Source organism: Tepidimonas sediminis (assembly GCF_007556605.1).
Classification (GTDB): Bacteria; Pseudomonadota; Gammaproteobacteria; order Burkholderiales; family Burkholderiaceae_C; genus Tepidimonas; species Tepidimonas sediminis.
Map to the genome: position 1 here is coordinate 219330 of NZ_VJND01000002.1, position 42818 is coordinate 262147.

Consider the following 42818-nt stretch of genomic DNA (forward strand, 5'->3'; position numbering starts at 1 on the left):
CATCCGCATCGGCCCGATCCTTGGAGAGCCCGCATGAACGCGCAACGCTTCGTCGCCCCCAATTCGCGCGAGGCCATGGCCCAGGCGCGCGCCGCCTTCGGCGAGCAGGCCGTGATCCTGTCCACGCGCTCCACGCCCGACGGCTTCGAGGTCGTGGCCACCTCGGAGGAGGCGCTGGCGGCGCTGGCCGCGCAGGCCAGCCCGCGCCTGCAGCCGGCCGCCGAGACGCGCCTGCCCGAGTCGCGCGCGGCGCGGCCGGCGCGCGCGCCGCTGCAGCAGCGCGCCGCCGCGCAGCTGCCGCCGGTGTCGCCCGACAGCAGCGTGGCGCAGGACGCCGTGACGCTGGCGATGAGCACGCTGTCGTTCCAGGAGTACGTGCGCGAGCGCATGCTGCGCAAGCGCCAGGCGGCGCTGGAGGGGCGTCTGGAAGCGGCCGAGCCACCCGCGCGCGCGCCGCGGCGCGAGGCGCCGGCGGCGGCGCCGCAGCCGCCGCTGGCACCGCGAGGCGCCGAGGTGACGCTGAGCTTCGGCGCGACGGCGGCGCCTGCCGCGGCCAAGGCCGCGCCGAGCCGGCCCGCCGCCGCGGCCACGCCTTCGGCCGCGCCCGCGGCGCCGTCGGCGGCGGCGCAGCTGACCGCGCAGCTGGAGGGGCTCCGGCAGATGGTGGAGGAGCGCTTCCAGACGCTGGCGTGGCTGGGCCAGTCGCGCCTGAACCCGATCCAGTCGACGCTGATGCACAAGTTCATCCGCGCCGGCTATTCGCCCACCGTGGCGCGCGCGGTGCTGGAGCGGCTGCCGGCGCAGCTGGACGCCGCCGGCGCCTGGCGCTGGGTGCTGGACGTGCTGGCGCACAACCTGCGCGTGGCGCGCGAGCCCGGCCTGCCGTGCGACGAAGGCGGCATCTTCGCGCTGGTCGGCCCCACCGGCGTGGGCAAGACCACCACGGTGGCCAAGCTGGCGGCCCAGTGCGTCAAGGCCTACGGCGCCGGCAGCGTCGGCCTCATCACGCTGGACACCTATCGCGTGGCCGGCTTCGAGCAGCTGCGTGCGTACGGCCGCATGCTGGGCGTGGTGGCGCACCAGGCGCACGACCAGGCCGCGCTGCAGGATCTGCTGGAGCTGCTGGCCGGCAAGCGCATGGTCATCATCGACACGCCGGGGCTGGCGCAGCGCGATCCGCGCCTGCAGGACATGCTGGCGCTGCTGCAGGCGCCCGCGGTGCGCAAGCTGCTGGTGCTGGACGCCGGCCGCCATGGCGACACGCTGGACGACGTGGTGCAGACCTACAAGGGGCTGGGCCTGCATGGCACGGTGCTGTCCAAGGTCGACGAGGCGGCCAAGCTCGCGCCGGCGCTCGACGCGCTGATCCGCCACCAGCTGCCGCTGCGGGGCCTGAGCACCGGCCAGCGCGTGCCGGAGGACTGGCAGCGGCCGGAGGCGGCTACGCTGGTGCGCATGTCGATGGGCGGCAATGGCAAGTCGCCGTTCGAGCCGCAGCGCGACGAGCTGCCGTACTTCTTCGCCGATGCGGCCGCCGGCGCGTGGCAGCCGCAGGGGGCTGGCCATGCTTGATGCGCGGCGCCTGGCACATGACCAGGCCGCCGGGCTGGCGGCCTGGGGGCTGCAGCCGCCGCTGCGCGTGGTGGCGCTGATCGAGGTGGGCGAGGCCGCCGCGGCGCTGGCGCGGCGCCTGGCCGCAGGTTGCGCGCGGCTCGGGCTGGAGGCCGTCGGCGTGGAGGGGCCGCCGTCGCTGTGGCATGACGCACCGCCGGCCGACGTCTGGCTGTGGTGCGCCGAGGCGCAGGTGCTGGCGCGCTGGTGGCCAGGGGACGGCGCGCGCCCGCTGGTGCCGCTGCTTGCGCAGCCCGAGGCCATCGTCGGCGCCTACCGGGCGCTGAAGCTGCTGCGCCAGCACGCGCTGGCACCCGCGGTCGTTGCGCTGGCGCGCCAGCCGGGCGAGGAGCCGGCGCTGGCGGCGGCGCTCAGCGCGCTGCGGCGCACCTGCGCGCAGCACCTGTCCTGGCAGCCGGTGGCCTGGACGCTCGGGTATCATGACGCGTGTCATCCCTGCGGGGACGCGGCCGCCGACGATGCGGTGGTCACGCGGGTGCTCGAGGTCGCCTGGCTGCTGGAGGGCGAGCCGATGCAGCGGAGGCCGATGGCGACATGCTGACCGCCTGCGCGCGTGTCCCCGGGATCCGCCCGATGCCGGAGCTTTGCATGTACACCCCCAAGGGCACGCTGGACCGCGACGCCCAGCTGCGCCAGTACGCGCCGCTGGTGCACCGCATCGCGCACCTGATGATCGCGCGCCTGCCCCCCAGCGTCGAGCTCGACGACCTGATCCAGGTCGGCATGATCGGGCTGACCGAAGCGCTGGCGCGCTACGAGCCGTCGATGGGGGTGCAGTTCGAGACGTTCGCCAGCCAGCGCATCCGCGGCGCCATGCTCGACGAGCTGCGCGACGCCGACTGGATGTCGCGCGGCTCACGCAAGCTGCAGAAGGACATCGAGGGCGCGATCCACCGACTGGAGCAGCGGCTGCAGCGGCCGCCGCGCGAATCCGAGATCGCCGAGGAACTGGGGATGACGCTGGCACAGTACCACGAGACACTGGCGCGCATGCGCGGCACGCAGCTGGTCTACCTGGAGGATCTGGGCAGCGGCAAGGGCGGTGAGGAGGACGAGGGCTTCCTCGACCGCTACCTGCCCGAGGACGGAGACGCCGACCCCGAGCGCATCCTGGCCGACCAGCGCATGCGTGCGGCACTGGTGGAGGCCATCGGCAAGCTGCCCGAGCGCGAGCAGTACGTCATGAGCATGTACTACGAGCACGACATGAACCTGAAGGAGATCGCCGCCGTGCTCGGGGTGACGGAGTCGCGCGTCAGCCAGCTGCACTCGCAGGCCGTGGCGCGCCTGCGCGCGCGGCTGCGCGAACACTGAGCGGGGTGGGGCGGGGGCGCGCAGTCCCCCTTCGACAGACGTCAGCGCGGCCAGCCGCGCGGTGCCGGGCGTTGCCCCAGGCGGGCGTAAGCCTGCAGCGCGTCCTGCGGCAGCAGCGTCTGCAGCGCGGCGCGTGCCTGCGCATCCAGGCGGGCCTGCAGCTCGTGCAGGGTCTGCAGCCGGGCGGCCAGGCGCTCCACGAGCGGGGCCGGCGGTGCCTCGCGCAGGGCGGCCAGCAGCGGGCGCGCCTGGACGAACGCGTGCGCCAGCCGCTCGCACGCCGCGGCAAAGGCGTCGGCGTCGAGCTGGCCGGCGGCGTGTCGGGTGGCGGTCTCCAGCGCGGCGTCGAGCTCGCGCAACAAGCCCTCCAGCGTGGTGACGGGGTCGGTGGGCGCCGGCTGCATCGTGGCCGGCGGGTCAGCCGCGCGCGCGCGGCCCGGCAGCGGCCACGCCCAGCATCTCGCGGGCGCTGGCCAGCAGACGGTCGGCGATGGCCTCGGCGTTGACCGAGAAGCTGCCGTTCTGGATCGCGGTGCGCATCGCTTCGACCTTGGCGGCGTCGAACACGTCGGTGCCCGAGCGCGCCACGCCGTTGGTCATGGCCTGCGTCACCGGCGAGAGCTTGACCGTGCTGGCCGCGGACTCAGCCGCCGGCGCGGACGCGACCGGGCCCGCCCCGGGATCGGGACGCTTGGGCGTGGCCGCAACCGGCGTTCCAAACTTGGCGTCAGGCGACTGGTTGATCTTCATGGTGACTCTCCAGACCCGCAAACCGGGCCCTGCTGAGAGCCATATCGGCGACAAGCGGCCGAACTTTAGCGCTTTTTGCGGTGCCGCGCTACAGCGCCAGCTCCACCGTCGTGGCGTCGACCACCGTGCCCAGCACCACGCGCTTGCCCGGCAGGCGCACGCGCACGGTCTCGCCCAGATGCCCTGGGCCCAGCGCCTCGCCGGTGGCGGTCAGGGTGAAGCCCTGGCCCTGCACGCGCACCTTCACCGTGCTGCCGGTGGCGAACACCTGCGGCGCGCGCACGCTGCCGGCACGCAGCACCTGCCCGGCCGGCAGTGCCCGCACCGCCTGCAGGCCGACCCAGTCCTCGGCACGCGCCAGCACCGGCTGGCGCTCGGCCGTCCACTCCACCTCGCTGGCGGCGGCGTGCGCCGGCTCCAGGGGCGTGCCGGCGGCCACCGGCTGGCGCAGCACCCAGCCCGGTCCCCACACGCGCACCTGGATCGGCAGGAAGACGTTCCAAGGTACCGCGCCCTGCGCACAGCGCAGCCCGATGCGCGTGCGCCCCCACAGGCGCGTGCCCGGCGGCAGGTAAGGCTCCACGCGCTGACACGGAGCCAGCCGCAGCCGGGCATCCAGACTGCCGACCTCCACCTCGACGCGCAGCCGCACCGGCAGGGCTGTCTCGCGCATCTGGGCGTCGGCCTGTGCCTGCAGCCAGGCGGCCATGCCGTCGCGCCAGGCGGGCGAGCCCAGCGCCGGCGCTTCGGCCGCCGCCCAAGCCGCCGGCCCCAGCAGCCACGCGAGCAGCCACGCCAGCCAGCGCCGCCGCGCGGCGGCCCGGCCGCGTGCCGGCGGGGGCACGGGGGCCGGCGGCAGGGTTGGGCGCGTGGGTTGCATGATCCGGCACTGTAGGGACGACCCGCCCGCGGGAAAAGCCGCAAAAGCCGGTGGTGCGCCCCCTTCATCGGGGCTTTGCGTGATCTCAAGTTTTCGACAATGCCGGCGAACGGGGCTCCGGCGCCGCCTCCACCCAGGCGATCCGGGGCCGTCTCCGGGCCCGAGGCCCGCATCCCGCCCGACGGAGGCCGCCATGTTGAACCGCATGACCGAGCGCATGGACTTTCTGGGTCAGGCGCTGCAGCTGCGCGCCTGGCGCCAGCAGGTCATCGCCAGCAACATCGCCAACGCCGACACGCCCGGCTACGTGGCGCGCGAGGTGGATTTCCGTGCCGCGCTGCAGCAGGCGCGCGCCGGCGGGCCGGCCGTCGCCCCGGCGCTGCAGGCCGGCCAGGCGCCCGCGCTGGCGCTGGCCGGCGACGACGCGCGCCACCTGCGTACCGTGCACAGCGCCGCCGGCGTCATCGACCGCAGCCGCCTCACCTACCAGGTGCGCACGCAGCCGGCGCTGGACCAGAACACCGTCGATCTCGATCAGCAGCGCGCCAACTTCGCCGACAACGCGGTGCAGTACGAATCGACGCTGCGCTTCATCAACGGCCACGTCAAGACGATGCTGGCCGCCATCCAGGGCCAGTGAGCGGGGAGGGCTGAGCCATGTCCATGCTGCGCATCTTCGACGTCTCGGGCAGCGCGCTGGCGGCGCACTCGCAGCGCCTCAACACCGTGGCCAGCAACCTGGCCAACGCCGACGCGGTGGCCGGGCCGGACGGCCAGGCCTACAAGGCGCGCCAGGTGGTGTTCCAGACCGTGCCGATGGGCGAGCCGGCCTCCGCCGGCGTCAAGGTCCGCACCATCGTCGAGAGTGACGCGCCCAACCGCCGCGTCTACAACCCGCACCACCCGAGTGCCGACGCGCAGGGCTACGTGACCTACTCCAACGTCAACCCGGTGGAGGAGATGGTCAACATGATCGCCACCGCGCGCTCTTACCAGAACAACGTCGAGGTCATGAACACGGCCAAGACGCTGCTGCTCAAGACCCTGCAGATGGGCCAATGATCTCCCGGGAGGCGACGCCATGTTCCTGACCCCATTGTCCAACGACCAGATCGAAAGCTACAACGCCCGCGGCGGCGCGCAGGCCGACCAGACCGACCCGAAGGCGATGCAGGAGCGTTTTCTGAAGCTCTTCGTCGCGCAGCTCAACAACCAGGACCCGCTCAACCCGCTGGACAACGCCCAGATGACCACCCAGATGGCGCAGATCAATCAGGTGGTGGGCCTGCAGCAGGTCAACGAAACGCTCAAGAGCCTGGCCAGCCAGTTCGGCATGGTCGGCGCGCTGCAGGGCGTGCAGTTGGTCGGCCGCACCGTGGCCAGCGAGGGCAATGGCCTCGTGGTCGACGGGGAGCAGGCGCGCGGCGCCTTCAACCTCGGCGCCGCCGCCGACCGCGTCACGGTGGAGATCCTCGGCCCGGCCGGCGAGGTGCTCGGCACCGTCGACCTCGGCCAGCGCGGAGCCGGCCTGCAGACGTTCGCGTGGCCGCTGGGCGGCGTCGATCCGGCTTCGGTGCGTTCGATCCGCGTCAACGCCACCGCCGGCGGCCAGGCCGTCACCGCCACGCCGCTGGCGCTGCACCAGGTGCAGTCGGTCGGCATGGTGGAAGGCAGCCTGCGCCTGCGCACCGACGGCGGCACGCTCGGCTACGACCAGGTGCTCGCCTTCCTCTGATCCGTCTTCTCGTTCTCGAACCGCTTTCGCCCGCACAAGGAGCACGCCATGAGCTTCGGAACCGGCCTCTCGGGCCTCAACGCCGCCAGCAAGAACCTCGACGTCATCGGCCACAACATCGCCAACGCCAACACCACCGGCTTCAAGAACCAGCGCGCCGAGTTCGCCGAGATGTACGCGATGGCGCTCGGTGCCGCGGGGGGCAGCAACGGCGGCATCGGCGTCAGCGTCGCCAACGTCGCGCAGCTTTTCACGCAGGGCAACATCAAGATCACCGGCAACAACCTGGACCTCGCGATCAACGGGGAGGGGCTGTTCAAGGTGCGCATGACCGACGGCTCGGTGGCCTACACCCGCAACGGCGAGTTCAAGCTAGACAAGGAAGGCCGCATCATCACCAACAACGGGGCGCGTCTGCAGGGGTACCTGCCGCCGGCGCCGGGAGCACCGATTCCGGTCGGCGCGACGACGGACCTGGTGTTGCCGACGGGCGCGGCGATTGCGCCCAGGGCGACGGGGTCGTCCACGGTTAATCCAGGTATTTTTATTACGGCGAATTTGCCGGCAACGGCCGCGGTTCAGGGATCCCCCGCTTCCCCGCTAACAGCTGACCAGAAAAAATACGGGACTGTTGTCAATATTTACGATCAGCAGGGTAATGCAATACCGCTTCAAATTTATTTCGTCAAGACTGCGCCAAATCAGTGGAGCGTGATTGGTCGCGTCGATGGAGCGACGCCATGGCAAGACTCCCTTGGAACGGTCAACTTCGATGCCGCAGGCGAAGTGAGCAACACTACCCCAGCGCCGCTACAATTGCCCGCCAATGCTCTGGCTGCCGACTCTTATTCGGCTGGCGTGCCTTCGGCTAACTTCCCCCCCAACCCGATTAACATCAACATCGGCCAAACCGGCGCCTGGACGCTGACCCAATACGGCAGCCCGTTCGCCGTCTATGACTTGAAGCAGGACGGCTACGCGCCGGGCGAGCTGTCGTCGATCGTGATCAGCGAGCAGGGCATCATCACCGCGCGTTATTCCAATGGCGTCTCGCAGGACGCCGGGCAGGTGGCGCTGGTTCGCTTCCGCAACCTGCAGGGGTTGGAGCCGGTCAACGGCGGCTACTGGCGTGAGACATTCACGTCGGGGCAGCCGATCGAGGGGCAGCCGCTGACGGGCCGCTTTGGCTCGATCCGGCAAAACGCCCTGGAAGAATCCAACGTCGACCTGACCCAGGAGCTGGTCAACATGATCGTGGCGCAGCGGCACTACCAGGCCAACGCGCAGACGATCAAGACGCAGGACCAGGTGCAGCAGACGCTGGTCAACCTGCGCTGACCGCCAGCCTGAACGGGGAGCACCGCCATGGACCGGGTCGTCTTCACCGCCGCGTCGGGGGCCAAGGCCGCGATGCACCGCCACCAGGTCATCGCGCACAACCTGGCCAACGTCACGACGACCGGCTTTCGCGCCGAGCTGTCGACGTTCCGCGCGGTGCCGCTGCGCGGCGAGGGCGCCACCACCCGCGTGCACGCGCTGGAGGCCACGCCCGGCTACCTCGACAAGCCCGGCAACCTGCAGAGCACCGGCCGGCCGCTGGACGTGGCGGCGGTGGGGCGCGCGTTCTTCGCCATCCAGGCGCTGGACGGCACCGAGGCTTACACCCGCGCCGGCGCGCTGCAGATCGACGCGCAGGGCCAGCTGGTCGGCTTCAACGGCCTGCCGATGCTGTCCACCGCCGGCGCGCCGATCCAGGTGCCCAACGACGCGCAGGTCACCATCGGCCGCGACGGCACCGTCAGCGCCAAGGTCGGCAACGAGGCGCCGCAGGTGCTGGGCCGCCTCAAGCTCGTGACGCCCCCGGAGGGGCAGCGCCTGCAGCGCGGCGAGGACGGGCTGTTTCGCAGCCCCGACGGCCAGCCGTTGCCCGCGGATGAGGCGGCGCGGCTGGTCGACGGGATGCTGGAGGGCTCCAACGTCGACCCGATCGCGGCGATGGTCGACATGATCGCCGCCACCCGCCTGTACGAGGCCCAGATGCGCCTGGTGCAGAGCGCCGAGCGCAACGACCAGACCGCTGCGCAGCTGCTCAGCGTCAGCGCCTGAAGCCCGCTTCGCCTCCTCCCCGATATCGGAGAACCCGTCATGATCAACTCGCTGCACATCGCCAAGACCGGCATGCAGGCCCAGCAGACGCAGCTGGACGTCATCGCGCACAACCTGGCCAACGTGGCCACCGCCGGCTTCAAGCGCGGCACGGCGCTGTTCGAGGATCTGATCTACCAGAACCTGCGCCAGGTCGGCGGCAACACCGCCGACAACGCCGAGCTGCCCACCGGGCTGCAGATCGGCCTGGGCGTGCGCACGGTGGCCACGGCGCGCACCTACAGCCAGGGCAACCTGCAGCAGACCGACAACAACCTGGACGTGGCGATCAACGGCAACGGGTTCTTCCGCGTGCAGCTGCCCGACGGCACCATCGCCTACACGCGCGACGGCAGCTTCAAGCTCAACAACCAGGGCCAGATCGTCACCAACCAGGGCTACCTGCTGGTGGATTCCCCCACCGTGCCGGACAACGCCCGCGGCCTGACGATCGGCAAGGACGGCGTCATCACCGTCCTCGTGCCCGGCCAGGCGCAGCCGCAGCAGATCGGCCAGATCACGCTGGCCAACTTCATCAACCCCGCCGGACTGGAGCCGATGGGGCAGAACCTGTTCCTCGAGTCGCAGGCCTCCGGCGCGCCCAATGAGGGCACGCCCGGCGCGGAAGGGTTCGGCCAGGTGCTGCAGGGCTTTCTGGAGAGCTCCAACGTCAACGTCGTGCAGGAGCTGGTCAACATGATCCAGACCCAGCGCGCCTACGAGCTCAACTCCAAGGCCGTGACCACGTCCGACCAGATGCTGCAGCGCCTGACGCAGCTGTGACACCTAACCCTGCCGGAGCCTTGCCATGAACGCCGCCCGCCGCCTGCTCGCCGTGGTCGCCGCCGCCTTGCTGGGGGGCTGCGCGACGCTGTCCCAGATCCCGGACGTCGACCTTGCGAAGCCGCCCGAGGACGGCATCCGCTATCCCCAGACGCGCCCGGCCGCGGCCGAGGCGCCCAGCGGCTCGCTCTACACCCCGGTCGCGTACCGGCCCGGCTTCGAGGATCACCGCGCGCGCCTGCCGGGTGATGTGCTGACGATCCAGATCACCGAGTCGCTCACCGCCTCGCAGAGCGCCAAGACCGACGTCAAGCGCGACAGCAGCCTGGGGGCCAGCGTGTCGGCGTTTCCGTTCACGCCGGCCTCCATCCTGGGCGACCTGACCGCCGGCGCCAAGTCCAACAACGCCTTCAAGGGCGACGGCAAGACCGAGGCCAGCAACACCTTCCGCGGCTCCATCACCGCGGTGGTCACCGAGGTGCTGCCCAATGGCCACCTGGTCGTCATTGGCGAAAAGCAGATCGGCGTCAACCAGGCGGTGGACGTGCTGCAGTTCAGCGGCACGGTGGACCCGCGCGCCATCCAGCCCGGCAACGTCGTGCCCAGCACCCAGGTGGCCAACGTGCGCGTGCTGTCGCGCGGCCGCGGGGCGCCGGCCGATGCGCAGACATTTGGCTGGTTGGCGCGCTTCTTTTTGACGCTTTTGCCGTTCTAAAGTTTTTCCACAATCGGTTCACGAGGTGATGCGCGATGAACCGATGGACGTTTCTCCCCCGCGGGCTGCTGGCCGCCATGACGATCATGGCCGCCTCGGCCCTGATGCCGACCCCGGCGCAGGCCACGCGCGTCAAGGACGTGGCCGCCGTGCAGGGCGTGCGCAGCAACCAGCTGGTCGGCTACGGCCTGGTGGTGGGGCTGGACGGCACGGGCGACGGCAACAACGCCTACACCACCCGCAGCCTGGCCAACTTCATGCAGCAGATGGGCATCAGCCTGCCGCCGGGCGTGACGGTGCAGCCGAAGAACGTCGCCGCGGTGCTGGTGACGGCCGATCTTCCGGCCTTCGCCCGGCCGGGACAGACGATCGACGTGACGGTATCGTCGGTCGGCAGCGCCAAGTCGCTGCGCGGCGGCACCCTGATCCAGACCCCGCTGCGCGGCGCCGACGGGCAGGTCTATGCGCTGGCGCAGGGCAGCCTGGTGGTGGCCGGCGCCGGGGCCTCGGCCGGTGGCAGCAGCGTCACCGTCAACCATCTGAATGCCGGCCGCATCCCCAACGGCGCGCTGGTGGAGCGCACCGTGCCGACGCCGCTGCTGCTGGGCGAGACGGTGACGCTGGCGCTGCGCGCCGACGACTTCCAGACCGCCTCGCGCGTGGCCGCGGCGATCAACCGCGCCATCGGCGACGGCACGGCGCAGGCACTGGACGGCCGCACCGTGCAGGTGCGCGCGCCGCGCGACCCCAACGAGCGGGTGACGTTCCTGGCCAGCCTCGAGGAGCTGCCGGTGGAGCTGGCCACGCCGACCGCGCGCGTCGTCTTCAACGCCCGCACCGGCTCGGTGGTGCTGAACCAGGCGGTCAAGCTGGCCCCGGCGGCGATCGCCCACGGCAACCTCTCGATCAGCATCAGTTCCACCCCGCAGGTCAGCCAGCCGCCGCCGCTGGCGCCCCAGGGCGCGCAGACCGTCGTCACCGAGAAGGCCGACATCCAGATCCAGCAGGACGGCGGCAAGATCATCGAGGTGGAGGCCTCCGCGCAGCTCGCGGACGTGGTGCGCGCGCTCAACAAGCTGGGTGCCACGCCGCAGGATCTGCTGGCCATCCTGCAGGCGCTCAAGGCGGCCGGGGCGCTGAAGGCCGAGCTGGAGGTGATCTGACATGGTGGCCGACGTGCGCTTCACCCTGGGGGCCGACGCCGCGCGCGGGCTGGCGGCGGATGCCCGCAGCCTCGACGCCCTCAAGGGCGCCGCCGGCCGCGACCCGAAGGCGGCGCTGAAGGAGACCGCCCGTCAGTTCGAGGCGCTGTTCATGCGCGAACTGCTCAAGTCCATGCGCGAGGCGACGATGAAAAGTGGCCTGATGGACAACGAAGGCAGCGACCTCGGCATGGACCTGCTCGACGAGCAGTGGGCGGTCAAGATGACCGGCCTGCCGGGGGGCTTGAGCGAAATGATCGAGCGCCAGTTGCAGCAGCAGATCGACCCCGCCGCGCGGCCGGGCGCGGCGCAGAGCGGCGCTGCGCCGGCCACCGCCGCAGCCTCCGTGCCCGACGGGGCCGTGCGCCCGAGCGCCGCACAGGCCGCCTTCGTCGAGCGCCACCGCGCGGTGGCGCAGCAGGTGCAGCGCGAGACCGGCATCCCGGCCGCGTTCATGATCGGCCAGGCCGCGCACGAGACCGGCTGGGGCCGCAGCGAGATCCGCACCGCCGACGGCGGCAACTCGCACAACCTGTTCGGCATCAAGGCCGGCCCGGGCTGGACCGGCAAGGTCGCCGAGGTCACCACCACCGAATACGTGGACGGCCAGCCGCGCAAGGTGGTGCAGCGCTTCCGCGCCTACGACAGCTACGCCGAGGCGTTCCGCGACTACGCGCGCCTGATCACCGGCAGCCCGCGCTACCAGGCGGTGCTGCGCAACCTGCACTCGCCGCAGGCGTTCGCCCAGCAGCTGCAGCAGGCCGGCTACGCCACCGACCCGCAGTACGCGGCCAAGCTCAGCCGCGTCATCAACACCACGCTGCAGCTGCAGCGCGCGCTGGCCTGAGCTGAGGACCGGAGGCCGGCATGAGCGCCCTCAACATCGCCACCCGCGCGCTGACCACCAACCAGGCCGCGCTGCAGGTCATCGGCCACAACATCGCCAACGCCAACACCGCCGGCTACACGCGCCAGCGCGTCGAGCTCAACGCCGTGCCGGGGCAGCAGCTGGGCAGCGGCTACTTCGGCAAGGGCGTGCAGATCGAGGCCGTGGCGCGCGAGGGCTACGACGCCTTCCTGACGCGCGAGTCCAACCTGACGCGCGCCACCGCCGCCGCCGACCAGACGCGCCTGCAGTACCTGCAGAGCGTCGAGTCGCTCTTTCCGCTCGGTGAGGGCAGCCTCGGCAAGCTGCTCAACGACGCGCTCAACGCCTGGACCGATGTGGCCTCCAGCCCCAGCGACAGCGCGGCGCGGCAGGTGGTGCTGGACAACTTCGACGCGCTGGCCGCGCGCATCCGCGACGGCGCCGCGCGCATCGACGAGATCGCCACCGGCGCGCGCCTGCAGGCCACCGAAGTCACCAAGGAGATCAACCGCCTGGCGCAGGCGATCGCCAACGTCAACGACGCCATCGCCCGCGCGCAGGGCACCGGCGCCAGCCCCAACGACCTGCTCGACCAGCGCGACCGCCTGATCGCGCAGCTCAACGATCAGGTGCAGGTGACCACGCTGCGCGCCGATGACGGCACGCTGTCGGTGTTCGTGGCCGGCAGCCTTCCGCTGGTGCTGGGCAACCGCGCGGCCGAGCTGCGCGTGTCGCGTGCCGAGCTGGATGGCGACCGCCAGATTCAGCTGCAGTTCGTGCAAGGCGCCACCGCCTACGACGTGCCGACCGATTTCGTCAGCGGCGGCAAGCTCAAGGGCCTGCTCGACTTCGTCAACCGCGACGTCATCCGCACCCAGGCCGAATTGGGCCGCATGGCGCTGGCCCTGGCCACGACCGTGAATCGGCAGCAGCAAAGCGGGCTGGACCTGCTCGGCAATCCGGGGGGCGATCTGCTGACCCACGACGCCTTGACGGGCAAGCCGGCGGCCAGCAACATCGGCAGCGGCAGCGTGAGCGCGACGGTGGCCGATCCGACCCAGCTCAAGGCCGAGGATTACATTCTGGAATTTACCTCCGCCACGCAAGCGCTGATCCGGCGCGGCAGCGACGGGTGGTATTGGAACGGCACCGGCTGGCAGGCCAACGCCGCCGCCCCGGTCACCGTCAACGGCTACTCCCTGGAGGGGCTGACGCTGAGTGTGCCGACCTCACCCGCGGCGGGGGATCGCTTCATGCTGTCCCCGGGCGCCACGGCCGCCAGCTCGCTGCAAATGGCGCTGTCGCGGCCGGCCGAATTGGCTGCGGCCGGCCGGTTGACGCTGTCGATCGGTACGCCCAACACCGGCAACGCCACGATCGAGGCCGTCTCCGCCACCGTGACCGCGGGTTCGTGGGTGATGCCCAGCCTGCCTGCCGCGTTGACATATGCCTCGCTCACCAACACCTTCAGCTTGGCTGGATTTACGCCGGGCGGCGTCACCTACACCCCCGGCGAACCGATGGTGTTCACTTACACCTCGGGCGCCAATACGGTGGAGGTGAAGATCACGCTGCGGGGGCAGCCCAACAACGGCGACGTCTTCCAGCTTGTCGCCACGCCTGCTGCGGGGGTTGCATTCAACGGCAGCAACGCCCAGGCGATGCTGGCGCTGCGCGACCAGGTGATGTTCGACGGCAGCGTCAAGCTGTCGGAGGGCTACGTGGCGGTGTTTTCCAACCTCGCCTCGCGCGTCAACGAGGCGCAGACGCGCGCGAGCTTCTCCAAGGCGCAGGCCGACGACGCCGAGCAGCGCCGCGCCAACCAGGCCGGCGTCAACCTCGACGAGGAGGCCGCGCGCATGCTGCAGTTCCAGCAGGCCTACCAGGCCAGCGCCAAGTACCTGCAGACGGTGCAGTCGATCTTCGACACGCTGATCAGCACCTTCCGTTGACGAGGCCCATCATGTCCACCGTCTACCGCGTCGCCACGGCCTACAGCTACGACCGCACCATCGACCGGCTGCAGCAGCGCGGCGCGCAGCTGGCGGAGCTGCAGGACCAGCTTTCCTCCGGCAAGCGCGTGCGCCGCATCAGCGACGACCCGGCCGCCGCCGCGCTGGCCGAGCGCGAGCAGGCGCGCATGCAGCGCATCCAGTCCGACCAGCGCGCCCTGGAGGCGGCGCGGCGCAACATCGAGCTGGCCGAAAGCACGCTCGGCACCGTCAACGACCTCTACCACCGCGCCAAGGAGCTGATCGTGCAGGGCGGCAACGGCGCGCTCAACGCCAGCGACCGCCGCACCATCGCCGACGAGCTGGAGGGCATCCGCGAGCGCATTCTGGCGCTTTCCAACACGCAGGACACGCTCGGCCGCCCGCTCTTCATGGGGCAGGGGATGACCACGGCCGACGGCAAACCCTTCGCCGAGGCTCTCACGGGTGGCGATTTCATGCCATACGGTGTCGACGGCCGCATCGTCGAGTGGCGCGGGCTTTCCGGTCAGTCTGCGCCCGGCGAGACCTCGCTGCCGCACGTCCTGGATGGCGAGCGCATCTTTGGCCGATCCGACCTCTTGGGCCAGCAGGGCAACGACAGCATCTGGGAAACGCTGGATCGCGCCATCATCGCGCTGCGCAACCCCAGTCTGACGCCGCAGGACCTGGCCAACGAGCTCGGACAGGCCAACGCCAACCTGGCAGTGCGGCTCGACGCCGTGCTCTCCGCCCGCGGCCAGCTGGGCGACTGGCTCAACCGCGCCGATGCGGTGCAGGCGGCGCTGAAGGCGCGCGAGGACTACCACATCGCCCAGCAGTCGGAGCTCACCGACCTCGACATGGTGGAGGCGATCTCGCGCTTCCAGACCCAGCAGCTGGCCTACCAGGCCGGGCTGTCGTCGTACGCGCAGGTGCAGCGGCTGTCGCTGTTCCAGTACATTGCGTGACGCGCGCCGGCGGCGTGGCGAACGGTCGCCGCCGCGCGCCGACGCCGCATGGACCGCTTCACGCTCGAACGACACCAGGTCTGGCTGTACCTGCTGGCCATCGCACTTGGCTGGGCAGCCGGCTCCGCGCTGCCGGCCCTGGCGCCGCTGGCGGCGGCGTCGCTGTGGCCGGTGCTGGCGCTGCTGCTGCTGGCCACGTTCGCGCAGATCCCGCTGCTGCACGTGCGCCGCGCCTGGCGCGACGCCCGCTTCGCGCGCGCCGTGCTGCTGGGCAACTTCGTCGCGGTACCGCTCCTGGTCTGGGCGCTGGTGGCGGCGTTCGGGCTGCACGGTGCGCAGCGGCTCGGGGTGCTGCTGGTGCTGCTGGTACCATGCACGGACTGGTTCATCACCTTCACGCAGCTCGGCCGGGGCGATGCGGCGCGCGCGATCGCCGTCACGCCGCTGAACCTCATCCTGCAGCTGGCCTTGCTGCCCATCTACCTCGCGGCCATGGCCGACGCGCAGGCGCTGGCCGGCTGGTCGTGGGCGGACCTGCTGCCGGCGGTGGCGCTGGTCGCGGGGCCGCTGGCGCTGGCGGCGGCGCTGGAGCGGCGGGCCGGGCGCGCGCCGCGCTGGCAGCGCGTGCGCGAGCGGCTGGCCTGGTGGCCGGTGCCGCTGCTGGCGCTGGTGGTGGGGCTGATCGCCTGCGCGCAGGTGGCCGCCGTCGGGCGCGCGTGGGACGCGGTGGCGGCGACGCTGCCGCTGTTCGCGCTCTACCTGGTCGGGGCGCTGGCACTGGCGTGGGGGCTGGCGCGCGCGCATGGCCTGCCGCCGGCGCAGGGGCGCACGCTCGCCTTCAGCCTCGGCACGCGCAACTCGTTCGTCGTGCTGCCGCTGGCGCTGGCCCTGCCGCCGGGCTGGGAGGCGGTGGCGGTGGTGATCGTGGCGCAGTCGCTGGTGGAGCTGCTGGGCATGGTGGCCTGCGTGGCGCTGGTGCCGCGCCTCTGGCGGGAGAACGATGATGCTTGACACGTTGCGCGCGCTGCCGCGCACCGTCTGGCTGATCGGCCTGATCAGCCTCGTCAACGACACGGCCTCGGAACTGGTCTATCCGCTGGTGCCGCTGTTCCTGACCTCGGTGCTGATGGCCGGGCCGAAGGCGCTGGGCTTGATCGAGGGCATCGCCGAAGCCACCGCGGCGCTGCTCAAGCTGGTTTCCGGCGTGGCGGTGGATCGCACGCGCCGCAGCAAGCCGTGGATCGTCGTCGGCTACGCGCTGGCGGCGCTGGGCCGGCCGCTGATCGCGCTGGTGAGCAGCTGGCCGACGCTGCTGGCGATCCGCTTCGCCGATCGCGTCGGCAAGGGGCTGCGCACCTCGCCGCGCGATGCGCTGCTGGCCGCGAGCGTCGGCCCGGACCGGCGCGGGCTGGCCTTCGGCATCCACCGCGCGATGGACAACGCCGGCGCGGTGCTGGGGCCGTTGCTGGCCGCCGCGCTGCTGGCCGCCGGCATGCCGCTGCGCGACGTGCTGCTGTGGACGCTCGTGCCGGGCGTCCTGTGCGTGCTGCTGACGCTGGCGCTGCCGGAAGCCCGGGCGGCTGCGGCGCCCGTGGCTCCGTCGGCGCCGCGGCCTTCGCTCGCCGGCTGGGCGAGCCTGCCGCCGGGCTACCGGCGCTTTCTCGTGGTGGTGGGGCTGTTCACCATGGGCAACTCCTCCAACATGTTCCTGCTGCTGCGCGCCAGCGAACTCGGCGTGCCGCAGGCGCAGGTGCCGCTGCTGTGGGCGGCCGTCTCGGCCATCGCGATGCTGTTGTCGGCGCCGCTGTCGGGTCTGTCGGACCGCGTCGGCCGCCGCGCGCTGCTGCTGGCGGGCTACGGGGCCTACGCGCTGTTCTATCTGGTGCTGGGGCTGGCGGCGCCGGCGGGCGTGTGGCTGCTGCTGTGGTTCGGTTTCTACGGCGTGTTCCTCGCCGCCACCGAAGGGGTCGAGAAGGCGCTGGTCGCCGACCTGGCGACGCCCGAGCAGCGCGGCACCGCCTATGGATGGTTCAACATGACCGCCGGCACGATGCTGCTGCCGGCCTCGGCGCTGTTTGGCTGGCTGTACGAGCGCATCGGCGTGGCGGTGGCGTTCGGGTTTTCGGCCGGGTGCGCGCTGCTGGCGGCAGCGCTGCTTTGGCTGTGGGTGCCGCGACCGCCACGCGGTTGACCGCCGCCATGCAGCCAAAATGCAGCAGAAACCCTTCCGGCCACGAAAAAGCCCGCACGGAGGCGGGCCAAGTCGTCGATTTCGTTGGCTCCCCGACCTGGGCTCGAACCAGGGACCTACGGATTAACAGTCCGGCGCTCTACCGACTGAGCTATCGGGGATCGGAAAGACTTCCATTATACATGACCGCGGCGCAGGGCCTGACGGGGCCGCGCGCGAGGGCGTCGCGGAGCGGACAGCCGGCGCTGGCAGCCAGACCGGTGCGCGCGTACGATGGCGCCCGGGCCGCCGACGCGGCCCGTCGCCGAAAGACCTGTCAGCATGGATCTGCGTTTCACCCCTGAGGAAGAGGCCTTTCGCGCGGAGGTGCGAGCTTTCCTGCGCGACCATCTGCCCGCTGAGCTGGCTGCCAAGGTCCGGCAGGGCCTGCGGCTGACGCGCGACGACATGGCGCGCTGGCACGCCATCCTGCACGCGCGCGGCTGGCTGGCCGGCCATTGGCCGCGCGAATGGGGCGGTCCGGGCTGGGGGCCGGTGCAGCGCTTCATCTTCGAGCACGAATGCGCGCTGGCCGGCGCGCCGCGCATCGTGCCGTTTGGCGTGCACATGCTGGGGCCGGTGCTGATCCGCTACGGCACCGAGGAGCAGAAGCGCCACTGGCTGCCGCGCATCCTGGACGGGTCGGACTGGTGGTGCCAGGGCTATTCGGAGCCGGGGGCGGGGTCGGACTTGGCCTCGCTCAGGACCACCGCGGTGCGCGACGGCGATCACTACGTCGTCAACGGTCAGAAGACTTGGACGACGCTCGGACACTACGCCAACCGGATGTTCTGCCTCGTGCGCACCGACCGCGACGCCAAGCCGCAGGAGGGCATCAGTTTCCTGTTGATCGACCTGGACAGCCCGGGCGTGGAGGTGCGGCCGATCCTCACGCTGGACGGCGAGCACGAGGTCAACGAGGTGTTCCTGACCGACGTGCGCGTGCCGGCGGACCGCCTGGTCGGCGCGGAGAACCAGGGCTGGACGATCGCCAAGTACCTGTTGACCTACGAGCGCACCAACCTCGCCGGCATCGGCTTTTCGGTGGCGGGGCTGGAGCGGCTCAAGGTCATCGCGCGTGCCGTGCACAAGGGCGGCCGGCCGCTGATCGAGGAGCCGCTGTTCGCCGCGCGGCTGGCGCGCGTGGAAATCGAGCTGGACAACCTCAAGACCACCAACCTGCGCGTGCTGGCGGCGGTGGCCGGTGGCGGTGCGCCGGGGCCGCAGAGTTCGCTGCTCAAGATCCTGGGCACGCAGGTGCGGCAGGAGATCCTGAGCCTGACGCGCCGCGCCATGGGGCCGTACGCGCTGCCGTGGATCGAGGAGGCGCTGACGCTGGAGGGCGCCGACCAGGCACTCGGCCCGCCGGGAGCGGCCACCGCGGCGCTGCAGTATTTCAACCACCGCAAGCTGTCGATCTTCGGCGGCTCCAACGAGATCCAGAAGAACATCATCGCCAAGGCGGTGCTGGGGCTGTGACGGGAGGCAGGGGCGATGGATTTCACGCTTTCGGACGACCAGCGCATGCTGGCCGACACCTTGGGGCGCTACCTCGCCGAGCGCTACCCGATCGCGCGCCGCCACGCCGCGGCGGTCAGTCCCCTGGGCTACGATGCCGAAGTCTGGGCCGCTCTGGTGGAGCTGGGGGCGGTGGCGGCGCTGCTGCCCCCGGAGGTCGACGGGCTGGGCGGCGGTGGCGTCGACATCATGGTCGTCTTTGAGCAGGCCGGCCGGGCGCTCGTGCAGGAGCCGCTGCTGGGCGCGCTGATGGTGGGCCAGACGCTGGCCCGTGCCGAGCAACCGGCGCGCTGGCGGCCGCTGCTGCAGCGGTTGCAGGAGGGGGCGGTGGTGGCGCTGGCGCACGGCGAGCCCGACGCCCACCACGAGCCGTGGCACGTGGCCACGGTGGCGCAGCGCGACCCGGGCGGCTGGGTGCTGGACGGGCACAAGGCGGTGGTGCCGTTCGGCGCGCAGGCGGCTGGCTGGCTGGTCAGTGCGCGCCTCAGCGGCGCAGTGCGCGACCCGGCCGGGCTGGCGCTGTTCTGGGTGCCGCGCGAGACACCCGGCGTGCGCCTGCGCGACGTGCGCCGCGTCGACGGCGGGCGCGCCGCCGAGCTGTGGCTGCCCGCGGTGCAGCTCGGCCCCGAGGCGCTGGTGGCCGGCCCGGCGCACGCCGCCGAGGCCCTGGCCTGGGGGCTGGACGTCGGCACGCTGGCGCTGTGCGCCGAGGCGCTGGGTGCGATGGAGGTTGCCTTCGAGCAGACACGGCAGTACCTGCAGACGCGCCGTCAGTTCGGCCGGCCGATCGGCAGCTTCCAGGCCCTGCAGCACCGCATGGTCGATCTGTGGATGGCGCTGGAGCAGACGCGTTCAGCCGTGATCAACGCGGCGGCCGCGTTGGAGGAGCCCGACGTGCGCGTGCGCGGCCGCGCACTGGCGGCGGCCAAGGTCACCGTCGGGCGTCACGGCACGCACCTGGCCGAGGAAGCGATCCAGCTGCACGGCGGCATCGGCATGACGTGGGAGCTGCCGCTGGCGCACTACGCCAAGCGGCTGGTGCTGATCGACCACGAGCTCGGCGACGAGGACCATCACCTGGCGCGCTACATCGCGCTGAGCCGCGCGCTGGAAGCGGAGTGAGCGCATGCGCCGCGCGCGCCTGGCGGGCTGGCTCGCGGCGGCGCTGGCCGCGCTGTGGCTGGCCGGCTGCGGCGTCGTGACGCTGACCTACCCGCGGCTGCCGACGATCGCGCTGTGGCAGCTGGACAGCCTGTGGGATCTGGACGAGGTGCAGCACCGCGGCGTGGCCGAGGCGCTGCGACGCTGGCATGAGTGGCACCGGCACGGGCAGCTGCCGGCGCTGGCCGAGCTGCTGGTGCGCTGGCAGCGGCTGGCCGCCGGCACGCCGGATGCGGCCGCCGTCTGCCGCGAGGGCGAGGCGCTGCGCGCGCTGCTGCGCGAGGCTGGCGAGCGCACCGTGGACGATCTGGCGCGCTGGCTGCCGACGCCGACCGACGCGCAGCTGGCGCATTGGCAGCGCCGCCTTGCCGAGAGGGATGAGGAGTGGCGGCGCGACTGGGGCGACCCCGACCCGGACCGCGGGCTGCGGTTGCGCCGCACGCGCGAGCGGCTGGAGATGTTCTACGGCCGGCTCGACGACGCCCAGCGCCGCTGGCTGCGCGACCGGCTGGCGGCCAGCCCCTATCGGCCGGATCTCGCCTGGGCCGAGCGCCAGCGCCGCCAGGCCGACTGGCTCGACACCGCACGCCGTCTGCGCGGGCTCGACTCCGCGGCGGCGCGCGCCGAGGTGCGGGCGCTGTGGGCGCGCACGTGGCGCTCGCCCGACCCGGCGCTCGCGGCCTGGCAGGACGAGGCGTGGGCGCAGGGCTGTGCGTGGCTGGCGGACTGGCACGCGCGCGCCACGCCGGCGCAGCGCGAGCGCGCCGTCGCCCAGCTGCAGGCCTGGGAGCGCGAGCTGCGCGCGCTGGCCGGCGGCAACGGCCCCAACGGCCGCTGAGTGCGCTCCCCGATCTGCCCGCCCCCAAGCAAAAAGACCGCCGGGGTCGCCCCCGACGGTCTTGCGCATGGTGGTGTGCTCAGCGTGCGTCAGCCGCCGATCACATGTCCATGTCCATGCCGCCCATGCCGCCACCGGCGGCCGGCTTGGCGTCGTTCTTCGGCGCCTCGGCCACCATGCACTCGGTGGTCAGCATCAGGCCGGCCACCGAGGCGGCGTTCTGCAGCGCGGTGCGGGTCACCTTGGTCGGATCCAGGATGCCCATCTCGATCATGTCGCCGTAGGTGCCGTTGGCCGCGTTGTAGCCGAAGTTGCCCTTGCCCTCCAGCACCTTGGCGATCACCACGCTGGGCTCGTCGCCGGCGTTGGCCACGATCTGACGCAGCGGCTCTTCGATGGCGCGCATGACGATCTGGATGCCCGCATCCTGGTCGGCGTTGCTGCCCTTGAGCTGGCCGACCGCCTGACGGGCACGCAGCAGCGCCACGCCACCACCGGGCACGATGCCCTCCTCGACGGCGGCACGGGTGGCGTGCAGCGCGTCCTCGACGCGGGCCTTCTTCTCCTTCATTTCGACCTCGGTGGCCGCGCCGACCTTGATCACCGCCACGCCGCCGGCGAGCTTGGCCACGCGCTCCTGCAGCTTCTCACGGTCGTAGTCGCTGGTGGCTTCCTCGATCTGCACGCGGATCTGCTTGACGCGCGCCTCGATGTCCTCGGCCTTGCCGGCACCGTCGATGATGGTGGTGTTCTCCTTGGCCACCTCGACGCGCTTGGCCTGACCCAGGTCGGCCAGCGTCACCTTCTCCAGCGACAGGCCGACTTCCTCGGCGATGACCTTGCCGCCGGTCAGGATCGCGATGTCCTCCAGCATGGCCTTGCGGCGGTCGCCGAAGCCCGGCGCCTTGACCGCGCAGACCTTCAGGATGCCGCGGATGGTGTTGACCACCAGCGTGGCCAGCGCCTCGCCCTCGACGTCCTCGGCGATGATCAGCAGCGGACGGCCGGCCTTGGCCACCTGCTCCAGCGCCGGCAGCAGGTCACGGATGTTGCTGATCTTCTTGTCGTGCAGCAGGACGTACGGGTTCTCCAGCACGCAGACCTGCTTGTCGGGGTTGTTGATGAAGTACGGCGACAGGTAGCCGCGGTCGAACTGCATGCCCTCGACGACATCCAGCTCGTTGCTCAGGCTCTTGCCGTCCTCGACGGTGATGACGCCTTCCTTGCCGACCTTGTCCATCGCGTCGGCGATGATCTGGCCGATCGACTCGTCGCTGTTGGCCGAGATGGCGCCGACCTGGGCGATCTCCTTGCTGGTGGTGGTGGGCTTGCTGATCTTCTTCAGCTCGGCCACCAGCGCCTCGACAGCCTTGTCGATGCCGCGCTTGAGGTCCATCGGGTTCATGCCGGCGGCCACGTACTTCATGCCCTCGCGCACGATGGCCTGGGCCAGCACGGTGGCGGTGGTGGTACCGTCACCGGCGTTGTCGCTGGTCTTGGACGCCACTTCCTTGACCATCTGGGCGCCCATGTTCATGAGCTTGTCCTTCAGCTCGATTTCCTTGGCCACCGACACGCCGTCCTTGGTGACGGTGGGGGCGCCGAAGCTGCGCTCCAGCACCACGTTGCGGCCCTTCGGGCCCAGGGTCACCTTGACCGCGTTGGCCAGGATGTTGACGCCTTCGACCATGCGGGCACGGGCGTCAGCACCGAAAACGACGTCTTTCGCTGCCATGTCAGTCAGCTCCTTGTTTCAGAAATGGAAAAGGGTTTGGATCGCGATGCAGGGTTGCGCGCCGCGCCGGATCACTTCTCGATCACGGCGAACAGGTCGTCTTCCTTCATCACCAGCAGCTCCTCGCCGTCGACCTTGACGGTCTGGCCGCTGTACTTGCCGAACAGCACACGGTCGCCGACCTTGACGCTCAGCGGCTTGGTCTCGCCCTTGTCATTGGTCTTGCCGGGGCCGACGGCGATCACCTCACCTTGGTCCGGCTTCTCGGCCGCGTTGTCCGGGATCACGATGCCCGAGGCGGTCTTGGTTTCGTTTTCCAGACGCTTGACGATCACGCGATCGGCGAGAGGACGAAGCTTCATGGGATCTCCTGTCGTGTCGGACGAGATGAGAAAAGTCTTCAGGAAGGGCGGTGCGGGCCGACCAGCCGGGCTCAGCCACGGTTGTTAGCACTCACCGCCTGCGAGTGCTAATCATAAGGGTTGGGCGAGCGCTTTTCAAGGGCCCCGGTCCGGCGGGTCGGGCGGCGGCTCAGGCCGCCGGTGGTCGCGCCGTCTGCTGGCGCACCCAGGCGGCGTAGCCGTCGCTGGCCTCGATCGGCGCGCGCCAGATGGCCGGCAGGCGGTAAGGATGCCGCGCGGCGATGAAGTCGCGCAGCGCCGGCCAGTCGGTTGCGCGCGCCTTGGCCAGCAGCCGCCACTCGGCGTCGTGCTGCACGGCGCCGTCCCACTCGTAGACGCTGGCGATGGCGTGCAGCTGCACGCAGGCGGCCAGCCGTGCGCGCACCAGCGCTTCGGCCAGGGCGCGCGCGCCGGCCTCGTCGGGCAGCGTCGTGAAGACCGCGATCAGCGTGTCGTCCATGGGGGTGACAGGGGAGGGCGAGACGGGCGCCATGGTAGCCGAACCGGAGGCTGGGGACGGCAACCCCACCGCGGCCCGCGTCGGGGCATCGTGGCAGACGCGGCACGCAAAAAGGCCCCCTCACGGGCGGGCCAAGTGGTTGGTCGTCATGGTGGCGCTTCAGGGACTCGAACCCAGGACCTGCGGATTATGATTCCGCTCATCAAGGTATTCCTTCCCATTCCACGCTGTTGATAGAATCCATGGAAATCAGGCACTTGTACGATGCTGCACTGCAGCACGTGTTGATCAGTTTGCCGCTAGTTTGAGCAAAAGTGGCTACATGGTGGCTACATGGAACTCATATCGTGAAATCATCTTGCAGCTGACGGAATTGGGGGTGCAACATGACCGCAAGGGTGCGACTCACGGCTGGCCGCGTGGCCGCCTTCACCTGCCCGCCTGGGCAGACTCAGGCCTTCCTGCGCGACTCGGAGGTGCCGACGCTGGCGCTGCGCGCCACGCCTGCCGGGGCGAAGTCCTACGTGTTCGAAGCGAAGCTGCAGCGCCGCACGGTGCGCGTGACCATCGGCGACCCTGCGCACTGGACGATCGAGGCCGCCCGCGCCCGTGCGCGCGAGCTCGCGGCGCTGTTGGATCGCGGTATCGACCCGCGCGAGGAAGCTAGGCGTCAGCAGCAGCAGCGCGAAGCCGAGCGCGCCCGCCAGCAGGCCGCCCAGGCCTGCGCCCTGGACGTGTGGCAACGCTACTGCGAGGAGCGCCGCCGCGCCTGGGGCGAGCGTCACTACGCCGACCACGTCAAACTCGCGCGTGCCGGTGGCGATCCGGTGCGCCGTGGCAAAGGCACCCTGGCTGCCGGGCCGCTGTATCAGCTGCTGAACCGGCCGCTGGCGCAACTGGACGCCGCGACGGTGGAGCGCTGGGCTGCCAAGCATGCCGCCGAGCGCCCGACCGTGGCGCGGCTGTGCCTGCGCCTGCTGGGGGTGTTCATGAACTGGTGCCGCGCGCATCCCGACTACCGCCACGCCATGCCGGATGGCAACCCCGCCAAGAGCAGGCGCGCCCGCGAGGCGCTGGGCAGCCCGCAAGCCAAGACCGACGCCCTGCTGCGCGAGCAGCTGCGCCCGTGGTTCGAGGCCGTGCGCACGCAAGACCCGGCGGTCAGCGCCTACCTTCAGGCCCTGCTGCTGACCGGCGCGCGCCCAGGCGAGCTGCTGCAGCTGCGCTGGTCGGACGTGGATTTCCAATGGAAGAGCCTGACCATCCGCGACAAGGTGGAGGGCGAGCGCACCATTCCCTTGACGCCCTACGTGGCCGCGCTGCTGGCCGGTCTTCCCCGCCGCGGCCCCTACGTCTTCATGAGCGGCAAGACCGACGGCCCGATTGCGCCGCCGAATCACGCCGCCACCCGGGTCTGCAGGCTGGCAGGCGTCCCGCCCGTCACCCTTCACGGCCTGCGCCGCAGTTTTAAGAGCCTGTCCGAATGGGTGGAGGTGCCCGTAGGCGTGACGGCGCAGATCATGGGCCACAAGCCCAGCGCCACCGCCGAAAAGCACTACACCGTGCGGCCTCTGGACTTGCTGGCGAAGTGGCACGTCAAGATCGAGGGCTGGATTCTGGAGCAAGCCGGAATCGAGCAGCCCAGCGCCGAGGATGCCGCCCAGCGGCTGCGCGTGGTGGCGTGACGATACAAGTCTGGATATACTGCCGACGTGAAACCGCTGGTCTTCCTGGGCGATGCGCTGCGCCGCCTGCGCGACTTTCCTGAGGGTGCGCGGCACGATGCCGGTTATCAGCTGCACCGCGTGCAGTGCGGCGAGCAGCCCAGCGACTTCAAACCCATGCCAGAGGTCGGGCCGGGAGTGGAGGAGCTGCGCGTCTGGGACGCCAGCGGCACCTACCGGGTCATCTATGTGGCGCGCGTGGCGCGGGCCGTCTACGTGCTGCACGCTTTCCAGAAAAAGACCCAGCGCACCGCCCGCGCCGATATCGAGCTGGCGCGCCAGCGTTACCGCGAGATAGGAGGTTGAACATGACCGCCGAGACCTACGCCAGCGTCTGGGATGCGCTGGCCGATTCGCCAGAGCAGGCTGCCAACCTGCGCGCCCGGGCTGAGCTGATGGATGCCATTGCGGCCCACGTGCGCCGCCATGGTTGGACACAGGCCGAGGCCGCGCGCCGCTGTGGCGTCACCCAGCCCCGCATGAATGACCTGCTGCGCGGGCGGCTGAGCCGCTTTTCTCTGGACGCCCTGGTCAACCTGGCCACCGTCGCCGGGCTGCGCGTGCAAATCGAGACCTGCGAGGCCGCCCCGTGAGCGCCGATTGCGCGACTGGCCGGACGCTGGCCGCATAACAAACGCCACGCCGGGGCGCAATCCGGCGGTAAGGGGGGGTGCGAATGGAAGATCGGAGCCAAGACCTGCTGGCCGCAATCGAGCGGCTGGCGCAGCGCGCGCAAGCCGACGATGCGCGCAATCGGCCGGCGCTGGTAAGGCTAATCCGCGCCATCGATGGCGTGTACCCTGAATTGGCCAATGCGCCGCTGGTGGCGCAGATTGCCGACGACATCCTGGATTTGCTCCACAACGTCGGTTGCGGGCCGATCACGGAAAACCCGCTGCGCACCGACCGAAACGAGAGGCAGCGGCTGCTGCGCCGCGCCGCAATCATCGCTCACATGGATCACAACGCCAAGCGCCGCACTGTGCAGGATGCGTGGCTGGCGCTGCAGCGCGCCGGAAGCAGCAAGACCAAGGATCGCTTCGCGTCCGAGCAGGCCCGCGCCCTGAATCTGAGCCCCGCCACCGTCAGGCGCTGGCTGCGCGACGGCGAGCTGCGCCGCAATTCGAACGCCTGAAGCCCTTCGCGAACGCCTGAGCCGCGCCATTTGCCGCGCCGCTGGTGGCGCGCAAGTCGTTGATTTGCCGTCCGAGGGCTAGGCGCTGCATTGCAAAGGCTAGGCGCTGCATTGCAGCGTCCATTCCCGGCGCGCCAGCTGCGCTGCACACTGACAGCCGCGTCAACAGTGTTTGACGGAGGTGCAGCGAGTGAAACCCGTTCAATACCCACCGCTTGAAATGGAAACCAGGCCTGCCGTGGAAACCGGGCAGGCCGCGTATTACTTGGGCCGCCGTTCACAAACCTTGCGCGCCTGGTCGTCCTCGGGGCGCGGCCCCATTCAGCCTGTGCGCGTTTACGGACGCCTGATGTGGTCGGTGCGCGATATCCGCCGTTTACTGGGGTTGGAGGGCGACAAATGACGGCGCAAATCCAAAAAGAAAACCCCACCGTTGCGGTGGGGCTGCCAGCGGAAGTTGGGGGTGCGGCTGACGTCTTCGATTGTAGCGCGCCGCACCGCCGCCCGGAAGACGCGGGCGACCCGCTGCTTGCCGCGCTGCTGCGCGCCGCGTGGTGCTTGGGTCGGATCGAGGCGGCGCTGGACTCGCTGGCAGACGAGCTGCGCGCGATTGACGTGGCCGCAAGGGAGGGCGCGTGATGGCTGACCTGATGGACATCAGGGCCGCGCTGGCCGCCTTGCGCACCGAGCCCACCGTGCCGCCGCTGGAGGGCGAGCAGCTGACTGACGAGCGCCCGGCTGAGGTCGAGCTGCTCTCGGCCGGAGCGATTGAACCGCAACCGGTGCGATGGCTGTGGCCCGGATGGCTGGCGCGCGGGAAGCTCCACCTACTGGCCGGGCGACCTGGGCAAGGCAAAACGCAGATTGCGCTGGCGCTGGCTGCCATCATCACCCGAGCCGGGCGCTGGCCAGACGGCAGCCGATGCGAAACAGCCGGAAGCGCGGTTATTTGGTCGGGCGAAGATGATCCACGCGATACGTTGGTGCCGCGCCTGATGGCCGCTGGGGCAGACCTTGATCGTGTCCTACTCGTCGGACCGGTCACGGACGACGCGGGACGTCGTCCATTCGACCCGGCGACCGACCTGCCACTACTGGCCGCCAAGCTTCGGCTGCTGAAGCCATCGTTGCTGATCGTAGACCCCGTTGTCGCAACTATGGGTGCGGGCGCGGACTCGCACAAAAACGCCGAGGTGCGCCGCGCGCTGCAGCCGCTGGTCGACCTGGCCGCCGAGCTCGACGCCGCCCTGCTGGGCGTCACGCACTTGGCCAAGGCGACGGCTGGCCGCGACCCGACGGAGCGCGTCACGGGGAGCATTGCGTTCGCGGCGTTGGCGCGTGTTGTGCTGATGGCCGCCAAGCGCGAAGACCCGCCGCCCGGCGAGCCAGCGCGCCTACTGTTGCGCCCGAAGTCGAACATCGGCAGTGACGCCGGAGGTGTCGGCTACGACATCGAACGGATCGAGGTCACGTCCGGAATCTGGACATCCCGCGTCCGCTGGGGCGGAGTCGTCGAGGGCTCGGCGCGCGAGCTGCTGGCGCAAGCCGAGGCAGCGCCTGACGACGAGACAGGAGCGCTGGCCGATGCCGCCAGTTTCCTGCGCTCTCTGCTGGCCGACGGCCCCATGCCGCAGCGGCAGGTCATGGTCGAGGCGAGCGGCGCTGGCTACTCGGAAGCGACGATCCGCCGAGCCAAGCGGATGCTTGGGGTCGAGGCGGCTAGGTCTGGGTTCGGACGGAGCGGCACGTGGGTGTGGGCGCTGCCAGCCGCCATAGATGATCGAGAAAGCCCAAAGATGCTCAAGCCAAAAAGCTTGAGCACCTATGGTGCCGCTGATCATCTATGCGCTGCGCCAGCCGCCGAAGCGCCGCAGCCGCCCGCTGCCGTGGCGCAGGTTCGGGACGGCGCTGTGAACGTGATAGGCGACCCCCCATCGCCACCCGTGGCGAATCATGCGCCGCTGGTCGGCGGCGACCTGGAGGTGTTCTGATGGGCGCGCGCGAGACCTTCCTCGACCTGGCCGCGCGCGGCATCCGGCTGCTGGCGCTGGCGCGGGGGGCGGACTCGAATTCCGGCCCTTGCCGCGCCAAAGGGACTTCCGCTGCGCCAGTCCCTGCCGAAGGGGCCGTCGATCCGGGGGCGCCCTCCTGTCGCACCTGCGCAGCGTGCGCCCACCGCACCCGCGCCGGCACGTGCGCCCGGCCTGCCGAGGCCGGGTTGGCTGACCACTTCGCGATACGCTGGCCGCCAGCCGAGCATGCCGCCCAGTGCCCGGCATTCGAGCGCCAGCAGCCCGTCCTCGATCCGGGGGCGCAGCCCCACCCGTTCGGGCGCGAGCGCCGCGCCTGGACGCCCGCCAGCGAGCCCGAACTGCGGCGCATGGCCGCGATGTTCGAGCGCGCCGTGGCGCTTGGCTTCTCGTCGGAAGAGGCCGACTGCGCGGCCGATGTGGCCCATTGGGCCGCGCGCCTGGGCGACCTGCGTCCGTGCCTTGCCTGCGCCCACCTGCGCGCCGGGGTCAGCAGCCGCTGGTGGTGCGCGGCGCAGCGCCTGCCGCTGCCGCAGCAGCTGGTGACGCAGCCGCACCGATGCCCGGCGTTCTCTGACCTGGAAGCGCAGCAGCCGCTGCCTGACGACGACCTGGGCGATCTTGCGCCCGGCCTGCCTTGACCACCAAACTGCTGGAGTTCTACTGTGTCCGACACCACCAAGCGAAAACCACCAGCCGCTGGCCGTGGCCGCAAACCCGGCAGCAAGAATCGCGTGCCGGCCCGGCTGGGAGAACTGATCCTGGGCGCGCTAGCTGACGTCGGAGGCCGCGAGTATCTGGCGCGCTGCTTCCTCGACCCAGAGCCGCGCATCCGCGCCGCCGCGCTGGCGCTGCTGGCGCGCCTGCTGCCACCCGCCCAGAGCGATGCGCAGCCCGAGGTGGTCATTCGATGGGAGCCATGACGATGAAGAGCCTTGCCGTCACACTCGAGGAATGCGAGCAGCTGCTCGATTGCAGCCGTTCCATCATGACCCTGGTGGAGGTGGTGCTGCTGTCCGACCTGGACGAAGGCAGCCGCAGCGCGCCGCAGCTGATCTTGAACGCGATTGCTGGCGCGCGCCACCTGGCCGATGAGGCCCACCGCCGCGCTGAGGGAGCGCTTGACAGGCTTGTGCATGGCCGCTGAGCGCTTGCCGCCGTCCGTTCTCGGGGCCGCGCGCCGCCTGGAGGCGCTGGGGCTTGGCGACCCGCGCATGGCTGCCGAGGCCGCGCCGGACGTGCTGGCGCTGCTGGATCACGACCGCGCCGGCCTGCTGGAGCTGGTGTTGCCGACGATCACGATGACCGGCTGGCAGACCGAGCTGCTGCGCTGCGTAGCCGCGCTGGCGCGCGGTCAGGAACCGCCAGAGCCGCTGCAATGGCTGCCAAACTGGCCGCACAATCGCGCGTAACGCGTTGATCCGAAAGGGAGAATTGACCAATGGCCACCCGTGCACGAAGGCCGAAGCTGGAGACGATGGCCGACATCCGCGGCGAGGCCGCAAAGTTGTATCGCACAGCGCTGGCCGGACGCATGTCTGTGCGGGATGCAACGGCGCTGGCGCATCTGCTGCGGGTGATCATTGAGACGCTGAAGGCTGAGCCTGCGCACCAAGGCGTGATCGTGATCGAACGCCCGAGAGCCTTCGGGTGACCCGCCGCTGGCCACCCATCACCACCCCGTAGGCCCGCCGCAGCGCGGGCTTTTTCGTGCGCCTGGACGGCTGCGGCAGTGCCGCGGCAGTGCCGGCGCAATGCCCCCAACACCAACACCAACACCAACACCAACACCAAAAGAGGTTATTGGCACTCCACCATCCTTGGTGGAGAAGGGGGTAGGGGGTGGAAGGGGGTGTGGGGGAAGGGGGAAACGCGCATCGCGCTGAACGCGCGATGAGCCTGAGGGCCTCAAAAAGCCCTCTGGCGCGCTTTTGACCGCGGGCGCGCAGGGTGGGGGCTTAGCCGCCACAAAAAAACCGCCCACAGGCCGTTCTGGCGCGTCCCAGGGGCATCCGCAGTCTGCGGAGGCCCCGGGCTTCGCCAGATCGGTGAAACCCGAGCGTCAGCAGGGGAGGGGTGCACCACACCCACCCCCTGCGCGAGGGTGTCGGGACTGCCGACACCCTGCGCCGCACGCGGGACGCTGCGCTGGTGATCGCACGCCTGGCTTTCTGGCCGCGCCTGCCCGACTTGCCAAAACTGGCTACATGGTGGCTACATGGCGGCGAGCGCCCACAAAAAAGCCCGCCGTGATGCCGGCTAAGTCGTTGATTTTTTTGGTGGCGCTTCAGGGACTCGAACCCCGGACCTGCGGATTATGATTCCGTCGCTCTAACCGACTGAGCTAAAGCGCCGCCGAAGCCAAAAGTATAGCAGAACCGACCGAGACCGCGGCGGACCCCGCAGGCAGGCCGAAGCGCCCGGCGGCCACGCGCGGGCAGCGGGCGCCGCGGGGATCAGCGGCCTTCGAAGCGTGCCGGCCGCTTCTCGAGGAACGCGGCCATGCCCTCCTTCTGGTCCTGGGTGGCGAACATGGCGTGGAACATGCGGCGCTCGAACTGCAGCCCCTCCGCAAGTGGCGCCTCGAAGGCGCGGTTGACCGCCTCCTTGGCCGCCAGCACCGCCAGCCGCGGCTGCGCGGCGATGGCGTGCGCGATCGCCAGCGCTTCTTCCATCAGCTTGTCGGCGGGCACCACGCGGCTGACCAGACCCGCGCGCTCGGCCTCGGCGGCGTCCATCATGCGGCCGGTCAGTACCATGTCCATCGCCTTGGCCTTGCCGATGGCGCGCGGCAGCCGCTGCGTGCCGCCGGCGCCGGGAATGACGCCGATCTTGACCTCCGGCTGGCCGAAGCGGGCGTTGTCGGCGGCGATGATCAGGTCGCACATCATCGCCACCTCGCAGCCGCCGCCCAGCGCGTAGCCGGCCACGGCGGCGATGACGGGCTTGCGCACGTGGCGCAGCGTTTCCCAGTTGCGCGTGATGTACTCGCTGCGGTAGACGTCGGCGAAGGTGTACTGCGCCATCGCGGCGATGTCGGCGCCGGCGGCGAACGCCTTGTCGTTGCCGGTCAGCACGATGCAGGCGATGGCCTCGTCGGCATCGAAGGCGCGCAGCGCCGCGCCGAGCTCATCCATCAGCTGATCGTTGAGCGCGTTGAGCTGCCTGGGCCGGTTGAGCTGGATGATGCCCACCGGGCCGTCGGTGCGGGTCAGCAGGGTGGCATAGGTCGTCTCGCTCATGCGGGATCCTCGTGGTGGCGTGAAACAGCCGGCACTATAAACGCTGTGCCGCCTCGGGTTACGATCCCGGTCCGGGGCCGCCTGGCGGCCCGTCATGCCAAGCAGAGGAGACCCGTTGACCATGAATGCGTCCCCCACGGCCGCCGCGGCGGCCGACGAGATCCTGCTGGAGCGCCGCGGCGCGGTGGCGCTGCTGACGCTGAACCGCCCGCAGGCGCTCAACAGCTTCACCCGCACCATGCACCGCGCGCTGCAGGCGGCACTGGCCGAGATCGAACGCGACACGGCGGTGCGCGCGCTGGTGCTGACCGGCGCCGGCCGCGGCTTCTGCGCCGGGCTGGACCTGTCGGAGCTCGACTTCGCCCCGGGGCCGGATCTGGCCGAGCGCGCCAATCCGGGCCCGGTGCTCGACGAGTGCTTCAACCCGACCGCGCGCGCGCTGATCAACCTGCGCGTGCCCACCGTGGCGGCGGTCAACGGCGTGGCCGCCGGCGCCGGCGTGTCGCTGGCGCTGAGCTGTGACCTGGCCATCGCCGCGCCGGGCGCGAGCTTCGTGCAGGCGTTCAGCAAGATCGGCCTGATTCCGGATGCCGGCGGCAGCTGGCTCAGCGTCGAGCGGCTGGGGCTGGCGCGGGCGCTGGGCTGGGCGATGCTGGGCGACAAGCTGTCGGCCGAGCAGGCCAAGGCGTGGGGGCTGATCTGGGACGTGGCCGACGATGCGCTCGCGGCGGCGCTGGCGCTGGCCGAGCGCCTGGCCGCGCTGCCGACGAAGGCGCTGGTGGCCACGCGCCATCTGCTGCGCGGCGCCTTGCAGCGTTCGCTGGAGCAGCAGCTCGACGCCGAGCGCGAGCTGCAGGCGGCGCTCGGCCGCACGCACGACTACGTCGAGGGGGTGACGGCCTTCCTGCAGAAGCGCGCGCCGCAGTTCCGCGGCGCGTGAGAGACGCCCGCACGGCCTGGGCAGCGGCACTCAGGCCGCGGTGGAGGCGTCCTGCGGCGGCAGCAGCTTGACGCTTGCGGCCGCCTGAGCCGGCCAGCGCAGCGGGCAGTGCAGCACGCGCCCGTCGCGCGCCACCCAGGCCAGCAGCGGCTCCCCGGGCGCCAGGCCGCGCGCGTGCAGCGCCACGTCCTCCAGCCGCGTCACGCGCCAGATGGCCTCGCCGCGCTGCACGGCCAGCCACTCGTCGCCGGGTGCCAGCCCCGCCGCCTCGGCCGCTCCGCCGCGCAGCACGTGCTTGAGGCGCAGCGCGCCGCCCGCTTCGTCGACCTGCAGGCCCAGCCGCTGCGGCAGCGGTGCCGGCTCCTCCACCCAGCGGATGCCGTGGCCCTCCAGCAGCGTGCGCAACGGCGGATCCCCGGTGCCGTGCACCCAGGCATCCAGCTCCGCATCCAGCGGCCGGCCGGCCAGCTCGCGCAGCACCGCGCGCAGGTCGTCCTCCTCCATCGGGCCGCCGGCGCAGCGCCGCCACAGCGCGCGCAGCGCATCGTCCAGCGAGACGCCGGCGGCGTCGCGCAGCGTCAGGTCCAGCGCCAGCGCCACCAGCGCCCCCTTGGCGTAGTAGCTGACGGTGGCGTTGGGCGTGCCGTCGTGCGGGCGGTAGTACTTGATCCAGGCATCGAAGCTCGCCTGCGCCACGCTCTGCACCCGTCGGCCCGGCGTGGCCAGCACGTGGTTGACCGTGCGCGCCAGCAGCTCCAGGTACGTCGGCAGCTCGATCAGCCCGGCGCGCAGCAGCAGCAGGTCGTCGTAGTAGCTCGTGAAGCCTTCGAAGAACCACAGCAGCCGGGTGTAGTTCTCGCGGTCGTAGTCGTAGCGGGCGAACTCCGCCGGGCGCAGCCGCTTGACGTTCCAGGCATGGAAATATTCATGGCTGATGAGGCCGAGCAGCGTGACGTAGCGGTCGCCGGCCTTCGGTGCCGTCTCGGTCGTCGCCGCATCCGGCAGCGGCGCCAGCGGCAGATCCCCGCGCGCACACACCAGCGCCGTCGAATGCCGGTGCTCCAGCCCGCCGTAGCCGTCGCGCGTGACGTGCAGCAGGAACAGGTAGCGGTCGAACGGCGGCGGTGCCGCCTCGCCATGCCACAGCGCGCAGGCTGCCTCGGCGATGCGCGCCGCATCGCGCAGCAGCCGCCCGCCATCGAAGCCCGCCGGCGCCCCGGTCACCGCCAGCCGGTGCGGCACGCCGCGCACCTCCACATCACCGATCCAGAACGTGCCCAGCTCCACCGGGTGGTCGGCCAGCTCGTCGTAGTCGGCGGCCAGGTAGGTGGCAAAGCCATCGTCGTGCGGCCAGCGCCAGCGTCCGTGCGCGTCGCGCGTGGCGCCGTCGGCGCGCTCCAGCGCCGTGGCCACGCGCCAGCCTTGCGTCCAGCGGTTCGGTGCGAGCGTCAGCGCCTGCGGTTCGTCCTCGCGCCCGTGCACGCGCAGGCACAGGCTCGTGGGGTTGAAGAAGCCGCGCGTGGCGTCCAGGAACGCCGTGCGCACCGAGGCGTCGTGCGCGTGGACCTCGTAGTGCAGCTGCAGCTCGGCCGCGCCGGGCGCCTCCACCTCCCAAGTGTTCTTGTCGAGCTGGCGCAGCGCGGCCGGCTGGCCGTCCGCCAGCGCCTGCAGCCGCTGCAGGTGCTGGGCGAACTCGCGCACCAGGTAACTGCCCGGGATCCACACCGGCAGGCTGACGCGCTGGCGTGCGGCCGGGCGCATCACCGTCAGCGTCACGCGCCACAGGTGCGCGTGCGCGTCGGCCGCCTCGACCCGGTAGTGCAGGGCCGCCGCGCTCATTTGGCCGCACCGGCAGCCTGCGCCAGCAGCGGCTCCAGCCGCTCCAGCCCCACCGCCCCGGGGATGCGCTGCCCGTTGGCCAGGAAGGTGGTCGGCGTGCCGGTGATGCGATATTTCTGGCCGAAGGCGAGGTTGCGCTCCAGCGCGCTGGTGTCGCACCTGGCGTCGGCCGCCGGCGGCTGCACACCGCGCTGCATCCAGTCGTCCCAGGCCTTGGCGCGGTCCTTGGCGCACCAGATCGCGCGCGACTTGGCCTCCGAATCCTTGCCCAGCACCGGGTACAGGAAGGTGTGGATCGTGACGTTGTCCAGCTTGGCCAGATCGCGCTCGAAGCGCTTGCAGAAACCGCAGTTCGGGTCGGCGAACACCGCCAGCTTGCGCTGGCCGTTGCCGCGCACGACGGTGAAGGCGTCCTTCAGCGGCAGCTCGTCGAAGGCGATGGCGGTCAGCTTGTCCAGCCGCTCCTCGGTCAGGTTGACGCGCGCACGGGTGTCGATCAGCACGCCCTGGATCAGATAGTCGCCGCGCGCGTCGGTGTAGAGCAGGTCGGTGCCGATGCGCACCTCGAACAGGCCGGGCATCGGCGTGGCGCGCACCTCGTCGATGCGCGGCAGGCTGGGCAGCCGCTCGGCCAAGTTCTTGCGGATCACGGCCTCGTTGGCCGCGGCATGGCCGGCCAGCAGCGCCAGCGTCGTGGCGGCCAGCAGGCGCAGGAAGCGAAAGGATCTCATCGGTCGGGTGTCCGTGTCTCGGGGAAGGGGACCGCGCGGCCGCCTAGGGCGCGGCCGGCTGGCCCGCCGCCTGTTGGATGAGCCAGCGCTTCAGCGGTTCCAGCCGATCCACCGCGCGCAGGCCCCAGCGGCGCAGGCTGGCCGCGCGCGGGTCGGGGTGGGCGAACAGGCCGTGGAGCGCATCCGTGGCCGCCAGCATCGCCGCCACCGGCGCGGCGCGCGCGCGCTCGTAGCGGCGCAGCAGGCGCACATCGCCCAGCGGCCGCCAGTATTCCCGCTCGCGCAGCACGCGCACCAGCTCGGCCACGTCGCCCAGTCCGGTGTTGAGGCCCTGGCCGGCCAGCGGGTGCATCGCGTGCGCGGCGTCGCCGGCCAGCGCCAGCCCAGGGCGCACCCACGGCCGCGCCAGCGCGCGCTGCAGCGGCCAGCCGGCCGGTGCGCCCTCCAGCGTCATGTCGCCCAGCGCGGCGCCGCAGGCGGCCTGCAGTTCGGCGGCGAACGCTTCGGGCGCCAGCGCCAGCAGCCGCGCCGCGCGCGCGTGCGGCACCGACCACACCAGCGCCACGCGCGCGCCGTCGGCGCCGTCCAGCGGCAGCAGCGCGACGATCTCGTCGCCGCGGAACCATTGCCGCGCCACCGCGCCGTGCGGGCGCGCGCAGCGCAGCCGCGCGGCGATCGCAGTGTGCGGGTAGGGCACGGCCTCCCACGCGATGCCGGCCGCGGCGCGCGTGCTGCTGTGGCGCCCTTCGCAGACCACGGTCAGCGCCGCGCGCGGCGCCGCGTCCCGGTCGGCGTCCAGTCGTTCCACGCCGCTCTGGTAGTGCAGGGCCTGCTCCAGCTGCGCCTCCAGTGCCGGCACGTCGACGATCCATGCCAGCGGCTCGCCCGGGGCCGGCTCGTCGAAGCGCAGTGCCGCCGCCGCCTGCGCCAGGCCGGCCGGGCCGTCGTCGGCATCGGCCACCCACATCGCGCGCACCGGCGTGGCGTACCGCTCCTCGGCCGGCCAGGCGCGCACCGTCTGCAGCAGCGCGCGCGCGGCGGCGTTGAGCGCGTAGGCGCGGATGTCCGGCCCCGCGGCCGGGGCCGTCGCGCGCTCCACCAGCGCGACGCGCAGCCGCTCGCGCGCCAGCAGCAGCGCCAGCGTGCGGCCCACGATGCCGCCGCCCAGGATCGCCACGTCGAAGAGCTTGCCCATCAGGCGGCCATTGTAGGGGCGGGGCGCCGGCCGGGCTGGCGCAAGGGGCGCCGGCGCCGCTACCATGCGGAGCATGAGCACGCCCGCCCTCGACGTCACGCTGCAGCAGATCTGGATCTATCCGGTCAAGTCGTGCGCCGGCCTGCGCCTGCGCAGCGTCGAGCTGCTGGAGACCGGGCTGGAGTGGGACCGCACCTGGATGGTGGTGGACGCGCGCGGCGAGTTCGTCTCGCAGCGCGAGCTGCCGCGGCTGGCGCTGGTGCAGCCGCGTCTGCACCTGGGGCAGCTGGAGCTGCGCGCGCCGGGCATGCTGACGCTGCACCTGGCGCTCGACGCCGCCGAGGCGCCGTGCCGCGTGCGCGTGTGGGACGACGAGCTGGCGGCCTACGACATGGGCGACGTGGCCGCGCAGTGGTTCACCGACTTCCTCGGGCCCGATCTGCCGCCCGGCATGGGGCCGCTGCGGCTGGCGCGCTTCGACCCCGAGGCGCGGCGGCTGGCGGCGCCGGCGTGGACCGGCGGCGTGGAGGCGCCCGTCACCTTCAGCGACGGCTTTCCGCTGCTGGTGGTGACGCAGGCCGCGCTGGAGGGCCTGCAGGCGCGGCTGGCGGCGCTGGGCCAGCCGGATGCGGACGTGGTGCGGCGCCTGCGGCCCAACCTCGTGCTGGGCGGGCTGCCGGCGCATGCCGAGGACGGTCTGGCTCGCCTGCGCTGGCTGGCCGACGGTGCGCCGCCCGATGCCCCGGCGGCCGAGCTGGCGCTGGTCAAGCCCTGCACGCGCTGCACCATCCCCGACGTCGACCCCGCGCGCGGGGTGGCCGACGGCCTGCTCGGCCCGGTGCTGCGCGGCTACCGCCGCGACGCGCGTTTCAAGGGCGCCACCACGTTCGGCATGAACGCCATCGTGCGCGCCGGCGTCGGCCAGATGCTGCACGAGGGCATGCGCGGGCAGGCGTGGCCCGCGTGCTAGCATCGTCTGATTTCCCGCTTCCACCCCGACCACGTCCCCACCATGAGCCTCAAGTGCGGCATCGTGGGCCTGCCCAACGTCGGCAAGTCCACTCTCTTCAACGCCCTGACCAAGGCCGGCATCGCGGCCGAGAACTACCCCTTCTGCACCATCGAGCCCAACGTCGGCGTCGTCGAGGTGCCCGATCCGCGCCTGCAGCAGCTGGCGGCGCTGGTCAAGCCGCAGCGCGTGGTGCCGGCCATCGTCGAGTTCGTCGACATCGCGGGCCTGGTGGCCGGCGCCAGCCAGGGCGAGGGCCTGGGCAACCAGTTCCTCGCCCACATCCGCGAGACGGATGCCATCGTCAACGTGGTGCGCTGCTTCGACGACCCCAACATCGTGCACGTGGCCGGTCGCGTCGATCCGGTGGCCGACATCGAGGTCATCCAGACCGAGCTGTGCCTGGCCGACCTGGCCACCGTGGACAAGGCGCTGCAGCGCGCGCAGAAGGCCGCCAAGAGCGGCCACGACAAGGAGGCGGCCCAGCTCGCGGCGCTGCTCGTGCGCGTGCGCGCGCACCTGGACGAAGGCCGCCCGGTGCGCACGCTGGCGCTCACCGACGAGGAGCGCGCGCGGCTCAAGCCGCTGTGCCTGATCACCGCCAAGCCCGCCATGTTCGTCGGCAACGTGGCCGAGGACGGCTTCGGCGACGACAACCCGCACTTGAAGCGCCTGCGCGAGGTGGCGGCGCAGCAGGGCGCGCCGGTGGTGGCCATCTGCGCCAAGATCGAGGCGGAACTCGCCGACATGGACGAGGAGGACCGGCTCGCCTTCCTGCGCGAGCTGGGGCTGCAGGAGCCGGGCCTCCATCGCCTGATCCGCGCCGCCTACGAGCTGCTGGGCCTGCAGACCTACTTCACCGTCGGCGAGAAGGAAGTGCGCGCCTGGACCATCCGCAAGGGCGCCACCGCCCCGCAGGCCGCCGGCGTCATCCACAGCGATTTCGAGCGCGGCTTCATCCGCGCCCAGACCATCGCCTACGACGACTTCATCCGCTGCGGCGGCGAGCAGGGCGCCAGGGAGGCCGGCCGCATGCGCGCCGAGGGCAAGGACTACGTCGTGCAGGACGGCGACGTGATGAATTTCCTCTTCAACGTCTGACGACCGGGGGCTGTTGCCATGCCTGGCGGCGCGATGCACTGGTACCTCGTCCACACCAAGCCGCGGCAGGAGCAGCGCGCGCTGGAAAATCTCGAGCGCCAGGGGTACCCCTGCTTCCTGCCCCGCGTGCCAGTGGAGCGCCTGCGTCAGGGGCGGCGCGTGCTCGAATCGGTGGCGCTCTTCCCGCGCTATCTGTTCATCCAGCTGCGCTGCGACGGCCACGGCCCCTCATGGGCGCCGATCCGTTCCACCCTCGGTGTCACGCGGCTGGTTGCTTTCGGCCACCAGCCCGCGCGCGTGCCCGAAGGCATCGTCACGCAGCTGCAGCGGCAGGTGGCCGAGCTCGGCGCCGTGCCGCAGCCGCTGTTCCAGCCCGGGCAGCCCGTGCGCATCACCCATGGACCGTTCGCCGGCCTGGAGGCCATCTACCAGATGCCCGACGGCGAGGAGCGCGCCATCGTTCTGCTGACCCTGCTGCAGCGCGAATGCCGCATCGCCGTGCCACTCGTGCAGCTGCGGGCCTGACCCGTTTCTGGGCTAGACTAGCGCCCGAAGGTCACACACGAGGGAGGGAGCCTGCGGTCAGAGCACGGCTCCCCTGCGGTAGCGTTGCCTGGCGCGGCGCCACCGCCCCGTGGCGAGCAGGGCGGAAACCCCATGAACATTCTCCTCACCGGCGGCACCGGCTACATCGGCAGCCACACCGCCGTGGTGCTGCAGCAGGCCGGCCATCGCGTCGTGCTGCTGGACAACCTCAGCAACAGCGACGCGGCCGTGGCCGAGCGCATCGGCCGCATCACCGGCCAGCGCCCGGCGCTGGAGGTGGCCGATGTGCTCGACACCGTGCGCGTGCGGCTGGTGCTGCGCCACTACGACGTGGATGCCGTCATCCACTTCGCGGGCCTGAAGGCCGTGGGCGAGTCGGTGGCGCTGCCGCTGGCGTATTACCACAACAACGTCGCCGGCACCGTCAGCCTGCTGCACGCGATGGCCGAGGAGGGCGTACGCAAGCTGGTGTTTTCCAGCAGTGCCACCGTCTATGGCCAGCCGCAGTACCTGCCGCTGGACGAGGCTCACCCCACCGGCGCCACCAACCCTTACGGCCGCACCAAGCTGCACATCGAGGAGATGCTGCGCGACCTCGCGGTCAGCGACCCCGCGTGGCGCATCGCCATCCTGCGCTACTTCAATCCCGTCGGCGCGCACGACAGCGCCCTGATCGGCGAAGACCCGCACGGCATCCCCAACAACCTTATGCCTTACATCGCGCGCGTGGCTGCCGGGCGGCTGCCGCAGCTCAACGTCTGGGGCGACGACTACCCCACGCCCGACGGCACCGGCGTGCGCGACTACATCCACGTGATGGACCTGGCCGAAGGGCACCGCGCGGCGCTGGATCACCTGGATCGCACCGACCAGCCCTGTGACGTCTTCAACCTCGGCACCGGCCGTGGCACGAGTGTCCTGGAGATGGTGCGCGCCTTCGAGCAGGCCAGCGGTCGGCCCGTGCCGTACCGCATCGCCGCGCGCCGCCCGGGCGACGTGGCCGCCTGCTGGGCCGACCCGTCGAAGGCCGAACGCGTGCTGGGCTGGCGCGCCGCGCGGGGCGTGGAGGCGATGTGCGCCTCGGCCTGGGCCTACGTGGCGCAAAGCGGCACAGCCGAGCCCGCGGCCGCGTCACAGGAGGCGGCGTGATGGAGCGGCAGTTCAACACCGCCGGCCCGAGCAAGCCCGAGCTGCACTATGTGCTCGATCCGCTCGCGCGCATCGACCTGGAGGAGATCCTCGCGCTGATCGAGGCGCAGCGCTACTTCGTGCTGCACGCCCCGCGGCAGACCGGCAAGACCACGGCGCTGCTGGCGCTGATGGAGCACCTGAACCGGCAGGGGCGTTACCGCGCGCTGTATGCCAACATCGAGACCGCGCAGGCCGCGCGCGGCAACGTCGCCGAAGGCATGGCCGCCATCGTGCGCGCGCTGGCCAGTGCGGCGCGCCACTGTTGGCACGACGAAGCCGCCGCGCGGATGGCCTTGGAGCTGCTCGGCACCGCGGGCGTCAACGACTGGGTGCGCTCGCTGCTGGAGCGCTGGAGCCTGGCCGATCCACGGCCCATCGTGCTGCTGCTGGACGAAGTCGACGCCCTCATCGGCGACACGCTCATTTCCCTCTTGCGCCAGATCCGCGCCGGCTACGCGCAGCGCCCGATGGCCTTTCCGCAGACGGTGGTGCTGTGCGGCGTGCGGGATGTGCGCGACTACCGCATCCACAGCGGGGGCGGCGAGATCATCACGGGCGGCAGCGCCTTCAACATCAAGGCCGCCTCGATCCGGCTGGGCAACTTCAGCGAAGAGGAAACCCGCTCGCTGTGGCTGCAGCACACCGAAGCCACGGGTCAGCGTTTCGAGGAAGCCATCTGGGCGGAACTCTGGGAAGACACCCGGGGCCAGCCGTGGCTGGTCAATGCCCTGGGGCACGAATGCACCTGGCAGGATCGGGAGCTGCGCAAGAACCGCGCGCTGCCGGTGACGCTGGAGCGCTACAAGGCCGCGCGCGAGCGCCTGATCCAGAGCCGCGCCACGCACCTCGATCAGCTCACCGACAAGTTGAGAGAACCGCGCGTGCACGCCGTCATCAGCCGGATCCTTGCAGGCGAGAACCCCCACGACACCCTGCCCACCGAAGACGTCGAATACGTCGCCGACCTGGGCCTCATCGAAACCCGCCCGCAGCTGCGCATCGCCAACCGCATCTACCGCGAGGTCATCCCCCGTGAACTGACCTGGACGCGCCAGATCACCATCACCCACGAGCAGGCCTGGTACGTCCGCCCGAGCGACCGGCGGCTGGACATGGACAAGCTCCTTGCGGCCTTCCAGCAATTCTTCCGCGAGAACGCCGACGCCTGGATCGAGCGCTTCCAGTACCGGGAAGCCGGCCCGCAGCTGCTGCTGCAGGCCTTCCTGCAGAGGATCGTCAACGGAGGCGGGCGCATCAGCCGCGAGTATGGCCTCGGCCGTCGCCGAACCGACCTCTTCCTCGAGTGGCCGCTCGATGAAGCGCAAGGCTTTCTCGGGCCGGTGCAGCGGGTCGTCCTCGAACTCAAGATCCTGCACAGGAGCCTGGAAGCGACGATCGAGGAAGGGCTCACCCAGACGGCGGCGTATGCCGACCAGTGCGGCGCGCAGGAAGCGCATCTCATCGTCTTCGACCGCCGGCCCGGACGAAGCTGGGAGGAGAAGATCTTCCACCGCACGGAGACCATCGGCGGCCGCACCATCGGCGTGTGGGGGATGTGATGGAGAAGCAGTTCAACACCGCCGGTCCGTCGATTCCGGGCGATCACTATCTGCTGGATCCACTGACGCGCGTGGATCTGGCGGAGATCGAATCGCTGATCGAGGCCAAGCGCTACTTCGTGCTGCACGCCCCGCGGCAGACCGGCAAGACCACGGCGCTGCTGGCGCTGATGGAGCACCTGAACCGGCAGGGGCGCTACCGGGCGCTGTATGCCAACATCGAGACCGCGCAGGCCGCGCGCGGCAACGTCGCCGAAGGCATGGCCGCCATCGTGCGCGCGCTGGCCAGTGCGGCGCGCCACTGTTGGCACGACGAAGCCGCCGCGCAGGTGGCCCTGGAGCTGCTCGGCACCGCGGGCGTCAACGACTGGGTGCGCTCGCTGCTGGAGCGCTGGAGCCTGGCCGATCCACGGCCCATCGTGCTGCTGCTGGACGAAGTCGACGCCCTGATCGGCGACACGCTCATTTCCCTCTTGCGCCAGATCCGCGCCGGCTACGCGCAGCGCCCGATGGCCTTTCCGCAGACGGTGGTGCTGTGCGGCGTGCGCGACGTGCGCGACTACCGCATCCACAGTGGGGACGGCGAGATCATCACGGGGGGAAGTGCCTTCAACATCAAGGCCGCCTCGATCCGGCTGGGCAACTTCAGCGAAGAGGAAACCCGCTCGCTGTGGCTGCAGCACACCGAAGCCACGGGTCAGCGTTTCGAGGAAGCCATCTGGCCGGAACTCTGGGAAGACACCCGGGGCCAGCCGTGGCTGGTCAATGCCCTGGGGCACGAATGCACCTGGCAGGATCGGGAGCTGCGCAAGAACCGTGCTTTGCCGGTGACGCTGGAGCGCTACAAGGCCGCGCGCGAGCGCCTGATCCAGAGCCGCGCCACGCACCTCGATCAGCTCACCGACAAGTTGAGAGAACCGCGCGTGCACGCCGTCATCAGCCGCCTGCTGGCCGGCGGCGACGAAGCCGTGCATGATCTTCCCAGCGACGACCTGCAGTACGTCGAAGACCTGGGGCTGATTCGACGCATTCCGTCGGCCGAGATCAGCAACCGCATCTACCGCGAAGTCATCCCGCGCGAACTCACCTTCAGCACCCAGTACATGCTGCCGCAGCAGCAGGCCTGGTACGTCCGCCCAGCCGACCGGCGGCTGGACATGGACAAGCTCCTTGCGGCCTTCCAGCAATTCTTCCGCGAGAACGCCGACGCCTGGATCGAGCGCTTCCAGTACCGGGAAGCCGGCCCGCAGCTGCTGCTGCAGGCCTTC

At 71.1% G+C, this 42818-nt stretch carries 48 protein-coding genes and 2 tRNA genes (1 of these 50 only partly in view); 38 read left to right on the forward strand and 12 right to left on the reverse strand.

Annotation, left to right across the window (positions count from 1 at the left end):
- The 4 genes in view from flhA to Tsedi_RS02980 are tightly spaced (at most 47 nt apart) and all read left to right on the forward strand, a layout consistent with a single transcriptional unit that may run on beyond the window.
- On the forward strand, nt 1-37 hold the final stretch of the coding sequence (flhA, locus tag Tsedi_RS02965; RefSeq protein ID WP_143893448.1) for a flagellar biosynthesis protein FlhA. Its footprint begins 2057 nt before the window's first position; only the last 37 of its 2094 coding nucleotides appear in the window; its start codon lies off the left edge, out of view; its stop codon occupies nt 35-37.
- Nucleotides 34-1572 (forward strand): flagellar biosynthesis GTPase FlhF, encoded by a 1539-nt coding sequence (gene flhF, locus Tsedi_RS02970; protein ID WP_143893450.1) that lies wholly within the window; start codon nt 34-36, stop codon nt 1570-1572. Before flhA ends, flhF begins: the two co-directional genes overlap by 4 nt.
- Complete coding sequence (locus tag Tsedi_RS02975) at nt 1565-2173, forward strand: hypothetical protein (protein WP_143893452.1); 609 nt, start codon at nt 1565-1567, stop codon at nt 2171-2173. The genes flhF and Tsedi_RS02975 overlap by 8 nt, the downstream gene beginning before the upstream one ends.
- A gap of 47 nt (nt 2174-2220) precedes the next feature.
- Nucleotides 2221-2946 carry an RNA polymerase sigma factor FliA gene (locus Tsedi_RS02980; protein WP_143893454.1) on the forward strand — a complete coding sequence of 242 codons (726 nt, stop codon included), beginning with the start codon at nt 2221-2223 and terminating at the stop codon, nt 2944-2946.
- A 41-nt stretch (nt 2947-2987) separates the two neighbouring features.
- Here the strand turns inward: Tsedi_RS02980 and Tsedi_RS02985 are convergent, their stop codons facing one another.
- The 3 genes from Tsedi_RS02985 to flgA form a co-directional block, all read right to left on the reverse strand.
- Nucleotides 2988-3350: a hypothetical protein gene (locus Tsedi_RS02985; protein ID WP_143893456.1), complete on the reverse strand. Its 363-nt coding sequence runs from the start codon at nt 3348-3350 to the stop codon at nt 2988-2990.
- 13 nt (nt 3351-3363) lie between these two features.
- Nucleotides 3364-3696: a flagellar biosynthesis anti-sigma factor FlgM gene (gene flgM, locus Tsedi_RS02990; protein WP_143893458.1), complete on the reverse strand. Its 333-nt coding sequence runs from the start codon at nt 3694-3696 to the stop codon at nt 3364-3366.
- 88 nt (nt 3697-3784) lie between these two features.
- Complete coding sequence (gene flgA / locus Tsedi_RS02995) at nt 3785-4576, reverse strand: flagellar basal body P-ring formation chaperone FlgA (RefSeq protein WP_143893460.1); 792 nt, start codon at nt 4574-4576, stop codon at nt 3785-3787.
- A gap of 193 nt (nt 4577-4769) precedes the next feature.
- Between flgA and flgB the strand changes: the two genes are divergently transcribed.
- From flgB to Tsedi_RS03060, 13 genes are read left to right on the forward strand one after another with little or no spacing between them, the layout of a single operon-like run.
- Nucleotides 4770-5216 (forward strand): flagellar basal body rod protein FlgB, encoded by a 447-nt coding sequence (flgB, locus tag Tsedi_RS03000; RefSeq protein ID WP_143893462.1) that lies wholly within the window; start codon nt 4770-4772, stop codon nt 5214-5216.
- Nucleotides 5217-5233: 17 nt separating this feature from the next.
- Nucleotides 5234-5638 carry a flagellar basal body rod protein FlgC gene (gene flgC, locus Tsedi_RS03005; RefSeq protein WP_143893464.1) on the forward strand — a complete coding sequence of 135 codons (405 nt, stop codon included), beginning with the start codon at nt 5234-5236 and terminating at the stop codon, nt 5636-5638.
- Between the two features lie 19 nt (nt 5639-5657).
- Nucleotides 5658-6311, forward strand: coding sequence for a flagellar hook assembly protein FlgD (locus Tsedi_RS03010; protein ID WP_143893466.1), 654 nt, complete (start codon nt 5658-5660; stop codon nt 6309-6311).
- Between the two features lie 48 nt (nt 6312-6359).
- The gene (gene flgE / locus Tsedi_RS03015) at nt 6360-7649 is read left to right on the forward strand and encodes a flagellar hook protein FlgE (RefSeq protein WP_143893468.1); all 1290 of its coding nucleotides are present in this window, start codon (nt 6360-6362) and stop codon (nt 7647-7649) included.
- Between the two features lie 27 nt (nt 7650-7676).
- A complete protein-coding gene (flgF, locus tag Tsedi_RS03020; RefSeq protein WP_143893470.1) occupies nt 7677-8417 on the forward strand; it encodes a flagellar basal-body rod protein FlgF in 741 nt (246 codons plus the stop codon).
- A 39-nt stretch (nt 8418-8456) separates the two neighbouring features.
- Complete coding sequence (gene flgG, locus Tsedi_RS03025; protein WP_143893472.1) at nt 8457-9239, forward strand: flagellar basal-body rod protein FlgG; 783 nt, start codon at nt 8457-8459, stop codon at nt 9237-9239.
- Nucleotides 9240-9264: 25 nt separating this feature from the next.
- Complete coding sequence (locus Tsedi_RS03030) at nt 9265-9954, forward strand: flagellar basal body L-ring protein FlgH (protein ID WP_143893474.1); 690 nt, start codon at nt 9265-9267, stop codon at nt 9952-9954.
- A 35-nt stretch (nt 9955-9989) separates the two neighbouring features.
- Nucleotides 9990-11117, forward strand: a complete 1128-nt coding sequence (locus Tsedi_RS03035; protein WP_143893476.1) for a flagellar basal body P-ring protein FlgI — start codon at nt 9990-9992, stop codon at nt 11115-11117.
- A 1-nt stretch (nt 11118) separates the two neighbouring features.
- Nucleotides 11119-12003, forward strand: a complete 885-nt coding sequence (flgJ, locus tag Tsedi_RS03040; protein WP_143893478.1) for a flagellar assembly peptidoglycan hydrolase FlgJ — start codon at nt 11119-11121, stop codon at nt 12001-12003.
- A 20-nt stretch (nt 12004-12023) separates the two neighbouring features.
- On the forward strand, nt 12024-13976 hold the full coding sequence (gene flgK, locus Tsedi_RS03045) for a flagellar hook-associated protein FlgK (protein ID WP_143893480.1): 1953 nt from the start codon (nt 12024-12026) through the stop codon (nt 13974-13976).
- 11 nt (nt 13977-13987) lie between these two features.
- Nucleotides 13988-14965 carry a flagellin N-terminal helical domain-containing protein gene (locus Tsedi_RS03050; RefSeq protein ID WP_143893482.1) on the forward strand — a complete coding sequence of 326 codons (978 nt, stop codon included), beginning with the start codon at nt 13988-13990 and terminating at the stop codon, nt 14963-14965.
- Between the two features lie 48 nt (nt 14966-15013).
- Nucleotides 15014-15976 (forward strand): arsenic resistance protein, encoded by a 963-nt coding sequence (locus Tsedi_RS03055; protein ID WP_143893484.1) that lies wholly within the window; start codon nt 15014-15016, stop codon nt 15974-15976.
- Nucleotides 15969-17156, forward strand: coding sequence for an MFS transporter (locus Tsedi_RS03060; RefSeq protein WP_143893486.1), 1188 nt, complete (start codon nt 15969-15971; stop codon nt 17154-17156). Before Tsedi_RS03055 ends, Tsedi_RS03060 begins: the two co-directional genes overlap by 8 nt.
- A gap of 85 nt (nt 17157-17241) precedes the next feature.
- Here Tsedi_RS03060 and Tsedi_RS03065 read toward each other — a convergent pair.
- Nucleotides 17242-17317 (reverse strand) — tRNA-Asn (locus tag Tsedi_RS03065).
- Between the two features lie 160 nt (nt 17318-17477).
- Between Tsedi_RS03065 and Tsedi_RS03070 the strand changes: the two genes are divergently transcribed.
- The 3 genes from Tsedi_RS03070 to Tsedi_RS03080 are packed head-to-tail and all read left to right on the forward strand — an operon-like array spanning nt 17478 to nt 20712.
- Nucleotides 17478-18674, forward strand: a complete 1197-nt coding sequence (locus Tsedi_RS03070; RefSeq protein WP_143893489.1) for an acyl-CoA dehydrogenase family protein — start codon at nt 17478-17480, stop codon at nt 18672-18674.
- Between the two features lie 15 nt (nt 18675-18689).
- Nucleotides 18690-19835: an acyl-CoA dehydrogenase family protein gene (locus Tsedi_RS03075; protein ID WP_143893491.1), complete on the forward strand. Its 1146-nt coding sequence runs from the start codon at nt 18690-18692 to the stop codon at nt 19833-19835.
- Nucleotides 19836-19839: 4 nt separating this feature from the next.
- Entirely contained in the window at nt 19840-20712 is an 873-nt protein-coding gene (locus Tsedi_RS03080) for a DUF6279 family lipoprotein (RefSeq protein WP_143893493.1), read from the forward strand.
- Between the two features lie 100 nt (nt 20713-20812).
- Here Tsedi_RS03080 and groL read toward each other — a convergent pair whose 3' ends face one another.
- The 3 genes from groL to cutA all read right to left on the reverse strand — a co-directional run bounded on the left by groL (nt 20813) and on the right by cutA (nt 23308).
- On the reverse strand, nt 20813-22447 hold the full coding sequence (gene groL / locus Tsedi_RS03085) for a chaperonin GroEL (protein WP_143893495.1): 1635 nt from the start codon (nt 22445-22447) through the stop codon (nt 20813-20815).
- A gap of 71 nt (nt 22448-22518) precedes the next feature.
- The gene (gene groES, locus Tsedi_RS03090) at nt 22519-22809 is read right to left on the reverse strand and encodes a co-chaperone GroES (protein ID WP_132962944.1); all 291 of its coding nucleotides are present in this window, start codon (nt 22807-22809) and stop codon (nt 22519-22521) included.
- A 169-nt stretch (nt 22810-22978) separates the two neighbouring features.
- Nucleotides 22979-23308, reverse strand: coding sequence for a divalent-cation tolerance protein CutA (cutA, locus tag Tsedi_RS03095; RefSeq protein ID WP_143893497.1), 330 nt, complete (start codon nt 23306-23308; stop codon nt 22979-22981).
- Between the two features lie 398 nt (nt 23309-23706).
- Between cutA and Tsedi_RS03100 the strand changes: the two genes are divergently transcribed.
- From Tsedi_RS03100 to Tsedi_RS03155, 11 genes are all read left to right on the forward strand, one after another.
- Nucleotides 23707-24993 (forward strand): tyrosine-type recombinase/integrase, encoded by a 1287-nt coding sequence (locus Tsedi_RS03100; protein WP_342781084.1) that lies wholly within the window; start codon nt 23707-23709, stop codon nt 24991-24993.
- Nucleotides 24994-25020: 27 nt separating this feature from the next.
- Entirely contained in the window at nt 25021-25338 is a 318-nt protein-coding gene (locus tag Tsedi_RS03105) for a type II toxin-antitoxin system RelE/ParE family toxin (RefSeq protein WP_143893501.1), read from the forward strand.
- A gap of 2 nt (nt 25339-25340) precedes the next feature.
- A complete protein-coding gene (locus Tsedi_RS03110; protein ID WP_143893503.1) occupies nt 25341-25625 on the forward strand; it encodes a helix-turn-helix domain-containing protein in 285 nt (94 codons plus the stop codon).
- Between the two features lie 83 nt (nt 25626-25708).
- Complete coding sequence (locus tag Tsedi_RS03115; protein ID WP_143893505.1) at nt 25709-26167, forward strand: hypothetical protein; 459 nt, start codon at nt 25709-25711, stop codon at nt 26165-26167.
- A 399-nt stretch (nt 26168-26566) separates the two neighbouring features.
- A complete protein-coding gene (locus tag Tsedi_RS03125) occupies nt 26567-26806 on the forward strand; it encodes a hypothetical protein (RefSeq protein WP_143893507.1) in 240 nt (79 codons plus the stop codon).
- Nucleotides 26806-28158, forward strand: a complete 1353-nt coding sequence (locus Tsedi_RS03130; RefSeq protein ID WP_246099151.1) for an AAA family ATPase — start codon at nt 26806-26808, stop codon at nt 28156-28158. The genes Tsedi_RS03125 and Tsedi_RS03130 overlap by 1 nt, the downstream gene beginning before the upstream one ends.
- The gene (locus Tsedi_RS03135; protein WP_143893509.1) at nt 28158-28838 is read left to right on the forward strand and encodes a hypothetical protein; all 681 of its coding nucleotides are present in this window, start codon (nt 28158-28160) and stop codon (nt 28836-28838) included. Before Tsedi_RS03130 ends, Tsedi_RS03135 begins: the two co-directional genes overlap by 1 nt.
- 93 nt (nt 28839-28931) lie before the next feature.
- Nucleotides 28932-29120, forward strand: a complete 189-nt coding sequence (locus Tsedi_RS03140) for a hypothetical protein (RefSeq protein ID WP_143893511.1) — start codon at nt 28932-28934, stop codon at nt 29118-29120.
- Nucleotides 29121-29122: 2 nt separating this feature from the next.
- A complete protein-coding gene (locus Tsedi_RS03145) occupies nt 29123-29344 on the forward strand; it encodes a hypothetical protein (protein ID WP_185970563.1) in 222 nt (73 codons plus the stop codon).
- The gene (locus Tsedi_RS03150) at nt 29334-29609 is read left to right on the forward strand and encodes a hypothetical protein (RefSeq protein WP_143893515.1); all 276 of its coding nucleotides are present in this window, start codon (nt 29334-29336) and stop codon (nt 29607-29609) included. Before Tsedi_RS03145 ends, Tsedi_RS03150 begins: the two co-directional genes overlap by 11 nt.
- A gap of 29 nt (nt 29610-29638) precedes the next feature.
- Nucleotides 29639-29851, forward strand: a complete 213-nt coding sequence (locus Tsedi_RS03155) for a hypothetical protein (protein ID WP_143893517.1) — start codon at nt 29639-29641, stop codon at nt 29849-29851.
- 623 nt (nt 29852-30474) lie between these two features.
- Here the strand turns inward: Tsedi_RS03155 and Tsedi_RS03160 are convergent.
- Nucleotides 30475-30551, reverse strand: a tRNA-Met gene (locus Tsedi_RS03160).
- Nucleotides 30552-30653: 102 nt separating this feature from the next.
- The gene (locus tag Tsedi_RS03165) at nt 30654-31439 is read right to left on the reverse strand and encodes an enoyl-CoA hydratase (protein ID WP_143893519.1); all 786 of its coding nucleotides are present in this window, start codon (nt 31437-31439) and stop codon (nt 30654-30656) included.
- A gap of 121 nt (nt 31440-31560) precedes the next feature.
- On the opposite strand from Tsedi_RS03165, the gene Tsedi_RS03170 reads away from it, so the two are divergent.
- The gene (locus Tsedi_RS03170) at nt 31561-32379 is read left to right on the forward strand and encodes an enoyl-CoA hydratase-related protein (RefSeq protein ID WP_143893521.1); all 819 of its coding nucleotides are present in this window, start codon (nt 31561-31563) and stop codon (nt 32377-32379) included.
- Between the two features lie 30 nt (nt 32380-32409).
- On the opposite strand, the gene Tsedi_RS03175 is transcribed toward Tsedi_RS03170, so the two are convergent.
- Genes Tsedi_RS03175 through Tsedi_RS03185 form a run of 3 tightly spaced genes read right to left on the reverse strand, consistent with a single transcriptional unit; the run spans nt 32410 to nt 36144 of the window.
- Nucleotides 32410-34218 carry a M61 family metallopeptidase gene (locus Tsedi_RS03175; protein WP_143893523.1) on the reverse strand — a complete coding sequence of 603 codons (1809 nt, stop codon included), beginning with the start codon at nt 34216-34218 and terminating at the stop codon, nt 32410-32412.
- The gene (locus Tsedi_RS03180) at nt 34215-34949 is read right to left on the reverse strand and encodes a DsbC family protein (RefSeq protein WP_143893524.1); all 735 of its coding nucleotides are present in this window, start codon (nt 34947-34949) and stop codon (nt 34215-34217) included. The genes Tsedi_RS03175 and Tsedi_RS03180 overlap by 4 nt, the downstream gene beginning before the upstream one ends.
- 43 nt (nt 34950-34992) lie before the next feature.
- Entirely contained in the window at nt 34993-36144 is a 1152-nt protein-coding gene (locus Tsedi_RS03185; protein ID WP_143893526.1) for an FAD-dependent monooxygenase, read from the reverse strand.
- A gap of 73 nt (nt 36145-36217) precedes the next feature.
- Between Tsedi_RS03185 and Tsedi_RS03190 the strand changes: the two genes are divergently transcribed.
- The 6 genes from Tsedi_RS03190 to Tsedi_RS03215 form a co-directional block, all read left to right on the forward strand.
- Nucleotides 36218-37114, forward strand: coding sequence for an MOSC domain-containing protein (locus tag Tsedi_RS03190; protein ID WP_143893528.1), 897 nt, complete (start codon nt 36218-36220; stop codon nt 37112-37114).
- A 42-nt stretch (nt 37115-37156) separates the two neighbouring features.
- Nucleotides 37157-38254: a redox-regulated ATPase YchF gene (gene ychF / locus Tsedi_RS03195; RefSeq protein ID WP_143893530.1), complete on the forward strand. Its 1098-nt coding sequence runs from the start codon at nt 37157-37159 to the stop codon at nt 38252-38254.
- 18 nt (nt 38255-38272) lie between these two features.
- Entirely contained in the window at nt 38273-38779 is a 507-nt protein-coding gene (rfaH, locus tag Tsedi_RS03200; RefSeq protein ID WP_221934189.1) for a transcription/translation regulatory transformer protein RfaH, read from the forward strand.
- A gap of 132 nt (nt 38780-38911) precedes the next feature.
- The gene (gene galE, locus Tsedi_RS03205) at nt 38912-39949 is read left to right on the forward strand and encodes a UDP-glucose 4-epimerase GalE (RefSeq protein WP_143893534.1); all 1038 of its coding nucleotides are present in this window, start codon (nt 38912-38914) and stop codon (nt 39947-39949) included.
- A complete protein-coding gene (locus Tsedi_RS03210; RefSeq protein ID WP_143893536.1) occupies nt 39949-41550 on the forward strand; it encodes a P-loop NTPase family protein in 1602 nt (533 codons plus the stop codon). The genes galE and Tsedi_RS03210 overlap by 1 nt, the downstream gene beginning before the upstream one ends.
- The coding region (locus tag Tsedi_RS03215) for an AAA family ATPase (RefSeq protein ID WP_185970564.1) at nt 41550-42818 on the forward strand (1269 nt) is incomplete at its 3' end. The genes Tsedi_RS03210 and Tsedi_RS03215, both read left to right, overlap by 1 nt.

Excerpts from the sequence above, each read along its gene's own strand:
- Tsedi_RS03050 (WP_143893482.1), top strand. The coding sequence starts at position 13,988 with ATGTCCACCGTCTACCGCGTCGCCACGGCCTACAGCTACGACCGCACC.
- galE (WP_143893534.1), top strand. The coding sequence starts at position 38,912 with ATGAACATTCTCCTCACCGGCGGCACCGGCTACATCGGCAGCCACACC.
- Tsedi_RS02985 (WP_143893456.1), bottom strand. The coding sequence starts at position 3,350 with ATGCAGCCGGCGCCCACCGACCCCGTCACCACGCTGGAGGGCTTGTTG.
- Tsedi_RS03110 (WP_143893503.1), top strand. The coding sequence starts at position 25,341 with ATGACCGCCGAGACCTACGCCAGCGTCTGGGATGCGCTGGCCGATTCG.
- Tsedi_RS03155 (WP_143893517.1), top strand. The coding sequence starts at position 29,639 with ATGGCCACCCGTGCACGAAGGCCGAAGCTGGAGACGATGGCCGACATC.
- flgF (WP_143893470.1), top strand. The coding sequence starts at position 7,677 with ATGGACCGGGTCGTCTTCACCGCCGCGTCGGGGGCCAAGGCCGCGATG.
- Tsedi_RS03180 (WP_143893524.1), bottom strand. The coding sequence starts at position 34,949 with ATGAGATCCTTTCGCTTCCTGCGCCTGCTGGCCGCCACGACGCTGGCG.
- Tsedi_RS02975 (WP_143893452.1), top strand. The coding sequence starts at position 1,565 with ATGCTTGATGCGCGGCGCCTGGCACATGACCAGGCCGCCGGGCTGGCG.
- Tsedi_RS03115 (WP_143893505.1), top strand. The coding sequence starts at position 25,709 with ATGGAAGATCGGAGCCAAGACCTGCTGGCCGCAATCGAGCGGCTGGCG.
- flgG (WP_143893472.1), top strand. The coding sequence starts at position 8,457 with ATGATCAACTCGCTGCACATCGCCAAGACCGGCATGCAGGCCCAGCAG.
- Tsedi_RS03135 (WP_143893509.1), top strand. The coding sequence starts at position 28,158 with ATGGGCGCGCGCGAGACCTTCCTCGACCTGGCCGCGCGCGGCATCCGG.
- flgK (WP_143893480.1), top strand. The coding sequence starts at position 12,024 with ATGAGCGCCCTCAACATCGCCACCCGCGCGCTGACCACCAACCAGGCC.
- Tsedi_RS03060 (WP_143893486.1), top strand. The coding sequence starts at position 15,969 with ATGCTTGACACGTTGCGCGCGCTGCCGCGCACCGTCTGGCTGATCGGC.
- Tsedi_RS03055 (WP_143893484.1), top strand. The coding sequence starts at position 15,014 with ATGGACCGCTTCACGCTCGAACGACACCAGGTCTGGCTGTACCTGCTG.
- Tsedi_RS03190 (WP_143893528.1), top strand. The coding sequence starts at position 36,218 with ATGAGCACGCCCGCCCTCGACGTCACGCTGCAGCAGATCTGGATCTAT.
- flhF (WP_143893450.1), top strand. The coding sequence starts at position 34 with ATGAACGCGCAACGCTTCGTCGCCCCCAATTCGCGCGAGGCCATGGCC.
- Tsedi_RS03185 (WP_143893526.1), bottom strand. The coding sequence starts at position 36,144 with ATGGGCAAGCTCTTCGACGTGGCGATCCTGGGCGGCGGCATCGTGGGC.
- flgE (WP_143893468.1), top strand. The coding sequence starts at position 6,360 with ATGAGCTTCGGAACCGGCCTCTCGGGCCTCAACGCCGCCAGCAAGAAC.
- Tsedi_RS03070 (WP_143893489.1), top strand. The coding sequence starts at position 17,478 with ATGGATCTGCGTTTCACCCCTGAGGAAGAGGCCTTTCGCGCGGAGGTG.
- groL (WP_143893495.1), bottom strand. The coding sequence starts at position 22,447 with ATGGCAGCGAAAGACGTCGTTTTCGGTGCTGACGCCCGTGCCCGCATG.
- Tsedi_RS03175 (WP_143893523.1), bottom strand. The coding sequence starts at position 34,218 with ATGAGCGCGGCGGCCCTGCACTACCGGGTCGAGGCGGCCGACGCGCAC.
- Tsedi_RS03030 (WP_143893474.1), top strand. The coding sequence starts at position 9,265 with ATGAACGCCGCCCGCCGCCTGCTCGCCGTGGTCGCCGCCGCCTTGCTG.
- cutA (WP_143893497.1), bottom strand. The coding sequence starts at position 23,308 with ATGGACGACACGCTGATCGCGGTCTTCACGACGCTGCCCGACGAGGCC.
- Tsedi_RS03035 (WP_143893476.1), top strand. The coding sequence starts at position 9,990 with ATGAACCGATGGACGTTTCTCCCCCGCGGGCTGCTGGCCGCCATGACG.
- Tsedi_RS02980 (WP_143893454.1), top strand. The coding sequence starts at position 2,221 with ATGTACACCCCCAAGGGCACGCTGGACCGCGACGCCCAGCTGCGCCAG.
- Tsedi_RS03075 (WP_143893491.1), top strand. The coding sequence starts at position 18,690 with ATGGATTTCACGCTTTCGGACGACCAGCGCATGCTGGCCGACACCTTG.
- flgA (WP_143893460.1), bottom strand. The coding sequence starts at position 4,576 with ATGCAACCCACGCGCCCAACCCTGCCGCCGGCCCCCGTGCCCCCGCCG.
- flgC (WP_143893464.1), top strand. The coding sequence starts at position 5,234 with ATGTCCATGCTGCGCATCTTCGACGTCTCGGGCAGCGCGCTGGCGGCG.
- Tsedi_RS03010 (WP_143893466.1), top strand. The coding sequence starts at position 5,658 with ATGTTCCTGACCCCATTGTCCAACGACCAGATCGAAAGCTACAACGCC.
- Tsedi_RS03210 (WP_143893536.1), top strand. The coding sequence starts at position 39,949 with ATGGAGCGGCAGTTCAACACCGCCGGCCCGAGCAAGCCCGAGCTGCAC.
- flgJ (WP_143893478.1), top strand. The coding sequence starts at position 11,119 with ATGGTGGCCGACGTGCGCTTCACCCTGGGGGCCGACGCCGCGCGCGGG.
- Tsedi_RS03165 (WP_143893519.1), bottom strand. The coding sequence starts at position 31,439 with ATGAGCGAGACGACCTATGCCACCCTGCTGACCCGCACCGACGGCCCG.
- Tsedi_RS03125 (WP_143893507.1), top strand. The coding sequence starts at position 26,567 with ATGACGGCGCAAATCCAAAAAGAAAACCCCACCGTTGCGGTGGGGCTG.
- Tsedi_RS03150 (WP_143893515.1), top strand. The coding sequence starts at position 29,334 with ATGGCCGCTGAGCGCTTGCCGCCGTCCGTTCTCGGGGCCGCGCGCCGC.
- ychF (WP_143893530.1), top strand. The coding sequence starts at position 37,157 with ATGAGCCTCAAGTGCGGCATCGTGGGCCTGCCCAACGTCGGCAAGTCC.
- flgB (WP_143893462.1), top strand. The coding sequence starts at position 4,770 with ATGTTGAACCGCATGACCGAGCGCATGGACTTTCTGGGTCAGGCGCTG.
- groES (WP_132962944.1), bottom strand. The coding sequence starts at position 22,809 with ATGAAGCTTCGTCCTCTCGCCGATCGCGTGATCGTCAAGCGTCTGGAA.
- Tsedi_RS03080 (WP_143893493.1), top strand. The coding sequence starts at position 19,840 with ATGCGCCGCGCGCGCCTGGCGGGCTGGCTCGCGGCGGCGCTGGCCGCG.
- Tsedi_RS03170 (WP_143893521.1), top strand. The coding sequence starts at position 31,561 with ATGAATGCGTCCCCCACGGCCGCCGCGGCGGCCGACGAGATCCTGCTG.
- flgM (WP_143893458.1), bottom strand. The coding sequence starts at position 3,696 with ATGAAGATCAACCAGTCGCCTGACGCCAAGTTTGGAACGCCGGTTGCG.
- Tsedi_RS03145 (WP_185970563.1), top strand. The coding sequence starts at position 29,123 with ATGAAGAGCCTTGCCGTCACACTCGAGGAATGCGAGCAGCTGCTCGAT.
- rfaH (WP_221934189.1), top strand. The coding sequence starts at position 38,273 with ATGCCTGGCGGCGCGATGCACTGGTACCTCGTCCACACCAAGCCGCGG.
- Tsedi_RS03130 (WP_246099151.1), top strand. The coding sequence starts at position 26,806 with ATGGCTGACCTGATGGACATCAGGGCCGCGCTGGCCGCCTTGCGCACC.